General features: G+C 52.8%; 47 protein-coding genes and 3 tRNA genes (1 of these 50 only partly in view). 32 read left to right on the forward strand and 18 right to left on the reverse strand.

The window, feature by feature from the left end; translation table 11 throughout:
- Positions 1 to 677, reverse strand: partial view of a flagellar basal-body MS-ring/collar protein FliF gene (gene fliF / locus FHC52_RS05950; protein WP_021241384.1) — the 5' portion only. 1003 nt of this gene lie to the left of the window's left edge; only the first 677 of its 1680 coding nucleotides appear in the window; its start codon is at positions 675 to 677; its stop codon lies off the left edge, out of view.
- A 228-nt stretch (positions 678 to 905) separates the two neighbouring features.
- Between fliF and fliE the strand changes: the two genes are divergently transcribed.
- Entirely contained in the window at positions 906 to 1220 is a 315-nt protein-coding gene (gene fliE, locus FHC52_RS05955) for a flagellar hook-basal body complex protein FliE (RefSeq protein WP_008500329.1), read from the forward strand.
- A 74-nt stretch (positions 1221 to 1294) separates the two neighbouring features.
- Positions 1295 to 1708, forward strand: coding sequence for a lipoprotein YedD (yedD, locus tag FHC52_RS05960; RefSeq protein WP_023293875.1), 414 nt, complete (start codon positions 1295 to 1297; stop codon positions 1706 to 1708).
- A gap of 93 nt (positions 1709 to 1801) precedes the next feature.
- On the opposite strand, the gene amyA is transcribed toward yedD, so the two are convergent.
- From amyA to fliD, 4 genes are all read right to left on the reverse strand, one after another.
- Complete coding sequence (gene amyA / locus FHC52_RS05965) at positions 1802 to 3289, reverse strand: alpha-amylase (protein WP_220419972.1); 1488 nt, start codon at positions 3287 to 3289, stop codon at positions 1802 to 1804.
- A 63-nt stretch (positions 3290 to 3352) separates the two neighbouring features.
- Positions 3353 to 3715: a flagella biosynthesis regulatory protein FliT gene (gene fliT, locus FHC52_RS05970; protein WP_023325566.1), complete on the reverse strand. Its 363-nt coding sequence runs from the start codon at positions 3713 to 3715 to the stop codon at positions 3353 to 3355.
- Between the two features lie 5 nt (positions 3716 to 3720).
- Positions 3721 to 4125: a flagellar export chaperone FliS gene (gene fliS / locus FHC52_RS05975; RefSeq protein ID WP_126288291.1), complete on the reverse strand. Its 405-nt coding sequence runs from the start codon at positions 4123 to 4125 to the stop codon at positions 3721 to 3723.
- A 13-nt stretch (positions 4126 to 4138) separates the two neighbouring features.
- Complete coding sequence (gene fliD, locus FHC52_RS05980) at positions 4139 to 5557, reverse strand: flagellar filament capping protein FliD (RefSeq protein ID WP_126288293.1); 1419 nt, start codon at positions 5555 to 5557, stop codon at positions 4139 to 4141.
- Between the two features lie 352 nt (positions 5558 to 5909).
- Between fliD and FHC52_RS05985 the strand changes: the two genes are divergently transcribed.
- The 14 genes from FHC52_RS05985 (at position 5910) to sdiA (ending at position 22184) form a co-directional block, all read left to right on the forward strand.
- Positions 5910 to 6746 carry a flagellin gene (locus FHC52_RS05985; RefSeq protein WP_023618406.1) on the forward strand — a complete coding sequence of 279 codons (837 nt, stop codon included), beginning with the start codon at positions 5910 to 5912 and terminating at the stop codon, positions 6744 to 6746.
- 203 nt (positions 6747 to 6949) lie between these two features.
- Entirely contained in the window at positions 6950 to 8344 is a 1395-nt protein-coding gene (locus FHC52_RS05990) for a hypothetical protein (protein ID WP_032652547.1), read from the forward strand.
- A 45-nt stretch (positions 8345 to 8389) separates the two neighbouring features.
- Positions 8390 to 11731, forward strand: a complete 3342-nt coding sequence (locus FHC52_RS05995; protein ID WP_220419973.1) for a bifunctional class I SAM-dependent methyltransferase/glycosyltransferase — start codon at positions 8390 to 8392, stop codon at positions 11729 to 11731.
- Positions 11732 to 11796: 65 nt separating this feature from the next.
- Positions 11797 to 12957, forward strand: coding sequence for a DegT/DnrJ/EryC1/StrS aminotransferase family protein (locus tag FHC52_RS06000; protein WP_032652542.1), 1161 nt, complete (start codon positions 11797 to 11799; stop codon positions 12955 to 12957).
- On the forward strand, positions 12954 to 14120 hold the full coding sequence (locus FHC52_RS06005) for an acetyl-CoA carboxylase biotin carboxylase subunit family protein (protein WP_046092827.1): 1167 nt from the start codon (positions 12954 to 12956) through the stop codon (positions 14118 to 14120). The genes FHC52_RS06000 and FHC52_RS06005 overlap by 4 nt, the downstream gene beginning before the upstream one ends.
- Positions 14121 to 14130: 10 nt before the next feature.
- On the forward strand, positions 14131 to 15246 hold the full coding sequence (locus FHC52_RS06010; protein WP_032652538.1) for a Gfo/Idh/MocA family protein: 1116 nt from the start codon (positions 14131 to 14133) through the stop codon (positions 15244 to 15246).
- Positions 15247 to 15268: 22 nt separating this feature from the next.
- Positions 15269 to 16393: an FkbM family methyltransferase gene (locus FHC52_RS06015; RefSeq protein ID WP_126288297.1), complete on the forward strand. Its 1125-nt coding sequence runs from the start codon at positions 15269 to 15271 to the stop codon at positions 16391 to 16393.
- 101 nt (positions 16394 to 16494) lie between these two features.
- Positions 16495 to 17214: an RNA polymerase sigma factor FliA gene (locus tag FHC52_RS06020; protein ID WP_008500338.1), complete on the forward strand. Its 720-nt coding sequence runs from the start codon at positions 16495 to 16497 to the stop codon at positions 17212 to 17214.
- A gap of 54 nt (positions 17215 to 17268) precedes the next feature.
- Entirely contained in the window at positions 17269 to 17820 is a 552-nt protein-coding gene (gene fliZ / locus FHC52_RS06025) for a flagella biosynthesis regulatory protein FliZ (RefSeq protein WP_008500339.1), read from the forward strand.
- A gap of 87 nt (positions 17821 to 17907) precedes the next feature.
- Positions 17908 to 18708 (forward strand): cystine ABC transporter substrate-binding protein, encoded by an 801-nt coding sequence (gene tcyJ / locus FHC52_RS06030; RefSeq protein ID WP_021240470.1) that lies wholly within the window; start codon positions 17908 to 17910, stop codon positions 18706 to 18708.
- Between the two features lie 106 nt (positions 18709 to 18814).
- On the forward strand, positions 18815 to 19801 hold the full coding sequence (dcyD, locus tag FHC52_RS06035; protein ID WP_220419969.1) for a D-cysteine desulfhydrase: 987 nt from the start codon (positions 18815 to 18817) through the stop codon (positions 19799 to 19801).
- A 21-nt stretch (positions 19802 to 19822) separates the two neighbouring features.
- The gene (gene tcyL, locus FHC52_RS06040) at positions 19823 to 20491 is read left to right on the forward strand and encodes a cystine ABC transporter permease (RefSeq protein ID WP_008500342.1); all 669 of its coding nucleotides are present in this window, start codon (positions 19823 to 19825) and stop codon (positions 20489 to 20491) included.
- A complete protein-coding gene (gene tcyN / locus FHC52_RS06045) occupies positions 20488 to 21240 on the forward strand; it encodes an L-cystine ABC transporter ATP-binding protein TcyN (protein WP_008500343.1) in 753 nt (250 codons plus the stop codon). Before tcyL ends, tcyN begins: the two co-directional genes overlap by 4 nt.
- Before the next feature lie 221 nt (positions 21241 to 21461).
- Positions 21462 to 22184 (forward strand): transcriptional regulator SdiA, encoded by a 723-nt coding sequence (gene sdiA, locus FHC52_RS06050; RefSeq protein WP_008500344.1) that lies wholly within the window; start codon positions 21462 to 21464, stop codon positions 22182 to 22184.
- A 66-nt stretch (positions 22185 to 22250) separates the two neighbouring features.
- On the opposite strand, the gene FHC52_RS06055 is transcribed toward sdiA, so the two are convergent.
- Positions 22251 to 22475: a DUF2594 family protein gene (locus FHC52_RS06055; protein WP_008500345.1), complete on the reverse strand. Its 225-nt coding sequence runs from the start codon at positions 22473 to 22475 to the stop codon at positions 22251 to 22253.
- 465 nt (positions 22476 to 22940) lie between these two features.
- Between FHC52_RS06055 and uvrY the strand changes: the two genes are divergently transcribed.
- The 7 genes from uvrY to FHC52_RS06090 all read left to right on the forward strand — a co-directional run bounded on the left by uvrY (position 22941) and on the right by FHC52_RS06090 (position 27457).
- Positions 22941 to 23597 carry a UvrY/SirA/GacA family response regulator transcription factor gene (gene uvrY / locus FHC52_RS06060; RefSeq protein ID WP_023293888.1) on the forward strand — a complete coding sequence of 219 codons (657 nt, stop codon included), beginning with the start codon at positions 22941 to 22943 and terminating at the stop codon, positions 23595 to 23597.
- A complete protein-coding gene (gene uvrC / locus FHC52_RS06065; protein WP_008500347.1) occupies positions 23594 to 25426 on the forward strand; it encodes an excinuclease ABC subunit UvrC in 1833 nt (610 codons plus the stop codon). Before uvrY ends, uvrC begins: the two co-directional genes overlap by 4 nt.
- A 56-nt stretch (positions 25427 to 25482) precedes the next feature.
- The gene (gene pgsA, locus FHC52_RS06070) at positions 25483 to 26031 is read left to right on the forward strand and encodes a CDP-diacylglycerol--glycerol-3-phosphate 3-phosphatidyltransferase (RefSeq protein WP_008500348.1); all 549 of its coding nucleotides are present in this window, start codon (positions 25483 to 25485) and stop codon (positions 26029 to 26031) included.
- 152 nt (positions 26032 to 26183) lie between these two features.
- Positions 26184 to 26259 (forward strand) — tRNA-Gly (locus FHC52_RS06075).
- A gap of 46 nt (positions 26260 to 26305) precedes the next feature.
- Positions 26306 to 26379: transfer RNA gene (locus tag FHC52_RS06080), tRNA-Cys, on the forward strand.
- An 11-nt stretch (positions 26380 to 26390) separates the two neighbouring features.
- Positions 26391 to 26477: transfer RNA gene (locus tag FHC52_RS06085), tRNA-Leu, on the forward strand.
- Between the two features lie 302 nt (positions 26478 to 26779).
- A complete protein-coding gene (locus tag FHC52_RS06090; protein ID WP_032652529.1) occupies positions 26780 to 27457 on the forward strand; it encodes a DUF2076 domain-containing protein in 678 nt (225 codons plus the stop codon).
- A gap of 119 nt (positions 27458 to 27576) precedes the next feature.
- Here the strand turns inward: FHC52_RS06090 and FHC52_RS06095 are convergent, their stop codons facing one another.
- The 6 genes from FHC52_RS06095 to FHC52_RS06120 form a co-directional block, all read right to left on the reverse strand.
- Positions 27577 to 27735 (reverse strand): hypothetical protein, encoded by a 159-nt coding sequence (locus FHC52_RS06095; RefSeq protein WP_155267965.1) that lies wholly within the window; start codon positions 27733 to 27735, stop codon positions 27577 to 27579.
- A gap of 1 nt (position 27736) precedes the next feature.
- On the reverse strand, positions 27737 to 28453 hold the full coding sequence (locus FHC52_RS06100) for an ABC transporter ATP-binding protein (RefSeq protein ID WP_045410509.1): 717 nt from the start codon (positions 28451 to 28453) through the stop codon (positions 27737 to 27739).
- Positions 28450 to 29325 carry an ATP-binding cassette domain-containing protein gene (locus tag FHC52_RS06105; RefSeq protein ID WP_045410507.1) on the reverse strand — a complete coding sequence of 292 codons (876 nt, stop codon included), beginning with the start codon at positions 29323 to 29325 and terminating at the stop codon, positions 28450 to 28452. Before FHC52_RS06105 ends, FHC52_RS06100 begins: the two co-directional genes overlap by 4 nt.
- Entirely contained in the window at positions 29322 to 30596 is a 1275-nt protein-coding gene (livM, locus tag FHC52_RS06110; protein ID WP_049121416.1) for a high-affinity branched-chain amino acid ABC transporter permease LivM, read from the reverse strand. Before livM ends, FHC52_RS06105 begins: the two co-directional genes overlap by 4 nt.
- A gap of 11 nt (positions 30597 to 30607) precedes the next feature.
- A complete protein-coding gene (locus FHC52_RS06115; RefSeq protein WP_008500397.1) occupies positions 30608 to 31522 on the reverse strand; it encodes an ABC transporter permease subunit in 915 nt (304 codons plus the stop codon).
- 99 nt (positions 31523 to 31621) lie between these two features.
- Positions 31622 to 32743: a branched-chain amino acid ABC transporter substrate-binding protein gene (locus FHC52_RS06120; protein WP_008500398.1), complete on the reverse strand. Its 1122-nt coding sequence runs from the start codon at positions 32741 to 32743 to the stop codon at positions 31622 to 31624.
- 424 nt (positions 32744 to 33167) lie between these two features.
- On the opposite strand from FHC52_RS06120, the gene FHC52_RS06125 reads away from it, so the two are divergent.
- Complete coding sequence (locus FHC52_RS06125; protein ID WP_023293977.1) at positions 33168 to 33836, forward strand: YecA family protein; 669 nt, start codon at positions 33168 to 33170, stop codon at positions 33834 to 33836.
- Between the two features lie 33 nt (positions 33837 to 33869).
- Here the strand turns inward: FHC52_RS06125 and tyrP are convergent, their stop codons facing one another.
- Positions 33870 to 35081, reverse strand: coding sequence for a tyrosine transporter TyrP (tyrP, locus tag FHC52_RS06130; RefSeq protein WP_058653421.1), 1212 nt, complete (start codon positions 35079 to 35081; stop codon positions 33870 to 33872).
- A gap of 229 nt (positions 35082 to 35310) precedes the next feature.
- Between tyrP and FHC52_RS06135 the strand changes: the two genes are divergently transcribed.
- A complete protein-coding gene (locus FHC52_RS06135; protein ID WP_045354288.1) occupies positions 35311 to 35652 on the forward strand; it encodes a hypothetical protein in 342 nt (113 codons plus the stop codon).
- A gap of 36 nt (positions 35653 to 35688) precedes the next feature.
- Here FHC52_RS06135 and ftnA read toward each other — a convergent pair whose 3' ends face one another.
- Together ftnA and yecR are read right to left on the reverse strand one after the other, a co-directional pair.
- Positions 35689 to 36186, reverse strand: a complete 498-nt coding sequence (gene ftnA, locus FHC52_RS06140; protein ID WP_008500403.1) for a non-heme ferritin — start codon at positions 36184 to 36186, stop codon at positions 35689 to 35691.
- 203 nt (positions 36187 to 36389) lie between these two features.
- Positions 36390 to 36728 carry a YecR family lipoprotein gene (yecR, locus tag FHC52_RS06145; protein WP_021240460.1) on the reverse strand — a complete coding sequence of 113 codons (339 nt, stop codon included), beginning with the start codon at positions 36726 to 36728 and terminating at the stop codon, positions 36390 to 36392.
- A 234-nt stretch (positions 36729 to 36962) separates the two neighbouring features.
- On the opposite strand from yecR, the gene azuC reads away from it, so the two are divergent.
- Both azuC and FHC52_RS06155 read left to right on the forward strand, forming a co-directional pair.
- A complete protein-coding gene (gene azuC / locus FHC52_RS06150; protein ID WP_014884364.1) occupies positions 36963 to 37046 on the forward strand; it encodes a stress response protein AzuC in 84 nt (27 codons plus the stop codon).
- A 108-nt stretch (positions 37047 to 37154) separates the two neighbouring features.
- Positions 37155 to 37406: a DUF2766 family protein gene (locus FHC52_RS06155; RefSeq protein ID WP_008500405.1), complete on the forward strand. Its 252-nt coding sequence runs from the start codon at positions 37155 to 37157 to the stop codon at positions 37404 to 37406.
- A 42-nt stretch (positions 37407 to 37448) separates the two neighbouring features.
- Here FHC52_RS06155 and FHC52_RS06160 read toward each other — a convergent pair whose 3' ends face one another.
- Together FHC52_RS06160 and FHC52_RS06165 are read right to left on the reverse strand one after the other, a co-directional pair.
- Complete coding sequence (locus FHC52_RS06160) at positions 37449 to 38792, reverse strand: anaerobic C4-dicarboxylate transporter (protein WP_008500406.1); 1344 nt, start codon at positions 38790 to 38792, stop codon at positions 37449 to 37451.
- 156 nt (positions 38793 to 38948) lie between these two features.
- Positions 38949 to 39452 carry a non-heme ferritin-like protein gene (locus FHC52_RS06165; protein ID WP_220419970.1) on the reverse strand — a complete coding sequence of 168 codons (504 nt, stop codon included), beginning with the start codon at positions 39450 to 39452 and terminating at the stop codon, positions 38949 to 38951.
- Between the two features lie 788 nt (positions 39453 to 40240).
- Here FHC52_RS06165 and araF point away from each other — a divergent pair.
- The 5 genes from araF to otsA all read left to right on the forward strand — a co-directional run bounded on the left by araF (position 40241) and on the right by otsA (position 46196).
- Positions 40241 to 41230: an arabinose ABC transporter substrate-binding protein AraF gene (gene araF / locus FHC52_RS06170; protein ID WP_220419971.1), complete on the forward strand. Its 990-nt coding sequence runs from the start codon at positions 40241 to 40243 to the stop codon at positions 41228 to 41230.
- A 71-nt stretch (positions 41231 to 41301) separates the two neighbouring features.
- Positions 41302 to 42816 carry an L-arabinose ABC transporter ATP-binding protein AraG gene (gene araG, locus FHC52_RS06175; RefSeq protein ID WP_008500410.1) on the forward strand — a complete coding sequence of 505 codons (1515 nt, stop codon included), beginning with the start codon at positions 41302 to 41304 and terminating at the stop codon, positions 42814 to 42816.
- 11 nt (positions 42817 to 42827) lie between these two features.
- A complete protein-coding gene (gene araH, locus FHC52_RS06180) occupies positions 42828 to 43817 on the forward strand; it encodes an L-arabinose ABC transporter permease AraH (protein ID WP_171843394.1) in 990 nt (329 codons plus the stop codon).
- 176 nt (positions 43818 to 43993) lie between these two features.
- Entirely contained in the window at positions 43994 to 44797 is an 804-nt protein-coding gene (gene otsB / locus FHC52_RS06185; protein WP_025912276.1) for a trehalose-phosphatase, read from the forward strand.
- The gene (gene otsA / locus FHC52_RS06190; RefSeq protein WP_021240457.1) at positions 44772 to 46196 is read left to right on the forward strand and encodes an alpha,alpha-trehalose-phosphate synthase; all 1425 of its coding nucleotides are present in this window, start codon (positions 44772 to 44774) and stop codon (positions 46194 to 46196) included. The genes otsB and otsA overlap by 26 nt, the downstream gene beginning before the upstream one ends.
- Before the next feature lie 15 nt (positions 46197 to 46211).
- Here the strand turns inward: otsA and uspC are convergent, their stop codons facing one another.
- Positions 46212 to 46640 carry a universal stress protein UspC gene (gene uspC / locus FHC52_RS06195; RefSeq protein WP_008500414.1) on the reverse strand — a complete coding sequence of 143 codons (429 nt, stop codon included), beginning with the start codon at positions 46638 to 46640 and terminating at the stop codon, positions 46212 to 46214.
- Between the last annotated feature and the right edge of the window lie 783 nt (positions 46641 to 47423).

Consider the following 47423-nt stretch of genomic DNA (forward strand, 5'->3'; position numbering starts at 1 on the left):
GCGGTATTGGATTGCGTCAGCAGGTGACCGCTCTGGTCAACCAGCGTTACGTTACCCGGCGGCAGACCGGCCACGGCGCTGGAGACGAGATGCGTCACCGCGCTGATTTGCCCTTCGTCCAGCGCGCGGCCTGGCTCAAGGTTCACGGTCACGGAAGCCGAAGGTGATTTCTGTTCGCGGACAAATAAGGACGGTTTAGGCATCGCCAGGTGCACGCGGGCGCTCTTCACCGGGCCTAATGTTTCAATGGTGCGGGCCAGCTCACCTTCCAGCGCACGCTGGTAGTTCACCTGCTCGCTGAACTGGCTGATACCGAATTTTTCCTGATCCAGCAGCTCAAAGCCTACCGCGCCGCCCTTCGGCAGCCCCTGCTGGGCCAGACGCAGACGCAGTTCGTGCACCTTATCTGCCGGGACCTCCAGCGCACCGCCATTATCGGCAAAGCGATAAGGGATGTTCATCTGGGTCAGCTGGGTGACGATGGCGCCGCCATCCTGATCGGAAAGGTTACTGTAGAGCGTCCGGTAATCAGGGCTTTTCGCCCACAGGACCATCGCTACAAGGATCGCAATTGCGGCAGCGCCTGCCACGATCAACGGGATTTTAGGATTCGCGCGAAGGCGGTTCATCCACTCGAGTGATTTATTCTGCGGCGCTGTCGATGCTGTTGCACTCATTGCGCACCTCTTAAATCCTGGTGGTTTACGTTATTCGTGTAGAGAAACAAAACTGACTCCCGGGTCGGCAAACACGACAAATGTTCCATATTGATGGCCCTGCCATTATTTGATGATTCGTGATTTTCTATGCGTCAAATAACCTGGTTTTTTCATGCTATTTACCGCCATTATCTTATTGACAAGCTGTTAGTCTTGACCGCGTAAAAAACCATCCAGGGGAGAGTCATGGCTATACAGGGCATTGAAGGGGTAATCAGTCAGCTGCAGGCAACGGCGATGACGGCCCGTAATCAGAATGTGGCAGATCAGCAGCCGAGCATCAGCTTTGCAGGGCAACTGCATGCCGCTCTTGACCGTATCAGTGATACCCAGACCGCAGCGCGCACGCAGGCAGAGAAGTTCACCCTCGGCGAGCCTGGCGTGGCGCTGAATGATGTGATGACCGATTTGCAAAAAGCCTCGGTTTCCCTGCAGATGGGGATCCAGGTGCGTAACAAGCTGGTGTCGGCTTATCAGGAAGTGATGGGGATGCAGGTCTAAGACCTGTCGATCTTCGCTGGCAGCCGCAGCGCTTTAATGCCACAATATTTTTTTCTTCGAATGCAGGAAAGATGATGAAAAAAATAGCAATTGCTGGCGCGCTGCTGGCACTGACCGGGTGCGTTCAAGTCGATAATTATAAAGAGGTGATCAAGCATCCTGTCCCGGCGCATCTGGCGGGATACTGGCAGTCAAAAGGGCCGCAGAGCAAAATGGTCAGCCCTGAAGCGATTGCCACGCTGGTGGTGACGGAAGAGGGCGATACGCTGGACTGCCGTCAGTGGCAGCGGGTGATTGCCGTGCCGGGTAAAATCATGCTGCGTTCAGACAGTTATTACAACGTGACGCGCAAGCTGGATATTTATCCGCTGGAGCGCGATGGCTCGACGCTTGAGTACGACGGGCTGGAGCTGCAGAAGGTCGATCGCCCAACGGTTGAGTGTGCCGATTACCTGAGCAAGCATCCGCTGGAGAGTAAACTACCGTAGCCGTTTGTTGCCGGGTGGCGCTGACGCTTACCTGGCCTACAAAAGTGCCTTCCCGTAGGCCGGGTAAGGCGAAGCCGCCACCCGGCATTGTTTCTACAGCGCATCCTCAATTACCCACACGCTCACGCTTCCGCCTTTGCAGGTAAAAGTCCCTTCGCCATCCGCCGCCGTGGTGACCGTTTCTTCGCGATTGCCGAGAAAATCACGCCACGTTTTGTTGCCGTAGTTTTCCCCAAGGCAAATTACCTTCTCGCCGTCGTCCCCGTTCGACATCACCACCACGCAGCCAGGATCGTCTTCCGTGCCGCTGCGGCTGAAGGCGATGCAGTTAGGATGGTCAAAAAAGAGCGTCTGCACGCCGTGGGCAAAACGCTGGCGCGCGAGGATCAGCTCGTGGAGCTGCTCAATCACAGGCATATCAATATGGTACGTTTCACCGTCTCCACCCGTATCGTCATAGCTGGCGCCAAAGAGGTCCGGATAAAAGACGCTCGGCACGCCATTTTCCCGCAGCAGGATCAGCGCATACGCCAGCGGTTTAAACCAGGCTTCGACCGGGGCTTCCAGCGCCTGCAACGGCTGGGTGTCATGGTTTGCGACGAGGGTGACCGCATGAAACGGATCGGCTTCCACCAGCGTGCCGGTAAAGATTTGGCTCATGTCGTAATCCCGGCCCTGACGTGACGCCTCGTGGAATTTCATCTGCAGGGGGGCATCAAGCAGCATGGTTTTGCCTTCGACCTGGTCGATATAGGCCTGAAGTTTATCCACCTCATGGGACCAGTATTCCGCCACGATAAACAGCGGCTGGTCGGCGACCTCCTGGACGTGCTCAATCCACTCTTTGTAGAACCAGGCGGGAATATGCTTGACGGCGTCCAGGCGAAAGCCGTCGCAACGCGTCTGTTCCATGACCCAGCGGGCCCAGTATTTGATCTCCTCGGTGACGGCGTGATTGCGAAAGTCGATATTTTCGCCCATCAGATAATCGAAGTTACCCATCTCATCATCAACCTGATCGTTCCAGCCTTCGCCGGTGTAGTCGTTGACGATTTTAAAAATGCCGTCTTCATCGGGGTTTTCAATGTGGTCGACGCCGCTGAAGCATTTGTAGTCCCAGATAAACTGGGAATATTGCCCGGCGCGGGCAGGGAAGGTGTAGCGGGTCCAGGCTTCGCACTCGATGACCTCGTCATCGATCTGCGTGCGATCCTGCTCGTTCACGCGCTGAACGCGCACAGGCTCTTTCTCATCTGCCCCCATTTTGTGGTTCACCACCACGTCCAGCAGCACGGCAATGTCGTTGCGCTTGAGGGCGTCGATGGCTTCCAGCAGCTGCGCTTTGTCACCGTATTTCGTGGCGATACTGCCTTTCTGATCAAACTCGCCCAGATCGAACAGGTCATAGGAGTCATAGCCGACAGAATACCCGCCTGACGCGCCTTTATAGGCGGGCGGGAGCCAGATCATGTTAATGCCGATTTCGTTAAGATTGGGGGCTAGCGCCGTGACCTCTCGCCACAATTCACCGCCAGCAGGGTAGTACCAGTGAAAACATTGTAACAGGGTGGGGTTTTTCATCATCCTTGCTCCAGAAGCCATTGGCAGACTTCTGGAGTATGGTTGATGAATCGCTAATGTGTATTATTGATTCATCTCTCCGGGAAATAAAATGTTGCCAGAAAGCCTACCGTAGGTGACGTTTACGTTTTTTTGCTTGTTGGTTTGCGCAATAAGGCCGCTCAGCTCACTCATCCTTTCCTGTAGCAACTCTTTAAGAATGATTTCATTCTGAAGCACCTGATTCAGTATCACCATTGCCTGGTCCTGAACAGACTTACTGTTGGGCGGAAAAGGCGTCGTGCTGATCTCTTCTACCAGCGAAACGTATGCCACCTCCTGGTCAATTAGCTCATCCCATTTCCCGGATTGAGCAAGGCCTAGCATGGTATTGCTAAGCGCATTAAGGGCATGCCACTTTTTTAGGGATAAGCTGAAGTCGTTCATTACAGTTAATCCTGCTTGGGAGAATAACCCGGGCCGATTTGCTTCCAGGCGTCGGAAATATTGAGCAGCAGAGCCTCGACTTCGGTAATGGCCTCGATGTCATTGCGCAGGTTGGCATGTAACAAACGGCGTACCATATAGTCGTAAAGTGCAGAAAGATTGCGGGGGAGTTCTCCTCCCACATCCATATTTAAACCAGTCTTAAGGCCATTTTCGATAATATTAATGGCCTTAGACAGGGCCTCTCCTTTTGCCGGGATGTCCCCTTGCTCAAGGAAAAGGCGCGCCCTAATAAGCGCGCTATGGATACCGTCGAACAACATGACAACCAACTGGTGCGGGCTGGCACTCAAGACAGCAGATTCAAGACCTACCTGCTGATAGGCTTGTACACCAGATTTGCTATACATATCGGTTCCTTTCTTACTTACTGCTGAACTGTTGGGTCAAATAAGTGGCCGTACCATTGAATTTAGTGACCAGCTTATCCAAATCGTTAAATTGCTTTTTATAACGCGCCATCGTGGCTTCAATGGTCAACTCCATCGCGTCGTAACGTTTGCCGATGGATTTGAGCGTGGCGTTAATACCGTCCTTCGCATTCTGAATCACACCTTCTTTACCGATAGAGGTGCTCAGCATATCGGTCAAGGTGTTATTCATCTGTGTGGCGAAACCGGTTTTTTTTCCGTCACCCACAAAATAGGCCTGAACGCCAGCCGGATCGTCGGTGAGAATCTTGGTTAATTTTTTATCATCAATTTTTAGGTTGCCAATCGCGCCGTCTGCGCCTTTGACCGGGTCCTGGGTGATGCCAAGTTGAGCCATAATGGCATAGGAGCCACTCTGTACATTGGTCAATAAAGCACGAAGATCGGATTGTACTCCACGGATAGTACTGTCACCCATTAACACGCCGTTGTTCGAGGACTGGGCGGTTGCACCCACTGCTGGCGGCTCGTATTTGGTCAGCGCAGCAATGGTAGACTGCAGAGAGTTATAGGCATTGACCCATTCCGTAATGGCTTTTTTGTTATCGTCGGTTGAGCGGGCTATCGTCAGCGTTTCATCTGCTGTGCTCGGGGCTTTCAGAGTTAATGTTACGCCAGGCAGCGCGTCAGTGATGGTATTGCTCTGACGAACTAATTGAATACCGTTCACGTTAATGACGGCATTTTGCGACTTAACCTGCACATTTAGCGCGGCGCTTCCGATAACGGCGTTTAGCGTATCGTCTCCCGCCACCGTCACCGTCATATCGGAATCGGTACCCGTGGTTTTTGAGGTCAGCATCAGACGGTAGTCGCCGTTATCGGCTTTCACCACGCTTGCAGATACGTTGCCGTTGGCCGCATTGATAGCTTTAGCAATCCCGTTCAGTGAAGTATCGCCATCGGCGAGCGTTACCGTCAGCGGTTTGCTGTCGGCTCCTGCCTGGGTGATGGTAATGGTTCGGCTATTGGAGCCCGTTGTCCCGCCTAACTGCTTTGTATTGCTGTCAATGGTGCCGGGAGCTGTCGTCAGAACCTGGCCTTTCGCGATCTTACTGACATTAATAGTAACGTCGCCAACGTTAGCGCTGGAGGTACTGATAGCGGAGAATGCTGTGTTGGTGCTTGAAACGGACGTAGAGTTCCAGGTATCCGTCTTTGCCAGTTTTGCTGCTGCGGTTTGCAGGGTAGTCAGGGCGCTTTGTAATTTTCCGTAACCGGTGATTTGCGCGTCGTAAGTGGTCTTTTGTTTGGCAATCGCTGTTAATTTAGTCTCTTCTGCTGCCTGCAGCTTATCGTACAGATCCGACAGGCCGGGCACGCCCACCCCGAGATTACTGATAGTCGCCATGTAATGTTCCTTTTCAATGGATGTTTCAGTCGTTTATCGGCCCATCTTGCAAAAAGTTTACGGCGAGTTTTAAAAAATAATCGCGTAATAAGCGTTCATTTTCTCGCTTTTAACGTCTGACATGACGTTATTGAGGAGGGTAAAAAAGAAGCAATTAGCCTTATAATTTTACAACTCTTGGGTATTCCTTGTGCCATTTCGCTAAATAAATATATATAAAACAAATGGTTAATTTTTTTCTTCGATATTTTCTAAAGTCTGCTGCAAGGGCGTCGATAACCTTGTTGACGGTGAGAGACGCCGTGAGTGTTAGGCACCGACCCTAGAAACCATTTTTGAAGGAATTAAAATTATGGCAGTTATCAATACTAACCTGTTGTCCCTGACCACTCAGAACAACCTGAACAAATCTCAGTCTTCTCTGGGCACCGCTATCGAGCGTCTGTCTTCCGGTCTGCGTATCAACAGCTCTAAAGATGACGCTGCTGGTCAGGCAATTGCAAACCGCATGAACTCTCAGATCAAAGGGATGACTCAGGCTGCACGTAACGCTAACGACGGTATCTCTCTGGTTCAGACCGCTGAAGGTAACCTGAACGAGATCAACTCCAACTTACAGCGTATCCGTGAGCTGGCTGTTCAGGCTGCGAACGACACTAACGGTACTACTGACTACACCTCAATCAGCACTGAAATCACTCAGCGCTTGGGTGAAATCGATCGTATCGCTGGCGCTGCTAACTTCAACGGCAAAAAACTGCTGGACGGTAGCCAGACAGCTTCCCTGAACATCCAGGTTGGCGCAGGTACTGGCGCAACTGATAGCATCGCTATCACCACTGGCGCACTGATCAACGCAAAAGCAACCAGCCTCGACTCTGGACTGACCGGTACTATCACTGATAACAGCACTGCAAAAGCGTTCATCACTGCTGCAGACAACGCTATCTCCAAAATTGATACCGCGCGTTCTAACATGGGTGCGATTCAGAACCGTTTCGAATCTACCATCAACAACCTGAACAACTCTATCACTAACCTGTCTGCTGCTCAGTCCCGTATCCAGGACGCTGACTACGCAACTGAAGTTTCTAACATGTCTCGCGCGCAGATCCTGCAGCAGGCTGGTACTTCTGTGCTGTCTCAGGCAAACCAGGTTCCACAGGCTATGCTGTCCCTGCTGCGTTAATAGACGCCAAATATTTAAAAAAGGTTGCTGGAAACAGCAGCCTTTTTTTTCACTTTTTATCCTGAAATAAACTCACCTTTAATCTTCAAAATAAGGCTGCATTTAGCAGCGTTTTCCTGCCATCACCCGCCGTAACGCAGTGCTATTCTGCCTAAAATGTCCTTTTCCGGTCGTCTGACGACAGTTTATCGATGAGTTATAAGATGAGTGAATTCGCACGTAGCCGGGCCATGCGTCAGTTTTATCGGAATGTCTTTACCCGATTCATTGATCTCCCTGAAGCAGATGTTATGCCCGCTAACATCGTGGCGGAAATCTTCAGCTTTAAGAGCGCCAATATTACCACCCTCGAACCCATGATACGTGCGGCAGAAACGGGGCTGGAGGCGAACAAAGATTCGGCCTTAAAAAACATGTTGTGCGCAATCGTGCTGGCCAACAGTGCGCTTGATGAGTCCCGTACTGGCGATAAACAGATATTATCTTCATCCCAATGTGCGCAGCTGACCGAATATGTTGTCTCGGCATTAAACGCCGACAGTAATATTCATTATCTTGTCGCCGCCATTCAGCTACTGTTTCGCGTAAATGAAATCAGCTCAGCGCTATTCATAATAAACAACAATCTTTCGCAGGTAAGCAGCTCGGCTCCGGTTCTGAAAATTCTGCTGCTGATCTGTTTAATGGAAAACGACTTTAATCAGGCGATGGTCGTGATTCAGGTATTGACCGCCGATGCGTTGCTTATTGGTGAAGATCCTATGGCCCTGCTGATGATTACCTGTGGGATCTACCGGCTTGGAGGCATTCCGGATTCTTACATTGATTTTAGATCGCTTAACGCGAGCGAGTACATCGCGGCGAAGGGTGCCTGGGAAAACTGGATTGTAAAAACCTCAGGTACCAAAACGACGGTGTTGCTAACCTGTACTCGCGAGGAATATTTCGAACACGCTGTACCGACGCTTTACTCCCTCTATGAAACCAATCGCGACGTCCTGGATGTTCACGTTCACGTGTTCAATGGCAGCAATGAGATAAAAGAAAGTCTGCTGGCGCTTCGGGAACAGTTTCCTGAGCTCAATCTCTCTGCCAGCCATGAGACGATCGCCAGCAATACTGACACCGCAGTGATCAGCGCTGCGCGTCGCATTGTTTTCCTGCGCCATGCTCTGAGCACTTTTAATACACCTATTATTGCTATTAATTCAAATGTTCTTGCGCGTAAACCCTGGGCCGAGCCCAACGCGTCGCTGATGTTGTTACAAACCGAAAACTCGCCGTTCTGGGAAGAAGTCTTTGCCGGTTTTATCTACGCCAGGCCTTGCGGCATCGCACAACGCTATCTCGATAGGGTCGCACACTTTATCGACGTTAACCTCACCAGCGGCAACTGTGCGCCGGGCCTTGAACAGGTCGCACTCTTTGCGTGCCTGGATAGCCTTTCGCCACAAGACCAGCATTCGATTACCCGTGCTGAGCGTTCCACAGTAGTGGATAGCCACGCTGCGGATGAGGCGTTTTGCTGGGTAGCAATGAAAGCAGAGGGCCCCTGTCAGGAGTTTAAATCGACGCTTATCGGTAAATACCAACGCTAAACATTTGCCCCGCAATAACGAGAATCTGGAATAAACGTGACGACAATGTATCCCAACCAACGGGTCAGCACTGAGGCCCTTTATGCTGCTGCGGCACTTAATCTCCTGGCCACGCCGGTTCCTGCATTTGCTCGTGTCATGGAGATTGGCTGTGGATCGGCAACGAGCCTCATTATGCACGCCTGGGCTAACCCGGAGAGTATAGCTATTGGTGTGGATATTGATGGACAGGCGATCCTGAAGGGGAAACAGTTGGTTGCAGGGTTGGGATGCCAGAACGTTGAACTGTTTGAGGCAGGGTTAGGGGATTTGCTTGCGGTCGATCCCGGTGAGTTTGATTACATCATTATCCACCAGAGTTTTGCTTTTCTGGGCAAAAGCGAGCGGGAAGCACTCTTGCAGTGGTGTCACGCGCATTTATCCGTCAATGGTGTTATCGCCATAAAATGGTCTGTACTGCCGGGAAGTTCAGCGCGTCTTGCGTTGGGTGAAGCGCTACGCTTTCATCTTGAACGGGCAGAAGCGGGCAGCGATCTGCTGGCTTCTGCCCGTGCCATGTTGAGTTTTATGCTATTAACTCTGGAAGAAGGTGCGCTCAAGAACGAAGTCCTACGTGCAGAAAAAATGGACGACAACACACTGATTCTCGCCTTCTTAACCCCGACTGACGGGGCATGTACTTTGGCTGCCTTCTGTTCACAGGCGGAACAGGTGGGTCTGCAGTATCTGGGTGATATCCTTCCGCAGTCAGAGCTAGGAAGCTATTATAATCCGACAATTGAAGAACTGCTCGAGGCCGTCAGTGCCGGAGCCAGCAGAACAATGGCACAGCAGTATCTTGACTATGCCGTGCAGCGCTCAGAACGCTTTACTTTGCTTTGTCACCTGAACAGTCACCAGCCTCCCAATAAGCCGGATCTTAATCAGCTTAGAAACCTGCACTGGGCCGGAAGCTTTGTGCCGGTCGAAATGGATCCCGCAAAAGCACCGCATGAATTCAGGAACAGCAACGGTCGAATCATTCGCACCGACAATGCCGTCATTATCCGCATCATGGAATTGCTGGGTAATGTCTGGCCGATGTCCTTAAGTTTCGAGCAGCTACTGCTCAACTGTCGCGCCCCTGAAACGCAGGAGGATTATCAGGATACGGTCCTGGATGCCCTCACAACGCTGTTTATGACAGGCGCGGACGGTCTCTTTTGGAGTGCGGCTCCTGGCCCGTATAACGCTGCGCAAAACGATGAGCTGGCACCGGTGGGGGGGCTGCCTTCCGAACGTCCGGTGGATGCCATGCGGGTTATGAATTTGTGGGGAGAGTGGGTTTCCTTAACGCCCGACGAGTGGCGTTATCTTCAGTACGACATGAACAAAGCAGGACAAGCAAACTGGCAACACTACTCGTCGCTGAAAATTAAAGGGTTGCTGACGGGCTCTCCTGAGGCGTGGAAAAAACATCTGCAGTGTTTTCTGCGTGCGGGCATGATCGACGTACTCAAATCGCAGCTTTCGCTGCTGTTATTATTAAGCGTCGACAGGGTACAGGGTGGATTGTTGCTGAAGGGCAACGCCGAATCCGAATTAGCCGATCCTGATGTCGATGCCATTTATGCACGAGCGAACAGTCTCATTCAACAAGGGCGCTCTAAAGAAGCCCGGGAGTACGCCCGCGCATTGATGGAGAAAAAAACCGAAAATATTCATGTGCTTCGCTGCTACTCAAAAACGTGCGTCTTAACCTCTGCCTGGGATGATGCTCTGGCATCGCTTTGCACGTTAATGGGATATTATTTTTCCAGCCTTGATATCTACTATGATCTTGCCACGGTACTTCAGCGCAAGCGTGAGTTTTACGGTTCGCGGCTCATTGTCCGTACTTTATTGCGCCTGAATAAAAAAAATATTGATTACTGGCTCAGTATGGCATCGCTGCACCATGCTTACGGCGATATGTCGTTGGCTGAAAAATGCTGTAGGGAAATTATGCGTTTTCAGCATCCTGGCCCCAGTTCGCTTGGACTCACCGGCATTGTCCTGAGTGACAACCATAAAATGGCAGAAGCACGCTATTTTATGGAAAAAGCTGTTGAGCTCAGTAATTACAATTTTGGTTACTTCAGCAATTTACTTTTCGTGATGAGTCATGACGCTAGCGTGAAGGCTGAAGAGCTGCTGGAAAAGCATATCGAGTTTGGCCGCCGTACGGCATCCTGGGCTGAAGAGAGCGGGGTAACGCTGGCGCTAACTAATTCCCTGGAACCTCAGCGCAAACTTCGGCTCGGTTTTGTTTCCGGAGATTTGCGTAAGCATCCGGTGGCAAATTTCCTGCTGCCATACTGGGACGCCATCAATCGCGAAAAATATGATTTAGTTGCCTATAACACGCTTTTCCTGGAAGAGGATGACGTTTATCGCCACCTGCGTCAGAGCGCTACCCTTTGGCGCCAGGTTGATGCTATCAGCGATATTGAGCTGGCGAAACTGATCGCAGAAGATGGGATTGATATTCTGTTCGATTTATCGGGCCATACCGCTTACAACCGGCTACCGGTCTTCGCTCTGCGCCCGGCACCGATCCAGATCACATGGATAGGCTACCCAGGCACCACCGGGATGAAAGAGATGGATTATATTTTGCTTTCGGCGAGCCTGGCACAGTCTCCGGCCCTTGAAAAACAGCTGGTGGAAAATGCGATGTTCGTGGCGACGCGTAAGAGTTTCGAACCTCACCCGCGAAGCCCGGATATTAACTCCTTACCTGCCCTGCACAATGGCTTTATCACGTTTGGTAGCTTCAACCGGTCAAAAAAAATAAATGACCAGGTTCTGGATACTTGGGCTGCAATTTTGCAGGGCTACCCTGAGAGTCGTCTCTTAATCGGTAATATGACCGATGCTGAAATGATCTCTGCCATGACGAAGCGCTTTAAACAGCGCGGAGTTTCGCAAAACAGATTACTTTTCCGTGGACTGGTTGAACTGGACGAATACCTTGCTCTGCACCATGAAATCGATATTTTACTGGATGCCTTCCCCTACAGCGGTGGAACGACGACGCATCATGGAGCCTGGATGGGCGTTCCGACAATTACCATGAATGGCCCGACCATACCCTGCCAGCAGGGCGTAGATATTATGCGTTCTTACGGGCTGGAACAGTTTATCGCTGATGATGAGGATGATTATATTTATAAGGCAATAGGCTGGCGTCAACATATTCCAGAGTTAGCTGAAATACGTCTGGGGATGCGTGATAGGATCCCGGTTAATCCCTTGCCAGATTTTAATATTGCCGAGAATTTTGAGCGGGCGCTGCGTGAAGCATGGAAAATCTATTGTCGGGGAGAAAAGCCGCGTCCGTTTCTTATTGCCGAGGAGCGTTCGTGAATGGCAATCGATAATCAGTCTGGCAGTTTGGGCAAAATTTAACGGTATCAATACCGAGGTACGCTATGAATGAAATTTACGTAACCAGTCCATTTTTGCCCCCTTTGGAGGAATTTATTCCTTATCTGGAGAAAATCTGGCAAAACAAGACGCTGACAAATGGCGGGCCTTTCCACCAACAGCTGGAAGAGGCTCTGGCGCAATACCTTGGCGTTAAGCACCTGTCTCTATTCGCTAACGGTACGTTGGCGCTGCTGACAGCATTTCAGGCGTTGCGTCTGAGCGGAGAGGTAATCACTACGCCGTATTCCTTTGTGGCGACCTCACACAGTTTGCTGTGGAATGGCTTAACGCCTGTCTTCGCTGATATTGATCCACGAACCTATAATATTAATCCGGATTGCATTGAAGAATTAATTACGCCAAATACTACGGCAATTTTACCTGTCCATTGTTATGGCATCCCTTGCGATATCGACAAAATACAGAAAATTGCTGACGTCTATGGCTTACGGGTAATATATGATGCCGCACATGCGTTTAACGTTCGAAAAAATAATATCAGTATTCTAAATCATGGTGATTTGTCGGTACTCAGCTTCCATGCCACTAAAGTTTTTAATACCTTTGAAGGCGGGGCGATCATTTCCCAGGATCTTAAAACTAAACAGCGCATCGACTATCTCAAGAACTTTGGTTTTGCCGGTGAGACCCGCATCGTGGCACCAGGCATAAACGCCAAAATGAATGAAGTGGAAGCGGCATTTGGTCTTCTGCAACTTAAGCATATTGATAAAGCTCTAGAAGAACGCAAAGCGATTCATCATCGCTATCGCGAGCTGTTAAAAGGGCTTGAAGGATTAACGTTTGTCGACGTGCCAGACGATGTGAGCTGGAACCATGCGTATTTCCCGGTGCTCATTGAACCGAAATTTGGCATGAGTCGCGACGATGTTTATACATTATTTAAAGCTGACGGCATTCTGACTCGCCGCTATTTCTATCCGTTAATCAGTTCTTTTGCGATGTACAGGGGGTTCCCTTCTTCTGCTGAAGAGCATCTGCCTGTTGCCAATGATATCGCCGACAAGGTGCTGTGCCTTCCAATTTATCCCGGATTAACGCCAGAAGATCAAGACCGCGTAGTGAATGCTCTTAGACGCGCATCTCTGTCTGGTGAGGTACCGTCTAACGAGTCGGCAATATACTCGGGGCTCGTAGTATGACCGTGATGCGCACTGCAATGATCCTGGATGCGGGTTTTGCCTCACTGCCGTTACAACAGGCCATAAAAGCGGCGGGTTTTCGTACGCTCGCCTGTAGCGGCAAAGCTCAGGATGCAGGTATGAAATATGCCGACGCGACCTGCGTGCAAAATTATGCCGATAGCAAAGCCGTACTGGCTATTGCCCGTAATGAAAAAATTACTGCGCTATCCCCCGGCGTAACCGATGTGTCCTATCTTTCAGGTTGCCGTGTGGCGGATGAGCTTGGCCTTCCAGGCTTCGACTCACCCGAGGTCAGCGATCTTCTCTTTTTGAAAGATCGCTTCAGAAAATGGGCCAGCGGCCAAGGCTACCCTATACCGCGGGCTGTGAGAAGTCCGCAGGACGCGCACGCGCTAACCTTCCCGCTGCTGGTTAAACCCGTTGATGCTTACAGTGGTATGGGGATTTCACTTATTCATCAGCCGTCAGAGCTGGATGAGGCGGTAAATATCGCCTGCTCTGCATCGCCGGGAGGGCAGTGTGTCATTGAAACATTCTGCCAGGGGGCCCTATATAGCCATTCCGCTTTTATTCGCAATGGGCAAATTGTCTGCGAATTTTTTGTTGATGAGTTTTGCACGGTCTATCCGTGGCAGGTAAATAGCAGTTGCTTGAGCGTCAATCTCAGCGAGCCGATGCGCGACCGCATCAGCGAGTGTATGCAGGCCATTGTCAGCGACTTAGCTCTGGTGGATGGTTTGTTGCACACGCAACTCATCGCTGACGAACAGGATTTTTGGTTGATTGAAGTCACCCGCCGATGCCCTGGCGATCTCTACTCGAAATTAATTGAACTCTCAACGGGCGTAGATTATTGCCGTGAATTTGTGTTGCCCTTTATTGGTGGGGAGAGTGCGTTCCCGAATCGGCGACCGGCGCGCCAGCGATACGTTGCGCGCCATACGGTCTCTTGCGAACGTCAGAGCCGATTTTTTGGCTTCAGCTACGCTCCGCTACCAGCCACGATCATTCAGACTATCCCGCTGAAACAGCCGGGCGATGAACTCGCACCAGCACCTGAAGATCGCGCCGGACTGGTTTTTGCTGAGTTTACCGAACTCAATGCCATGGCACGCCACACGCCGCAGCTAAAAAACTATTTCTCATTTAATTCATTGTAAGGACCGGATTATGCACAGGCCTCTGTCTCTCGGGTTTATCGGCGGTGGGATCAATTCTGCCATCGGTCTTACTCACAACATCGCTAGTCAAATGGACGGGCATTTTCAGCTTACGACGGGCTGCTTTAGCCGCGATACGTCGCTGAACCAGCAGACGGGTCGAGCTTGGGGGGTTAAAGACGAGGCTATTTACTCCAGCGCAGTCACGTTACTTGAAGAACAACATGCGCAGATGGATGCTGTCGTCATACTGACGCCAACACCCTCCCACCGTGAAATTATCCTGGCCTGTCTGGAGTATGGCCTGCCGGTGATCAGTGAAAAAGCGATGGTTGCAAGTGTAGGCGACGCGAGGGATATCGCCCGGCGAGTCTTCGAGATGAAAGGACAACTGTACGTCACCTATAACTACACCGGTTATCCCATGGTTCGCGAATTGCGTAAGCGTCTGCTTAGCGGCGAGTTGGGGAAAATTCAGCATGTTATGGTTGAAATGCCCCAGGAAGGGTTTATTCGCAGCCGCGAGGATGGCAGCGTTCCTCAGCCTCAGGAATGGCGACGAGTTGATGGGGATATTCCTACTGTTTCGCTCGACCTGGGTGTCCATGTGCACCAGTTGGTGGAGTTTCTGACGGATAAGCAAGCCGAAGATGTCTATGCGATCAACAGCACCTTTGCCCGTGTTTCGGACGTTATCGATACGGTTAACCTAATCTCCCGCTATAGCGACGACATGGTCTGTAACTACTGGTACGGCAAGGCGGCGCTCGGTTACCGCAATGGTTTGCGAATCCGTATATATGGGTCAGAAGGCAGCGCAGAGTGGCTGCAAATGGAGCCAGAATATCTCCGACTCGCCGATCGGCATGGCAACGTGCGTCTGCTTGATCGAACGGCAGGAGATAACACTGTGGCTAATCAGCCTCGCTATTGTCGTTTTAAAGCAGGGCATCCTGCCGGATTCATAGAGGCATTCGCTAACTACTATGCCGACATCGCTGCCAGTTTACGCGGTGATGCCACGGGATATAGCTTCAGTTGTGATACGGCCGTTCGCGGTCTCGAGTTTCTCGAAAAAGCGCAGCAGAGCGCCGTGACGTCTGCCAAAGTCGATTTACATCGTTAATAAAGGTTGAGCTGAGGACTACATGACATTACTGGAACAGATACAGGGCTACGATAATCATTTCTTCAAGGGCATCCGCGACATGCATGCCAACGGACTTCCGCTGGTTCTCTATGGAGCCGGTTGCCTTGGGCAGATGACCGCGGAATTTATGTTCCGGGAAAATTTGCCTCTCGATAAGATAGCGTTAAACCGACATTACATCACTGAAGGCATGACCTTCCATGGTCTGCCGGTGGTGTCAATTGAAGACCTTATCGAACAACCCGGTGAATTTAACTGTATCGTTGCGCTGCAATACGTCCATGATGCATTGCAACAGGAATTACGCCGCGGCGGCGCAAACGTGCTGGTTTACGATCCTGCCTTTATCGGAGTCAGCACCACGCTGTGGTATACGCAGTCGTTTTGTGACGAGCATAGCGATACCCTTGAAGCTGTCTATGCCGGCCTCGCGGACGAACGTTCAAGAGAAACGCTGGTCGCGTTCCTTAAACAGCGTCTCAGCGCAACCCGCGGCTACTACCAGGCAGTATACGAGCCAGCCCACTATTTTCCTGCCGATATTCTCCGCCTTCAGAATAACGAAGTGTTTATTGATTGCGGTGCCTACAATGGTGATAGCATCGGCGCGTTTATGCAGGAAGTTGTCAATCAAGGCGTTGAGATGCCGGAGAAAATTGTCGGTTTCGAACCAGATGCCGGTAATTTTTCTCAGCTTTGTGACAATACCCGACAATGGCCATTCTGCCAGCCAGTGCAAAAAGGGGTATGGGAGAATAAAACCGTACTCTCTTTTCAATCTGGGAATGCGCTCTCTTCTCGGCTTGTGGAGCAAAGCAGCGATACGGTTACAATTGAGCTCGATAGCATTGATAATATCTTGCAGGGCGGTAAAGCCACTTTCATAAAAATGGATGTTGAAGGTGCAGAGCTCAAAGCACTCCAGGGCGCCGCTGGCACCATTCGCGCCTGGCATCCACTATTAGCGATTAGTCTTTATCATAAGCCGGAAGATCTTCTGACTATTCCACAATATATTCAATCACTCAGCGCTGATTACCATTTTTATCTTCGTGGCCACCATCCGGAACTGGCTTTTGAGCTCGTTCTATATGCTGTGCCGAAATCGAGGTTATTACAGTAATAGGCAAATAACCGCCCATTTCACCCATTATTCATCCAATTGATTGCCCTCCAGAATCGGATAATCATGCCGATAACTCAACTAACGCAGGGCTGTTTATAGTGAATTCACTCTATACCGCTGAAGGTGTAATGGATAAACACTCGCTGTGGCAGCGTTATGTCCCGCTGGTGCGTCACGAAGCATTGCGCCTCCAGGTGCGCTTGCCGGCGAGCGTGGAACTCGACGATCTGCTACAGGCGGGCGGTATCGGGTTATTGAATGCAGTTGACCGATACGACGCTCTGCAAGGAACGGCATTTACGACTTACGCAGTTCAGCGTATTCGTGGTGCGATGCTGGACGAGCTGCGCAGCCGTGACTGGGTACCGCGCAGTGTTCGCCGCAACGCACGCGAAGTGGCGCATGCGATGGGGCAGCTGGAACAGGAACTGGGACGCAACGCAACGGAAACCGAAGTGGCGGATCGTCTTGGCATTGCTGTTGAAGAGTATCGTCAGATGTTGCTCGATACCAATAATAGCCAACTCTTCTCTTATGACGAGTGGCGAGAAGAGCATGGCGATAGCATCGAGCTGGTGACGGATGAGCACCAGCAAGAAAACCCGTTACACCATTTAATGGAAGGGAATTTACGCCAGCGCGTCATGGAAGCGATTGAAGCTCTGCCTGAACGCGAACAGCTGGTATTGACCCTTTATTACCAGGAAGAGCTTAACCTCAAAGAGATTGGCGCTGTTCTGGAGGTGGGAGAGTCGCGGGTGAGCCAGCTGCACAGCCAGGCCATTAAACGCTTACGAACCAAGCTGGGTAAGTTATAGGTGATTGATTCACCTTAAAAATGCCGCACAACGTATTGACAACCAGGAGTTATCATGACGGTGCAGCAATCTAAAAGACGGCCTTTAAGCCGCTACCTGAAAGACTTTAAACACAGCCAGACGCATTGCGCCCACTGTAACAAATTACTCGATCGTATCACGCTGGTTCGCCGCGGCGAGATCGTGAATAAAATCGCAATCTCTCGCCTCGACACGTTGATGGACGAAGCAGCATGGCTCGAAGAGCAAAAAGAGTGGGTGGCGCTTTGCCGTTTCTGTGGCGATCTCCATTGCAAAGAGCAAAGCGACTTCTTCGACATTATCGGCTTCAAGCAGTTCCTGTTTGAACAAACGGAGATGAGCCACGGCACCGTTCGCGAATACGTGGTTCGCCTGCGCCGCCTCGGGCAACATCTGACCGTGAACAACATTTCCCGCGATCTGCTCAAAACCGGTTATCTCGACGAGAACCTGGAGCCGTGGCTGCCTGCGACCAGCACCAACAACTACCGGATTGCGCTGCGCAAGTACGCACAATATAAGGTACAAATGCCGGGTGCCATAAAGCAGAAAGCCCACGCCGGAACAACTTCTGATATATATTAAAAAAGAATAAGATGTAGCGCAGTCGCCTTTTGACGTTGCAGGCGATTTCTCTACACTACGTAAAAATTCCACTATATCGGGGTATTTATGAAATTTGCACTTCTGGGTCGTCAGGCGCTGATGGGTGTTATGGCCGTTGCGCTGGTTGCGGGCATGAGCGTGAAAACGTTCGCCGCAGAAAACCTGCTGAATAAAGTAAAAGAGCGCGGTACGCTGCTGGTCGGGCTGGAAGGTACCTATCCTCCGTTCAGCTTCCAGGGCGATGACGGCAAGCTGACCGGTTTTGAAGTGGAGTTTGCTGAAGAGCTGGCAAAACACCTCGGCGTGAAAGCGTCCCTGAAACCGACCAAATGGGACGGTATGCTGGCGTCGCTGGATTCGAAACGCATTGACGTGGTCATCAACCAGGTCACCATCTCTGACGAGCGTAAGAAAAAGTATGACTTCTCCACCCCGTATACCGTGTCCGGTATTCAGGCGCTGGTGAAGAAAGGCAACGAAGGCACCATCAAAACGGCTGCGGACCTGAAAGGGAAGAAAGTCGGTGTCGGTCTGGGAACCAACTACGAAGAGTGGCTGCGCCAGAACGTTCAGGGCGTGGATATCCGCACCTATGATGATGACCCGACGAAATACCAGGATCTTCGCGTGGGCCGTACCGACGCCATTCTGGTTGACCGCCTGGCAGCACTGGATCTGGTGAAGAAAACCAACAACACCCTGGCGGTAGCGGGTGATGCGTTCTCTCGTCAGGAATCCGGCGTGGCCGTTCGTAAAGGTAACGAAGACCTGGTGAAAGCGATTGATTCCGCGATTGCTGACATGCAAAAAGACGGTAGCCTGAAGGCGCTTTCCGAGAAGTGGTTCGGGGCAGACGTCACGAAATAAGTTTCTGACGTAAAAAAAGGCGCTTTTAAAAGCGCCTTTTTTATTTCTTACGCGTCTGCGTGCATAATGAAAAATATCACATTTTGTCTGAGTTACCGGAGCATCCATGTCACTACAGAATTTAACGCGCTTTCCCCGCCTGGAGTTCATCGGCGCGCCGACGCCGCTGGAGTATCTCCCGCGATTTTCTGATTATTTAGGGCGCGATATTTTTATTAAGCGTGATGACGTGACGCCCATGGCGATGGGGGGCAACAAGCTGCGCAAGCTGGAGTTTCTGGCGGCGGACGCCCTGCGCGAAGGTGCGGATACGCTCATCACTGCCGGGGCCATCCAGTCCAACCACGTTCGCCAGACGGCGGCCGTGGCGGCGAAGCTTGGGCTCCACTGCGTGGCGTTGCTGGAAAACCCGATTGGCTCGCGGGCTGAAAACTATCTCACCAACGGTAACCGCCTGCTGTTAGACCTGTTTAACGTGCAGGTTGAGATGGTTGACGCGCTGACCGACCCGACCGCCCAGCTCGATGAGCTGGCGACGCGTCTGGAAGCGCAGGGTTTTCGCCCCTACGTTATTCCCGTCGGCGGTTCGAATGCGCTGGGCGCGCTGGGGTACGTGGAAAGTGCGCTGGAAATCGCGCAGCAGTGCGAGGAGGCGGTGAGTCTCTCCTCCGTCGTGGTCGCGTCCGGCAGTGCGGGCACCCATGCCGGGCTGGCGGTGGGGCTGGAGCAACTGCTTCCGGAGGTCGAACTGATTGGCGTGACGGTGTCCCGCAGCGTGGCGGATCAGAAGCCGAAAGTGGTTACGCTACAGCAGGCGGTTGCAGAGCAGCTGGAGCTGAAGGCCAAGGCCGATATTCTGCTCTGGGATGACTATTTTGCGCCGGGTTACGGCACGCCGAACGAAGAGGGAATGGAAGCGGTGAAACTGCTGGCGCGCCTCGAGGGCATACTGCTCGATCCGGTCTATACCGGCAAAGCGATGGCCGGACTGATCGACGGCATTGCGCAAAAACGCTTTAAGGATGAAGGGCCGATTTTATTTGTCCATACCGGCGGAGCGCCTGCGCTGTTTGCCTATCATCCTCATGTCTAAAAATCAGGTCGAAAAATAATAATGCAAGAAAGTATTCAACTGGTTATTGATTCTCTGCCGTACCTGCTGAAAGGTGCGGTATTTACGTTGCAGCTCAGTATCGGCGGGATGTTCTTTGGGCTGGTACTGGGATTTATACTGGCCTTAATGCGCTTGTCGCCTGTCCTGCCGGTGCGCTGGCTGGCGCGCTTTTATATCTCCGTGTTTCGCGGCACGCCGCTTATCGCCCAGCTCTTTATGATCTACTACGGCTTACCGCAGTTCGGAATCGAGCTGGATCCGATCCCAGCGGCGATGATTGGCCTGTCGCTCAATACCGCGGCGTACACCTCCGAAACCCTGCGTGCGGCCATCTCCTCCATTGACAAAGGGCAGTGGGAAGCGGCGGCCAGTATCGGGATGACGCCCTGGCAGACGCTGCGCCGGGCCATCCTGCCGCAGGCGGCACGCGTGGCGCTTCCGCCGCTCAGCAACAGCTTTATCAGCCTGGTGAAAGATACCTCCCTGGCGGCAACGATTCAGGTTCCGGAGCTTTTCCGTCAGGCACAGCTCATTACCTCCCGTACGCTTGAGGTCTTTACCATGTATCTGGCCGCCTCGCTGATTTACTGGGTGATGGCGACGGTGCTGTCTGCTCTGCAAAACTACTTCGAAAACCAGCTTAACCGCCAGGAGCGTGATCCAAAATGAGTGCAATTGACGTCAAAAACCTGGTGAAGAAATTCCACGGTCAAACGGTGCTCCACGGGATCGATCTGGAAGTCGAGCAGGGCGAAGTGGTGGCGATTATTGGACCGAGCGGTTCGGGTAAGACGACGCTGCTGCGCAGCATTAACCTGCTTGAACAGCCGGAAGGCGGTACCATCCGGGTCGGGGAGATCACGATTGATACCGGGAAATCCATCAGCCAACAGAAAGGGTTGATTCGCCGCCTGCGCCAGCATGTCGGCTTTGTTTTCCAGAACTTCAACCTTTTCCCGCATCGTACGGTGCTGGAGAACATCATCGAAGGGCCGGTGATCGTCAAAGGTGAGCCTAAAGAGGAAGCGACCGCGCGGGCTCGCGAACTGCTCGCCAAAGTCGGGCTGGCGGGGAAAGAGACCAGCTATCCGCGTCGCCTGTCGGGCGGGCAGCAGCAGCGCGTGGCGATTGCGCGCGCGCTGGCGATGCGCCCGGACGTGATCCTGTTTGATGAACCGACCTCTGCGCTCGATCCGGAACTGGTGGGCGAGGTGCTGAACACCATTCGCCAGCTGGCACAGGAGAAACGTACGATGGTGATCGTGACCCATGAAATGAGCTTTGCGCGCGATGTCGCTGACAGAGCCATCTTTATGGATCAGGGACGGATTGTGGAGCAGGGGCCAGCGAAAAGCCTGTTCGCTAACCCTCAACAGCCTCGAACCCGTCAATTCCTTGAAAAATTCCTTATGCAGTAGCATTTTTGCACGCATTTGCTCCAGAAATTGACTCTGGAGCAAATTATTCTCCCTCTGCGCGAGGGCTTCTGTTTTTTTATTCCATCCAGATCGGATAAACCTTATCGATAGTAAAGTTAATTGTGCTATTGCCGATATTTTGTGGCTAGAAAAAAGTTTTATGTGTTAGCTTATATTCACCATAATAATGATTATCTGTTCAGAGGCTTCATTTAGTAAGTATGAAGGATTTAGACTTTTTCACCTGGCGACGGGATTGCTCCCTCCGGTTTCAGGAATTGACCTGTGCCGCCGAGGTATATCAGGAGCTGGAGCGACAAACTCAGGCGCTGGAATTCGATTATTACGCGCTCTGCGTGCGCCATCCCGTGCCATTTACCCGCCCTAAGATCTCCCTGCAAACCACTTACCCAAAGTTGTGGATGGCGCAATATCAATCCGCGAACTATTTCGCGATTGATCCGGTTTTAAAACCGGAGAATTTCATTCAGGGCCATCTCCCCTGGACAGATGCATTATTCGCCGAGGCGCAGGAATTATGGCACAGCGCCCAGGATCACGGTTTACGCTCGGGAATAACGCAGTGCCTGATGCTGCCAAATCATGCGCTTGGTTTCCTGTCCGTGTCTCGTACGCGTGTACAGGAAGGGCCATTAGCCCATGAAGAAATAGAGCTGCGGTTGCAAATGCTGGTGCAAATGGCCTTAACCTCGCTGATGCGTTTTGACGATGAGATGGTCATGCCGCCGGAAATGAAATTCAGCAAGCGCGAGCGTGAAATTCTGAAATGGACTGCGGAAGGGAAGACGTCAGCGGAAATAGCGATCATTCTGTCGATCTCAGAGAATACCGTTAACTTCCATCAGAAGAATATGCAGAAGAAATTCAACGCGCCCAACAAGACGCAGATCGCGTGCTATGCGGCGGCAACGGGACTGATTTGACGCAGTAAAACGTTCTGCGTGACAGACGAGCGAACGGCTGAATGCACTGCATCCAGCCGTTTTTTGTTACTGACGGTACGCTTGCTTGATTTGCTTAACGGTGTTAGCAAATACCGCTGATTCAGCCTGGTCTTCCATCTCCGCGATTTGTTTTTCCATTTTAATGATCACACGACCGGCATCAGCCTGGCCCATCGCCTGCAGCATCAGCGTTAGCAGCGCTTTCAGGCAGTTTACTTCCTGTGCCAGTTCCTGGTTATTCTCCGCAGTGGCAAATTCAGGTGTGCTCATTTATTTTCCTCATTATTAAACGGCGCTAAAGCGCGACGACGAAAGTCAAGGCGGCGGAGTATACCACAAGCTGAAGCAAAAAATGCAGCGGTTGTTTTTCGTACTTTTACGCTGATGTTTAATTGCGTAAACAGATCGTACCGGTAAACTCAACCCGCTTAATGATTATTAATTGTTTAGGTCGGGTTCGCTTGCCGTTAATTATTGTTACAAAAAGTTGAACCCTGTTTTTGCGCAGGTTAAGCCAGCCCGTTTTTTGTAACTTTTTGAATACAGATGGTTAAAAAAAGCTGCAAGAGCCCTGAATGCACGGGCTCTCTTTCCACCGCCTGTACAGCCTAATTTCCAAAAACGAGAGCAAAATCGAATAGCCGGTTTTTTAACGTTTTAATCTTGTCAGGAAAACCGTTAATATAAACCAAATTATCACACAGTAGCGTTATCCCTATTCTGGAGACATTTCCTTTGATCAACGTCCTTCTTGTTGATGACCACGAACTGGTGCGCGCAGGGATACGACGCATTCTTGAAGATATTAAAGGTATTAAAGTTGCCGGTGAGGCATGCTGTGGCGAAGATGCGGTAAAATGGTGCCGTACCCACTCCGCCGATGTGGTGCTGATGGATATGAACATGCCCGGTATTGGTGGTCTTGAAGCAACACGCAAAATCGCGCGTACCTTTGTAGACACTAAAGTCATCATGCTGACGGTGCATACCGAAAATCCACTGCCCGCGAAAGTGATGCAGGCGGGCGCGGCGGGTTACCTGAGTAAAGGTGCTGCACCGCAGGAGGTTGTCAATGCTATCCGTTCTGTGTATGCCGGACAGCGTTATATTGCGTCCGACATCGCTCAGCAGATGGCGCTGAGTCAGATCGAGCCCGAGAAAACCGAATCACCCTTTGCCAGTTTGTCCGAGCGTGAATTGCAGATTATGCTGATGATCACCAAAGGTCAGAAGGTGAATGAGATCTCGGAACAGCTGAATCTCAGCCCGAAAACGGTAAACAGCTATCGTTATCGGATGTTCAGTAAACTGAACATTCATGGTGACGTCGAACTGACGCATCTGGCCATCCGACATGGTTTGTGTAATGCGGAGACGTTGTTAAGTCAGTGAGTGATGTGTTCGATTCAAAAGCATTTCTGAAAACCGTAACCAGCCAGCCTGGCGTCTATCGCATGTATGACGCTGGCGGTACGGTTATCTATGTGGGGAAGGCAAAAGATCTTAAAAAACGCCTTTCCAGCTATTTTCGCAGTAACCTGGCCTCCCGTAAGACCGAAGCGCTGGTCTCACTCATCCAGAATATTGATGTTACCGTCACGCACACGGAGACAGAAGCGCTGCTGCTTGAGCACAACTATATTAAGCTCTACCAGCCGCGCTATAACGTCCTGCTGCGTGATGATAAATCCTATCCGTTCATCTTTCTGAGCGGCGACACCCATCCGCGCCTCGCCATGCACCGTGGTGCAAAACATGCGAAGGGTGAATATTTCGGGCCGTTCCCCAACGGCTATGCCGTGCGAGAAACGCTGGCGCTGCTGCAAAAAATCTTCCCGATCCGCCAGTGTGAAAACAGCGTTTACCGTAACCGTTCGCGCCCGTGCCTGCAGTACCAGATTGGCCGCTGCCTGGGGCCATGCGTGGCCGGGCTGGTGAGTGAAGAAGAGTATGCCCAGCAGGTGGAGTATGTGCGCCTGTTCTTAGCCGGCAAGGACGATCAGGTGTTAACGCAGCTGATCGCGCGGATGGAAAAAGCCAGCGCCGCACTCGAGTTCGAAGAGGCCGCGCGTATCCGCGATCAAATCCAGGCGGTGCGCAGAGTCACGGAGAAACAGTTTGTCTCAAATACCGGTGACGATCTCGACGTCATCGGCGTGGCCTTTGACGCCGGAATGGCCTGCGTGCACGTGCTGTTTATTCGCCAGGGCAAAGTGCTCGGCAGCCGCAGCTATTTCCCGAAAGTGCCTGGCGGTACCGAACTGGGCGAAGTGGTGGAAACCTTTGTCGGCCAGTTCTATCTGCAGGGGAGCCAGATGCGCACGCTGCCTTCTGAAATCCTGCTCGATTTTAATCTTGACGATAAAACCCTGCTGGCCGATTCGCTCTCTGAACTGGCGGGGCGCCGGGTCAATGTTCAAACCAAACCGCGCGGCGATCGCGCGCGTTATCTGAAGTTGGCGCGGACCAACGCGGCAACGGCGCTGAGCACGAAGCTGTCGCAGCAGTCGACGGTGCACCAGCGTTTAACGGCCCTGGCGGCGCTGCTGAAGCTGCCGGAAGTGAAACGGATGGAGTGTTTCGACATCAGCCATACGATGGGTGAACAGACGGTCGCGTCCTGCGTGGTGTTTGATGCTAACGGTCCGCTGCGCGCCGAGTATCGCCGCTATAACATCACCGGCATCACGCCGGGCGATGACTATGCAGCGATGAATCAGGTGCTGCGTCGTCGCTATGGTAAAGCCATAGAAGAGAGCAAGATCCCGGATGTGATCCTGATTGACGGCGGGAAAGGGCAGCTCGGCCAGGCGAAAGCGGTATTTGAATCGCTTGATGTCAGCTGGGATAAAAACCATCCGCTGCTGCTGGGCGTCGCAAAAGGGGCCGATCGTAAGGCCGGTCTGGAGACACTGTTCTTCGAGCCGGAAGGTGAGGGCTTCAGCCTGCCGCCGGACTCTCCGGCGCTGCACGTCATTCAGCATATTCGCGATGAATCGCACGATCACGCCATCAGCGGTCACCGCAAAAAACGGGCGAAGGTGAAAAACACCAGCTCACTCGAGACGATCGAAGGCGTGGGGCCAAAACGTCGTCAGATGCTGCTGAAGTATATGGGCGGATTGCAAGGATTACTCAACGCCAGCATGGAGGAAATTGCAAAAGTGCCGGGTATTTCGCAAGGGCTGGCAGAAAAGATCTACTACTCGTTGAAACATTGAGGGCTCTGTAGCAACATAGAGCTAAATTTTACTGACAACAAATAGTTACCGTCACTATGCAATATAACATCCCTACGTTGCTCACTCTTTTTCGTGTCGTACTCATCCCGTTCTTTGTGCTGGCGTTTTACCTGCCGGTTGTCTGGGCACCCTTTGCCTGCGCATTGATCTTCCTTATTGCAGCGGTAACAGACTGGTTTGATGGCTACCTGGCGCGCCGCTGGAATCAAAGCACCCGTTTCGGTGCCTTCCTCGATCCGGTGGCGGATAAAGTGATGGTCGCGATTGCGATGGTGCTGGTGGCTGAGCACTATCATACCTGGTGGGTGACGCTGCCTGCGGCAACCATGATCGGCCGTGAGATTATTATCTCTGCGCTGCGCGAATGGATGGCGGAACTGGGGAAACGCAGCAGCGTGGCGGTTTCCTGGATTGGTAAAGTGAAAACGACGGCGCAGATGGCGGCGCTGGTCTGGATGCTGTGGCGTCCGAACGCCTGGGTTGAGTGGGCGGGGATTGGCCTCCTGTGGGTGGCGGCAGTGCTGACGCTGTGGTCCATGCTGCAATATTTGAACGCTGCGCGCGGGGATTTGCTTGATCAGTGATCGTTTCGACGTAATTTTCAGCAAACGATCCGGGGATGCAAAAAATAACGTTGACTCATAACGTCATATCAGTAGAATGCAACGCATCGAACGGCGGCACAGCAAGCCGGACGATAATGAAATCAAGTGGTTAGACATTTACTTGATGACATGCGGGAATAGCTCAGTTGGTAGAGCACGACCTTGCCAAGGTCGGGGTCGCGAGTTCGAGTCTCGTTTCCCGCTCCAGATTAAAGACATGCGCAACAGCGGGTGTCAGTTTGAAAAGTTTTACGGCGCGTTAGCAAAGCGGTTATGTAGCGGATTGCAAATCCGTCTAGTCCGGTTCGACTCCGGAACGCGCCTCCACTTTCTTCCCTGGCCGGATGGTGGAATCGGTAGACACAAGGGATTTAAAATCCCTCGGCGTTCGCGCTGTGTGGGTTCAAGTCCCACTCCGGCTACCATGGGAAACAAAGAATAATCAAAGCAATAAGCAGTGTCGTGAAACCACCGAAAGGTGGTTTTTTTGTGCCTCTGGCTTAGCGCGAAGTGAGCGCATCTCATCGTCATCACGATCGTGCTGTGCCCGGAAATTTGCTGCCATACCAGAACGTTAAGCCTGACTCTCTAATATCAAGCCCGGAAAGCAGGGCGATTGTCAGCTAACCTGCAACCAATCTTAAACAAACATTTCACTCGCCAGACACAGGTTGCCGCCGCTGATAAACTGGTTGGTATCCACCCTGGAGAGCGGAAGGTTATTGTCATGCAATATGAAGAACAGCAGCTTATCAACGGCCTTTTCGAGCGTCTTAAACAGGCCGGACAACAAAACAGCCAACGGGATGCAGATGCGGAGCGTCAGATCGCTGAATTTGTCAGACAGCAGCCTGCGGCCCCCTACTATATGGCGCAGTCGATTTTGATTCAGGAAGCGGCGCTGAAACGTCTGCAGGCCCGGGTTCAGGAGCTTGAAAGCGAATTAGCCGCGCAAAAAAGCAAACCCTCGACGGGCGGCAGTTTCCTCGGCGGCCTGTTTGGTGGCGGGAAAAGTAACCCGCAGCCAGACAACAGCTGGAATGCCCAGCCGCAACAGCCGCCGGCGCAGGATTACTCTCGGGCGCCAGCGTCAGCTACTCGCGGCGGTGGTTTTATGGCTGGCGCGCTCCAGACAGCGGCTGGCGTGGCCGGTGGCATCGCGCTTGCTGAGATGCTTACCAGCATGTTCCATCAGTCGCGGCCGGAAGAGATCGTGAACATCATCGAAGAGCCGACAATGCCCGTCGGTGGTGAACCGTTTGTCGGTAATCAATACGGCGATGTTAATAACGTCTCTGACACCCGTTTCCTCAACCAGAACGATCCGTTCGGCAGTAATAACGACATCTGGCAGAACGACGTTGTAGATGACGACTACAGCAATGACGACGACAGTTTTATTTAACGACGTTATCGTGAAACTACCGAAATGAAGTGAACCCCGAAAGTTGGGTATCCAACGATTAGGGGTTTTGCGTTTCTGGATCAAAAAAACCTTTGAGGCTAAGCCTGAAGGCTCATAAATCACATTCTTTTTACTATTTTTCTTACTAACAAACCTGTAAGAATTGCCGGAAGCAATCCAAATAATAAGGCGATATCGACTAACGTATCCTCCAGTTCATCTATCCCGTATGTGCCGAAATGATCCATCACGGCATAAGCCCATTCGGCAGGTGTCACATCACACCCCGCCCAAATAAGCCTTCCTCACCTCCTGATTCCCCAGCAATTCCTCACCGCTGCCGCTCAGCCGGATCTGTCCGTTCACCATCACATACCCGCGGTCAGACAGCTTCAACGCATGGTGCGCATTCTGCTCCACCAGAAAAATGGTCATACCGCTGCGGGCCAGCTCGCGCAGCGTCTGGAAGATCTGCTTCACCACAATCGGGGCTAAGCCCAGGCTGGGCTCATCCAGAAGCAGCAGCTTCGGACGGCTCATTAGCGCCCGGGCGATCGCCAGCATCTGCTGTTCTCCGCCGGACATGGTCATCGCGCGCTGTTTACGTCGCTCTTTAAGGCGAGGGAAAAGGTCGAACATGGTTTGCATATCTTCAGCCGCAAACTGATTGCCGATGGGAATGGTCCCCATCAGCAGGTTCTCTTCAACGGTCATATCCGGGAAGATACGTCTGCCTTCCGGTGCCTGCGCAATGCCGCCGGACGCAACGTAGTGGGTGGATTGATGGCTGATGTCTTCACCACAGAACAGGATCTGCCCGCTGCGTATACGGGGCTGGCCGAAGATGGACATCAGCAATGTCGATTTACCCGCACCGTTTGCGCCAATCAGCGCCACGGTTTCCCCCTTATTCACCTCAAGAGAGACCTGCTTCAGCGCCTGAATGACGCCGTAAAACACATCCACATCGCGAAAAGCCAGCAGCGGTTCGCTCATAGGGTGACCTCGCTTTCATCCGTGCCCAGGTAGGCGGCAATGACCTTTTCATCATGCTGGATCTGCTCGGGTTTCCCCCTGGCAATCACATCGCCGTGGTCGAGCACGATAATGTCGTCCGAAATGTCCATCACCATCCCCATATCATGCTCAATTAGCAATACCGTGATGTCGTGATGATCCCGCAGAAAGCGAATAATGCCGCTCAGCTTGTGCGTTTCAACCGGATTAAGCCCGGCGGCGGGTTCATCCAGACAGATCATTTCCGGCCCGGTACACATTGCCCGCGCGATTTCCAGTCGCCGCTGCTGGCCATATGACATCTCTCCCGCCAGGCGATTGGCGCACTCCACCAGATCCACCACTTCCAGCCAGTAAAAGGCTCTGTCCAGGGCGTCGCTTTCCGCCCGCCGGTATGCCGGCGTATTTAAGATCCCGGCGAGCAGATTACGGTTAACGCGCATATGCTGCGCGACCAGCAGGTTTTCCACGACCGACATCTCGCGAAAAAGGCGGATATTTTGAAACGTGCGCGCCAGCCCGGCACGGTTGACCAGGTGGGTTCCGCCGAACATTTTGTAGAAAAGACGCTGCCCGAACTGCGCGGGGTTAATCCAGTCGCCGGGCTGGAATTTTTGCCCGAGGACCTGAATCACGTTGGTCGTTTTATGGCGGGTATTAAACAAAATGTTGCCGCCGGAGGCTCTGTAGAACCCCGTCAGGCAGTTAAACACGGTTGTTTTGCCCGCCCCGTTGGGGCCAATCAGGGCGGTAATGGAGCCGCGCTGCACGTCCAGGTTGACGTCGTTTAGCGCCTTAATCCCGCCAAAATGCATCATCAGATGCTCAACGCGTAATATCGTTTCGTTCATGGTGCGACGCCCTTACGCACGGCAAACCCGCTGCGGTTAATGCGGATCAAACCGCGTGGACGCCAGATCATCATCACCACCATGAGCATGCCAAACAGCAGGACGCGGTACTCGGCAAAACTGCGCAGCAGCTCCGGCGTTACCGTGAGCACAAAGGCGGCCAGCACCACGCCCAGCGTCGAGCCCATCCCGCCCAGCACCACAATGGCGAGGATCAATGCCGATTCAAAGAAGGTAAAGGAGGTCGGATTCACGAACCCCTGATAGGTGGCGAAGAACACCCCGGCAATGCCTGCGGTGGACGCGCCCAGCGTAAAGGCGGAAAGCTTAACCAGAACATGATTTAACCCCATTGAGCGGCAGGCAATTTCGTCTTCGCGCAGGGCTTCCCACGCCCGACCAATCGGCATGCGCGTCAGGCGGTGCTTGATGTAAAGCACCAGCATCACCACCAGAAACAGCACCGCGTAGATAAAGATAAACTTCATGTTCGGGTTGTAGGTCAGGTGGAAAAACTCGTGGAAGGGCACGCCGCCTTCTTTTGCGCGTCGCCCAAACTCAAGACCGAAAAAGGTGGGGGGAGGGGCAGACACGCCGTTGGGGCCGCCGGTGAAGGTCAGCCAGTTGTTCAGTATCAGGCGAATGATCTCCCCGAAGCCGAGGGTGACGATGGCCAGATAGTCACCGTGCATGCGCAGTACCGGGAAGCCGAGCAGGGCACCTGCGGCAGCGGCCATGATTGCCGCGAGCGGCAGCATGCTCCAGAAGCCCAGGCCGAGATACTGGTATCCCAGCGCCAGGCCGTACGCACCAATCGCATAGAACGCAACATACCCCAGATCCAGCAGACCGGCCAGGCCCACGACGATGTTCAGCCCCAGACCGAGAAGCACGTAGATCAGCCCCAGAATGGCGACGGTCAGCACATATTTAGTGGCGACAAACGGAAAGCAAATCGCAAGGGTAATCACCAGGGGAATAATCCAGCGCATGCGGCTTTTGTATTCCGGGGGGCGGACATATACGCCCGCGCTATCGGCCTCGAAGCGCGCCTGGAAACGAGCACCGGCAGCGGTACCTAAAAAAGCGCTCAGCAGAAAACGCCCCGCCATGACAATGCCCACCATCCAGGCCAGGCGCTGCCCGGCGAAGGTAAAGCTGTACCCGTCCAGCACCACGCCTGCAATGGGGCCGAAGATAATCAGCGCAATCAGCCCGGAAAAAATTGAATCCAGAATGCAGCGTTTAAGTGAAAAACCGTGTGATGTCATCATTATCTCCCTCACACTTTGGCCACAATCGGGCGCCCGAGCAGCCCCTGAGGGCGGAAAATCAGGATCATCACCAGCAGGCCAAACGAGAAGACATCTTTATAGTCCGAGTTCACCATGCCCGAGAACTGCGCTTCCGCCACGCCCAGGATAAGGCCACCGAGCATGGCGCCGGGGAGGGAACCGATGCCGCCCAGTACCGCCGCCGTGAAAGCTTTAATGCCGATCACGAACCCGACGTAGAAATCAAAGGTGCCGTAATTCATGGTGATCAGCACCCCCGCCAGGCCCGCCATCGCCGCGCCGATGACGAAGACCAGCGAAATAATCCGGTCGGTGTTAATCCCCAGAATGGAGGCCATTTTGCGATCCTGCTGCACCGCACGGCACATCCGCCCCAGCCGGGTACGGTTGATTATCCAGGTGAGCACCAGCATGCCGGCAAACGAGGCCACCAGGATAAACACTTTGGTGTAGGTTATCTGCACGAACCCTTCGCCCAGATGCAGGCGAATCACGCCGTCCAGCATGGTTGGCACCCCTTGCTGGCGCGGGCCCTGGCTCAGCTGCGCGTAGTTTTGCAGAATAAGCGATATCCCGATGGCGGAGATCAGCGGTGCCAGGCGCGTGGAGTTGCGCAGCGGCTTATAGGCGATACGCTCGATGGTCCAGCCGTACACCCCGGTGACCACAATGGTGAACACCAGCGTGCCGAGGATCAGCAGCGGGAAGGACTGCAGGCCGAAGAACGAGAGCAGCGCCAGGCCAATGGCGCAGAGATAGGCGGAAATCATATACACTTCGCCGTGGGCGAAATTAATCATGCCGATAATGCCGTACACCATGGTGTAGCCGATGGCGATCAGGCCGTAGACGGAACCCAGCGTTAAGCCATTGATTAACTGTTGCAGGAAGAATGTACTCATTTTAGCGCGCTCGTTTTATAGGCTGCGCGAGCCGCGCAGCCTGATGTTTATTACGCGCCGACGGGCGAGCCCATCGACGTTGAGCGTGACTCCGTCCCGTTACTCCACTTCCTTATATTTTCCTTTGTCGTCCCACTGGTAAACCACGTAGTCAGAGACTTTCAGATCGCCTTTGCTGTCCCAGGCTTTTTTGCCCATCACCGTGTCGACGGAATTGGCCTTCAGCCACTCGCTGGCTTTGGCAGAGTCCTTGCCGCCGGTGGCCTTGAAGGCCGCGGCAATCGCCTGTACCGAGGCGTAGGAGTAGAGGGTGTAACCTTCCGGCTCGAATTTACCGGCGCGGAATTTCTCGATTACCGCTTTGCCGTCCGGGATCAGGCGCGGATCTTTACCGAAGGTCATGTAAATGCCATTGGTATATTGCGGGCCGCCCGCCGCGGTCACCATCTCTTCGTTGACGATACAGTCCCCGGAGAAGAATTTCGCCTGCACGCCCTGCTCACGCATCTGGCGAACCAGCGGGCCGGCTTCCGGATGACAGCCCCCGAAGAACACGACGTCCGGTTTTTGCGCGCCGATCTTAGTGACCAGCGCGTTAAAGTCTTTTTCACCGCGGGATAACCCCTCGTACATCACATCCTGAACCCCGCGTTTCGCCAGCGCCGCTTTGGTGGCGTCAGCCAGGCCCTGACCATAGGTGTCTTTATCGTGAATAATCACCACCCGTTTGGCTTTCAGCTTGTCGATGATGAAGTCGCTGGCCACCTGGCCCTGCTGGTCATCGCGGCCGCACATGCGGAACATGTCGCTCATGCCGCGTTCGGTAATCAGCGGGTTGGTTGAACCGGGGGTAATAGCGATGATCCCCGCATCGCTGTAAACCTCGGAGGCGGGCATGGTGGAAGAGGAGCAGAAATGACCGACCACGGCGTTGACTTTATCCTGGTCGACTAAGCGGTTGGCCACCGCCACCGCCTGCTTAGGCTCGCAGGCGTCATCCCCCTGAACCAGTTTGATCTTCTCGCCGTTAATGCCGCCGGCGGCGTTAATGTCTTCAGCGGCCTGCGTTGCGCCGTGCCAGTACTGATCGCCATAGGTGGCATTAGGACCCGTGAACGGCCCGGCCACGCCAATCACGATATCTGCCCTGGCGGAAAACGCCGTCACCAGGCAACCGGCCAACACGAGAGAAAGCGGAGTTCTGATAAATTTCAGCGACATTATTATGTTCCTTAGCAAAGAGGTTTTTGCACCACGGCGTAAACCCGAACGCCCGGCGGCGCAGCCAATCCGAAACACGAGCAAGAACAAAATGCACTAAACGAACAAGATACAGACGGCATCCTGCATATACGGCGAGGTTTCCCTGCGCAGCGTCGCGCGAAGAACATTAAGCAAAAACGTTGCCAGAATGGTTAACCCATTGACGGACCTGTGACATGTTTGAGTATAGAGCGCCGCGTTATGCCGCCTTGCGGGAGGAGAAGAAATTACAGCGGAGATCACATATCGTTAACAATAAAGCCCATAAGTTGTGCAAAGGTCACGATTTGCACGTTTTTGCAGCAATAAAGACCTAAACTTCAGCCCGGAGAGGCGTGAGATATGTGTTAGGATCGTTTCCTTTTTATCAGGAGTGTCAGCGATGACTGAAGGCCCATTAAATGAAAGCGAAATGGCGTGGCTTGAAGAGACGTTAATGTCTTACGGTCATGACGATGCGTCCGTGCTTGACGTGTCTGAACTGGACGGCATGTTTACCGCAGTGCTTTCCGGTCCTGTTGTCGTTGAGCCAGATACCTGGCTGGTGGCGGTGTGGGGTGGCGAGAAATACATTCCGCGCTGGAAAAACGATCGCGAGATGAACCGTTTTATCGATCTTTGCTTTAAGCATATGAACGATATTGCCGAGCGCCTGAGCGAATATCCGGACCAGTTTGAACCGATGTTTGGCTATAACGACATTGACGGTGAGAGCTATACCGTGGTGGAAGAGTGGTGCTACGGCTACATGCGCGGCGTGGCGCTGACGGACTGGTCAGCCTTGCCGGACGAGCTGAAGGCCGATCTGGATGTGATTGCGCTGCACGGTAGCGAAGAGATCGGCGACCAGCTGGATGAATTGACCGAAGAAGAATATACCGCCAGCATTGAACGTATTCAGCCTGCGGCGCTGCGCTTGTATAACTACTGGGTGAACAATCCGCAGCAGCCGGAGGTGAAGAAGCCGATGGTGAACGGCACGAAGGTTGGGCGTAACGATCCGTGTCCTTGCGGCAGCGGGAAGAAGTTCAAGAGCTGCTGTTTGCACTGATAAAAAAGGGGCTGATGACAGCCCCTTTTTTCATTAACCCACTTCCGGCAGCATTCCCGCCGCAATCAGTACCTGCACCAGAATAATCACCACCCCACAGCCAAACACAATGCACAGCAGCGGTTTTCCTCCCGCCACGCGGTAACCCTGCTGCGGATGCTGCTGGCGGCTCTTCCACGCCAGCAGGGAAGGGAGGAGCAGGGCAAGGACCGAGAGCGCCACCCCCGCATACCCCAGCGCCATCACAAACCCGCGTGGATAAAACAGCGCAAAGGCCAGCGGCGGCAGGAAGGTGATGGCCCCGGTCTGTAATCGTCCTGCGGCGGTATTGCGGCGCTGGAACAGGTCAGCCAGATAGTCAAACAGGCCAAGCGCCACGCCCAGAAACGAGGTTGCCAGCGCCAGGTCGGCAAAGAGGTGTACCGCCAGCTCCACGTGCGGGGAGGTGACGACCTCGCGCAGCGCCAGTAGAAAACCGTTCAGGCCTGCGTGCTGTGCCATCAGGCCAATAAAGGTTGAAGAGTCGATGCTGCCCAGGGTCACCAGCTGCCAGAAAATGTAGGCAATCAGCGGGATCGCGCTGCCGATAACAAAGACGCGGCGCAGCTTGCGAATATCGCCGTTCATATAGCTGACGATGCTCGGCACGCTGCCGTGGAAGCCAAACGAGGTGAAAATGACCGGGATAGCGGAAAGCGCCAGCCCTTTTTCCAGCGGCAGCGTCAGCAGGTTGACCTTGTGCACGTGCGGTGCCAACAGGACCAGCATGACAATCAGGAACAGAATTTTGGCGCTGAACAGGAAACGGTTAAACAGATCGACCAGCGACGTTCCCACGCAGACCACGCCGCCGCCGATGAGCGCAAAGAAGATGGCGCCCGTCGCCGGGGTAATGTCAGAGCCAAACCAGTCGTTAACGCTGGAGGCGATCAGCTCCCCGGCCCCGCTGATGTAGGCGGCGGTCAGGGCGTACATCAGGAACATCATGCTGAAGCCGGTTATCCACTGGCCGTAGCGTCCCAGGTAGCGCGCCGCGAGGGAACCCAGACCGGTATCGGCGGGTACATGCTGGTAAACCTCAAGCAACAGCAGGGCGGTGTAGCACATCAGCGCCCAGAGCGTCCCCAGCAGCAGCAGGGTCATGCCAAATCCCACGCCCGCGGCTGCCAGAGGCATTGCCAGCATTCCTGCGCCAATCGTCGTTCCGGCGACGATAAAAATACTTCCCAGAGTTCTGTTTTTCACGCTTTCCTCTACAACGCTTCTTAACCGCGACAAAATCTGCGGCGCAGAGTAAGGGAAAAGCCGTAACTCGTCAAATCACCGTTACAAGTGGTGTAATGAATGTTTTACACATTAATGTTCCTCTGACCCTTTATAGGCGTCCGCCTACTACATGAGGGCAATGTTGCTGAGCAACATTTCGGCGTAACGTAAACAATAAATATAAATTATCAAATAAAGTGAGGGTTTTATGGCGGAGGAGAATCCTTTTACCGCGGCATGGAGCCGTGGAGGCAACCTGTTGTGCCATGGCCACTGGATAATCCACTGGCAGAACCAGCCCCTGATACTTCCGGAGTCCCGCCGCGAAAAAGATATGGGCACTTGGGGAATCTATTCGGTTATTGATCCTGAGGATGAGACCTTTGCACAAGGCTTACAGGAAGATGAGTGGATCATAGCTAATGTCGACTGGTTGACGGATATGTTTTTCGAGATGGGTATTGCGCTGGAGACGGCCAGCTACCGCTATTTTTACCAGGCCGTGAATCCCCACGACTGGCGCTGTACCAGCTGCGCTGGGTGTATGTAAATTAACGCGGTGCAGGGAACCCGCACCGCGCTGAAATTAATTCTGCGTATCCAGCGTGGAAAGTTCTTTATCAATAAAGTAAAGACCTTCGCCTGATTTCCCCACCAGAGATAATTTATCCAGCACGGATTTAAAGAGCTTCTCTTCTTCATGCTGTTCGGCGACATACCACTGCAGGAAATTGAAGGTTGGATAATCCTGGCTGGTCATCGCGGCATGAACCAGTTCGTTAATTTTCTGGGTGATCAACTGCTCGTGCTCGTAGGTGGCGCGGAACAGTTCATCGAGAGAATTATATTCAGCAAATGGGGATGCCACGGTTTCAATGCGCGGCAGGCTGCCGGTATCCGTCAGATAATCAAACAGACGCTGCATGTGCGTCATCTCTTCCTGCGCGTGACGACGCAGAAACGCGGCAGCGCCTTCGAAGCTGTGATAGCTGCACCAGGCGCTCATCTGCTGGTAGAGAAGGGATGAATACAGCTCAAGATTCATTTGTGCGTTGAGCTTGTCGATCATTTCAGTTTTCAGCATGGTGGCGCTCCGGGTTATTATTTCTGGTTCACAATGAGCGACACTATAATTTGTTATTTAATTATTTGCAAAACGTAAAATATTTATTTTATTTATTTAAAATACGAATGGGAATAAAACGCATTGGCGATTTTATCATTTATTAATGAGAATTGTTTTTGTTCGTAATGAAATAAACTGCCAGCCTGCGCTGGCAGTCTGGATTAATACCACGGATTGTTTGACTTAGGGTTCACGGCATAACCCATACATTTATACTGGATAGTCACGCTCTCGTTCAGACACAACGAGCCGCTAATGAGGGTGCAGGTTTTAATGGGCTGACCATAGGCTGAGGCCGTGGCGTACCCCATGCTCTGACACGCTTTTGCCGCCGTACCGTTATTCACATACTCATCGGAATACGCATTTTGCAGCGCTGCCTGACCGTAGTTAAGGCGGACGATGCCGTTCGGCGCATCGAGGCTGCTGACTTCAGCCTGGCGGTTAATGCTGCACCCCGCGAGCAGGAGGAGTGTGCCGGCTACAATGACTCTTTTCATGGTTCGCTCTGAGTGGATGGAAATACGTTATCGTACCCGCAGATGCCCGCCGCAATGGCTGGAATAGCCGGACAATCTGCCCTCACTCTTCGCAACGGGTTGATGGTGAACGCGATCAGACCCCATTCTGATTAAATTGTGATTTCTATCACAAAAGCATTGATTTTTGTGATGGTGGTCATATTATAGGCGCATTGACGATAAAGTTGTATAACAAGTTGATGGAGCATCACTGTGAAACTGCGCAAAATCCTGAAAAGTATGTGGGCCAATTACTGCCGCACGTTCAAAGACGTGCCGCCGGGCGCCATGTTCTGATAAAAAAAACCTGCTTCGGCAGGTTTTTTTATACCTGCAGACGTTGAAGGGAAGATGTCAGGGGGCGTGTTTTGATACTATGGCGGCCTTTAAATAAGGAGAAACCCCATGTCACAAAACCTGAGCGCCGATCAGGAACTGGTCTCTGACGTTGTCGCCTGCCAGCTGGTTATCAAACAAATCCTGGATGTTCTGGACGTGATTGCGCCGGTTGAAGTGCGCGAGAAGATGTCTACCCAGCTGAAAAACATCGATTTTGCCAGCCATCCTGCTGCCGCTGACCCGGTAACGCTTCGTGCGATCCAGAAGGCCATCGCGCTGATCGAGCTGCGATTCACGCCGCAGGGTGAGTCCCACTGACGCAGGGAAATGGGCGACGGCATGCGTCGCCCTTTGATGTTATCAGAAGAACGTCTGGACCAGCAGGTAGCTCGCGGCACACGCGCAGCTTACCCCAATAAGCCCTGGCAAAATAAAGCTGTGGTTGATGATAAATTTACCGATGCGGGTCGTGCCTGACCGGTCAAAGCCGATGCAGGCCAAATCGCTGGGATAGGTCGGCAGGACAAAATAGCCGTAAGACGCCGGGAAAAAGGCGATCAGCATTTTCGGGTCGATGCCCAACATCAACCCCATCGGCGCAACCGCCGTCAGCGCCGCCGCCTGGCTGTTCACCAGTTTTGACACCAGAAACAGCACAATCGCATATGTCCACGGGTGGCTTTTCACCACGCCTTCCAGGGCCAGCTTTAACTCGTCGAGATGTGCCTGGAAAAAGGTATCGCTCATCCACGCCACGCCGAATACCGAGAAGATCGCAACCATACCGGCCTTGAACACCGCGCCGTTGGAAATCGCGGAGGCATTGACCTTACAGGCCATCAGCATCACGGCACCCGCAATTAGCATCATCATCTGGATGACAAGGTTCATCGACAGCGCCGTCATTTTGCCTTTCAGTTCAAAGGCGGGGCGCAGCTCAGGGAAGGCCCCCAGCAGAACGACCACGGCAATGCCGGCAAAGAAAATCCACGTGGACCAGTAGGCCTGTTTTGGGAAACGCTGATTCATTAACGTCTCTGTTCCGCCATAGATAAACTCGCGCTGCTTAGGATCTTTTAGCTTTTCCTGAAACTCCATGTCGTCCGCCAAATCTTTCCCGCGGCGTAAACTCCACAGTGCAGCAATAGCCACGCCGAAAAGTGAAGCAGGAACCGACACGGCGAGAATTTCCAGAATTCCCCACGCGTGGCCGATCCCATGCTGGGCTGCCAGGATGGACACCAGCGACACGACGGCAACGGAAACGGGGGAGGCCGTGATCGCCATCTGCGACGCGACCGACGCCACGGCCATAGGGCGCTCCGGGCGGATCCCTTTTTTCAGGGCGATATCCGCAATAATCGGGAACATGGTGTAGACCACATGGCCGGTGCCGCACAGAAAGGTCAGCATCCAGGTGGTAAACGGGGCGAGCAGGGTGATGTGCTGCGGGTGTTTGCGCAGCAGACGTTCCGCAAACTGCATCATCACGTTGAGACCGCCCGCCGTTTGCAGGGTAGCGGCACAGCCAATCACCGCGAGGATGGTCAGCATGACGTCAACCGGCGGTTTACCCGGCTGCAGACCAAAGACGAAACATAAAATAAAAAGACCAATACCGCTGATTAACCCAAGCCCCATACCGCCGAAACGCGTACCCGTCAGCAGGCAGAGGAGAATGACAACAAACTCAATGGTGATCATGATGCTCCCTCGTCAATGATTATGTAATTAAATAAATCATCACACGTTGTGTGGTTAATCATTGGGAGCCAGATCTGATTTGTTAAATTTCAGCAAAAGCAGAAGGTTGGAGAGGGGAAGGGGACCTGCTCCCCGGGACGGAAGCAGGCCAAAAACTCAGTGGTGCTGCACCGCCACAATGTCGAGCAGGTGACGGTCGGTTTGCTCAGGACATAAGCCTGCCTGCTGCGCGTTATGCAGCTCATCCGCCAGCGTCTTCAGCAGCAGGCCATCCTGCTGCTGCTCTTTATCCATATCGCGTAAGAATCTGAGCGTCGTAATGTCCTGCTGCGCTTTGGCTTCATCGGCCAGTTTGTTGAGGGTGCTGCAGCGTTGTTCATAATCTTCAAGCGTTTTCTGAAACAGTTCTTCCAGACAAGAGTAGCTCTCGTTTATCCCATCAAGGGCTTTAACGACAGGGTTTGCCCCTGCAGCTTTCAGGAAGTTAAAAACGCGCATCATATGGGTGACGTTACTTTGTGCCTGAGAGCGAAAGAAGGTGGCAGAGCCCGTGAGGCTATTCTCAGCGCACCAGGCACTTAAGTGAAGGTGCAGGTTGGAGGCGTAGAACTCAAGGTTCATCTGCGCGTTAAGTTTTTGCATCATCGTTTGGGTAGCCATACTCATATCCTTATTGACGGTGGGACGTGATGTCCGTTGCTTAACCTGAGCACCAGGCAAGTACGAAGAAAAAGAGCAGAAATACGCTTTCTGCAGTAAACGAAGTCGACCGAAATTCACTTCCTGTGTTCGATATAAATAAGCATACCCTTGTCTTTGGTCTAAGAAAACTCTTAAATTGGCTGTGTTTACCATACATTACAAACTTTAATATAGTACAGAAATACAATTAGCTCGCCATAGATCAGTATTTAGATAATCCTCTGATAATCAACATTTTTTATCGAAGAGATATGCTGTTACTCTTTCGCGAATATTAAACCGGAATAATGCTCTGTAAAAAAATGAATCACGGATTAATTATTCCGTATATCAGGTGCATTAATAAAATTGCGCTAAATCAAATTCTGTGGAGTAAATAATTTTCAGTGCGTGTGGCATTTTTGATGAAAAACATACTGCACTTTTCTGACGTCCGGCGTTCTCGTGCCCGATCCGGGGCATCAGGGATATCTTAGCTAATCTTATGGATAATCCTGCTTACCCTCATTTCATTTGTCTGACAAATACTGCCTTTTTTATGTCATTTTTCGCTGAATTTATGTACGCAATTACTGTAATTCTGCGGTGTGATGGGGCTCTCTTATGGATGATTAATTTCCCGCTAAAACTATCACCAGCAATAACGCTTATAACGAGGTAAGCGCTAATGCCTTGTTTTAAGTCCGATTAAATAAGAAGCACGCACATATTCCCTACAGAAAAGAAAGCTAAAGCTGGAGTTTACCATGCACAAATTTACTAAAGCGCTGGCGGCCATCGGTCTGGCTGCCGTTATGTCACAATCCGCTATTGCTGAGAATTTAAAGCTCGGTTTTTTGGTAAAACAGCCCGAAGAGCCCTGGTTCCAGACGGAGTGGAAATTCGCCGATAAGGCCGGGAAAGATTTAGGTTTTGAAGTGATTAAAATCGCCGTGCCTGACGGTGAGAAAACCCTGAACGCCATCGACAGCCTGGCGGCCAGCGGTGCGAAAGGTTTCGTTATCTGTACGCCGGATCCAAAGCTGGGCTCGGCCATCGCGGCAAAAGCCCGCGGTTACGACATGAAGGTCATTGCCGTTGACGATCAGTTCGTGAACGCCAAAGGCAAGCCGATGGACAGCGTCCCGCTGGTCATGATGGCCGCGACAAAAATCGGCGAACTTCAGGGCCAGGAACTCTATAAAGAGATGCAAAAACGCGGCTGGGACGTCAAAGAGACCGCAGTGATGGCTATTACAGCGGATGAGCTGGACACGGCGCGTCGTCGTACAACCGGGTCAATGGACGCGCTGAAGGCGGCCGGCTTCCCGGAAAAACAGATCTACAAAGTCCCCACCAAATCTAACGATATCCCGGGCGCTTTCGACGCCGCCAACTCCATGCTGGTTCAGCATCCGGAGGTCAAACACTGGCTGGTGGTCGGCATGAACGACAACACCGTGCTGGGCGGCGTGCGCGCGACGGAAGGTCAGGGCTTCAAGGCACCTGACGTGATCGGGATTGGTATCAACGGCGTTGACGCCGTCAGCGAGCTGTCCAAAGCGCAGGCCACCGGCTTCTACGGCTCACTGCTGCCAAGCCCGGACGTTCACGGCTATAAATCCAGCGAGATGCTCTACAACTGGGTCACCAAAGGAGCTGAACCGCCGAAATTTACCGAAGTGACCGACGTGGTGCTCATTACCCGCGACAACTTCAAAGAGGAGCTGGCGAAAAAAGGACTGGGCGGGAAGTAATACGCGGTGATTGTGCCCCTCATCCTGCATGAGGGGCCTGACGTACACACTACAGGAATCACGGAGACGTTATGCGACAGTCTGATCCGTATCTCTCTTTTCGCGGCATCGGGAAAACCTTCCCCGGTGTGAACGCGCTGACCGATATCAGCTTCGACTGCTATGCCGGCCAGGTTCACGCCCTGATGGGGGAAAACGGTGCGGGAAAATCCACGCTGTTGAAAATCCTCAGCGGCAACTACTCGCCAACAACCGGCACGCTGGCGATCCGCGGCGAAGAGGTCTCTTTTGCCGATACCACGGCGGCGCTCAATGCCGGGGTGGCCATTATCTATCAGGAGCTGCACCTCATCCCTGAGATGACCGTGGCGGAAAACATCTATTTAGGACAGCTCCCGCACAAAGGCGGCGTGGTGAATCGTTCGCTACTTAATTATGAAGCGGGGCTGCAGCTAAAACACCTGGGGCTGGACGTCGATCCCCAGACGCCGCTGAAATATCTCTCCATCGGCCAGTGGCAGATGGTTGAAATTGCCAAGGCGCTGGCGCGTAACGCCAGAATAATTGCCTTCGATGAACCCACCAGTTCGCTCTCTAAGCGTGAAATCGAAAATCTGTTCCGCGTGATCCGCGAATTGCGTCAGGAAGGCCGGACGATTTTGTACGTTTCGCACCGCATGGAAGAGATATTTGCTCTCAGCGATGCCATCACCGTGTTTAAAGATGGACGCTATGTGCGCACCTTTACCGACATGGCGCAGGTGAACCATGACCAGCTTGTTCAGGCGATGGTCGGACGCGATCTGGGTGATATCTATCACTGGCAGCCTCGCCAGTACGGCCCTGAGCGTCTGCGCCTCGATAGCGTAAAAGCGCCGGGCGTCAGAACGCCGATTTCGTTATCCGTACGCAGCGGTGAAATCGTCGGCCTGTTTGGTCTGGTAGGCGCGGGGCGTAGCGAATTGATGAAAGGGCTGTTCGGCGGTACCCGTATTACCGATGGGCAGGTCTCCATTGACGGCGAGCGGGTAGACATTCAGAAACCGGCTCACGCGATCGGGGCGGGAATGATGCTCTGTCCGGAAGACCGGAAAGCAGAGGGCATTATTCCGGTGCACTCGGTACGCGACAACATCAATATTTCCGCCCGCCGTAAGTTTATTCGCGCAGGTTGCCTGATAAACGATAGCTGGGAGTCGAGCAATGCCGACCACCATATTCGTTCACTGAATATCAAAACGCCGGGTCCGGAACAGCTGATCATGAATCTGTCAGGCGGAAACCAGCAGAAGGCCATTCTGGGCCGCTGGCTGTCGGAGGACATGAAGGTCATCTTACTGGATGAGCCGACGCGCGGTATCGACGTGGGGGCAAAACACGAGATTTATAACGTGATCTATGAGCTGGCAAAACGCGGCGTGGCGGTGCTTTTCGCCTCCAGCGATCTGCCGGAGGTGCTGGGCGTGGCCGACCGCATTGTGGTGATGCGTGAAGGCGAAATTGCCGGCGAATTACTTCATGAACAGGCGAATGAACAACAGGCGTTGAACCTCGCCATGCCTAAAGTTAGCCAGGCCGTCGCCTGAGTAAGGAGTTAATGATGTCCTCTGTTACTACATCCGGAGTGCCGAAGTCGAAGTCGGCGTTGAGCGTTGGGCGTATCTGGGATCAGTACGGCATGCTGGTGGTGTTTGCCGCACTGTTCGTCGCCTGCGCGATCTTTGTCCCCAACTTTGCCACCTTCATTAATATGAAGGGGCTGGGTCTCGCCATCTCCATGTCCGGGATGGTGGCCTGCGGGATGCTGTTCTGTCTGGCCTCCGGCGATTTTGACCTGTCGGTGGCGTCGGTGATTGCCTGTGCAGGCGTTACGACGGCCGTGGTGATCAACATGACGGAGAGCCTGTGGATTGGCGTTTTTGCCGGTCTGTTACTCGGCGTCATCAGCGGCCTGGTGAACGGTTTTGTTATCGCGCGCCTGAAGATTAACGCCCTGATCACGACGCTTGCGACAATGCAAATTGTCCGCGGGCTGGCCTATATCATCTCCGACGGTAAAGCGGTGGGGATTGAAGACGAGCGCTTCTTTACGCTGGGTTACGCCAACTGGCTGGGTCTGCCTGCGCCTATCTGGCTGACCGTGGCCTGCCTGATCCTGTTCGGCTTCCTGCTTAACCGGACCACCTTTGGCCGTAATACGCTGGCGATTGGCGGTAACGAAGAAGCCGCCCGTCTGGCCGGGGTGCCGGTGGTGCGCACCAAGATTATTATCTTTGTGCTCTCGGGGCTCGTTTCTGCCGCGGCGGGGATTATTCTGGCGTCGCGTATGACCAGCGGCCAGCCAATGACCTCTATTGGTTATGAGCTGATCGTTATTTCGGCCTGCGTGTTAGGGGGCGTTTCCCTCAAGGGAGGCATCGGAAAAATCTCATATGTGGTGGCCGGTATACTGATTTTGGGCACGGTAGAGAACGCCATGAACCTGCTGAATATTTCGCCGTTCTCGCAGTACGTGGTGCGTGGTCTGATCCTGCTGGCAGCGGTGATTTTCGACCGTTACAAGCAAAAAGCGAAGCGTACCGTGTAACCGTTTTGCACCTCTTTTATTGCTCAACTTATAACCATAGTTGACCCCTTCACCGCCCCGCCAGTAAAACTGGCGGGGCGGTTGTCAAATGGCGAGCGACGTCACACTGTCTATACTTACATGGCTATGAAAGAGGTAAAGGCGTTTACCTCTCGTCAACCGTAAGGAGGAAAAGGGTGGCTGACTTGTTAACCGCACCGCCTGTACTGCCCGGACATTATGCTTTCTTTTTTGATCTCGACGGCACGCTCGCCGGGATAAAACCGCACCCCGATCAGGTGTCTATTCCGGAGGCGGTGTTGCAGGATTTGCATCAGCTCTCGCTCATGAATGAGGGAGCACTGGCATTGATATCAGGGCGCTCAATGGCCGAGCTGGATCTGCTCGCCAGTCCATACCACTTTCCGCTGGCCGGTGTACACGGAGCGGAGCGCCGCGACATCCATGATCAAACGCATATCGTTTCACTCCCCGACGCACTTACGCAAACGCTCCAGAAGCGGCTCTCTGCTGCGCTGGCCGACCTGCCTGGCACCGAGCTGGAAGCCAAAGGCATGGCCTTTGCCCTGCATTATCGCCAGGCACCGCAGCACGGAGATGCCGTGCTCGCGCTTGCTCAGACGGTTGCGGATGCGCATCCACAGCTGGCGCTGCAGCCGGGCAAATGCGTGGTGGAGTTAAAGCCGAAGGGGATTAATAAAGGCGCAGCCATCACCGCATTTATGGCGGAGGCACCTTTTAAGGGCCGGACGCCTGTTTTCTTTGGGGATGACCTGACCGACGAGGCCGGGTTCCGTGTGGTTAATCAGGCCGGAGGGATCGCCGTTAAGGTAGGGCCTGGTGACACTGTCGCCGAATGGCGGCTGGCGGATGTCGCCAGCGTCTGGCAGTGGGTATCTGATATCGCTAACCAGCAACAACAACAAATAGCGCAAAACAAAGGGGGAAACCATTATGGGTCGCTTAGTCGTCGTCTCTAACCGAATCGCACCGCCTGATGATAAAAAAGCCAGTGCGGGTGGCCTGGCGGTAGGGGTGTTAGGTGCCTTGAAAGCCGCTGGTGGGCTGTGGTTTGGCTGGAGCGGAGAAATCAGTGAAGAAGAGAAACCGCTCAAAAAAGTGACGCGCGGGAACATCACGTGGGCGTCGTTTGCACTGAAAGAGAAAGACTACGACGAGTATTACTCGCAGTTCTCGAATGCCGTCCTGTGGCCGGCGTTTCACTATCGTCTTGACCTGGTCAAATTCCAGCGTGAATCCTTCGAAGGCTACGCGCGCGTGAATGCGCTGCTGGCGGATAAACTGCTGCCATTGATAGAGGAAGACGATATTTTATGGATCCACGATTATCACCTGCTGCCGTTCGCCAGAGAGCTGCGAAAGAGGGGAGTGAATAACCGGATTGGCTTCTTCCTGCACATCCCGTTCCCGACGCCGGAAATTTTTACCGCGCTGCCGCCGCATGAAGAGCTGCTGGAGGCGCTGTGTGACTACGATTTGCTGGGCTTCCAGACGGAAAATGACCGCCTGGCATTCCTGGACTCCGTGTCAGGGAAAGCGCGTCTGGTGACCAAAGGCGGGAAAACCCATACGGCGTGGGGAAAAACGTTCCACACCGAAGTGTATCCAATAGGGATTGAACCTGACGAAATCGCGGAGCAGGCCTCCGGCCCGCTGCCGCCGAAGCTGGCGCAGCTTAAGAATGAACTCAAGCACGTGAAAAATATCTTCTCGGTCGAGCGTCTTGATTATTCTAAAGGGCTGCCGGAACGCTTCCTGGCGTATGAAACGCTGCTGGATAAATATCCGGAGCATCACGGTAAAATCCGTTATACCCAGATTGCGCCGACGTCGCGCGGTGAGGTTCAGGCCTATCAGGACATTCGCCATCAGCTGGAGACAGAAGCCGGGCGCATTAATGGCCGTTACGGTCAACTGGGCTGGACGCCGCTGTTTTATCTGAATCAGCACTTCGACCGCAAGATCCTGATGAAAGTCTTCCGCTACGCGGACGTCGGCCTGGTGACGCCGCTGCGCGACGGGATGAACCTGGTCGCGAAAGAGTATGTGGCAGCGCAGGACCCCGCCGATCCGGGTGTCCTGGTGCTTTCCCAGTTTGCCGGGGCCGCGAATGAGCTCACGTCGGCGCTTATCGTTAACCCTTACGATCGCGATGACGTGGCGAATGCCCTGAACCGCGCGCTGACCATGCCGCTCACGGAACGTATTTCCCGCCATGCTGAAATGATGGAGACGATCCGGAAGAACGATATTAACCACTGGCAGGCGCGTTTTATTCAGGATCTCCGCGATATCGCCCCACAAAGCCATGAAGGCGATTTACAAAAAAAGATCGCAACTTTCCCTAAACTTGCCTGATATTTCCCTGGGGGGTTAACGCCCCCCAAGCGGCACTAATAACACGTCAACCTGACTTGATGCGACAATGGATTTCGCCGCGCAGGCCGCGCGCGATAAAAAGCTGTGGTTATGATTCCCGCATATCACTAAATCAATATTCTGTTTACGACACATGTCGAGAATATGGGCATTAAGTTCTCCTGTCGCAATTACGGTTTCATAGACAGGATAGTGTGCCTTTTCGACCAGCTCGCGCAGAAATTGCTGCGTTTCCTCCTGAAGTACCTCACGAATATCCTCCAGCATGGGGGCAGCCAGCTGATTATACATCTCGGGTTCGGCCGCAAGCGTGATGAGGCTGATGCGGGCATTGTGAGGTCTGGCAATGGAAACTGCCCGGGCGACGAGTTGATGGCTTTCTGGGGAAACGGCAACAGAAACAAGTAGATGGGAGTAACTCATGGCGCACTCCTTGGGTGTCTGACTGACAGCGTTTGATCACCTTTACCGCGATTTTCCGGGTTCTGCAAGGGCTGATTACGACATTAGTGTGAAGCTTATCATAATTATTCATTAATTATTCTTATAAGAAGAATAACTGAAAAATGCGCCTAAATGAAAAAAATTAACAACTTAACGTAAATCACACAATTTTATGCCTTGACTGTTGAATCGTTTTGATGCGTTACAAAATCATTTCGAATGATCACGCTCTGAAACATCTTTTTTGGGCTGCCTGCATAACTCTATGTTTTTTCACAGTAAGAAAAATGTTTCCCGGAGGGGTGAATGATGTAAATGTTTCCGCGCGACGTCCACCCGAGGAAAAGCACGTTGCATGCCAGTTCTGATCCCCCTTCTGCATGAGTATTCGTCAATTAAGAATACAAAACAGTGTCGATTGGTTAATAATTGAACAAATTACAAGTCATACTGATGGATTTATGGGTCATATTCACTTAAATTGTGTGACGTAGATCACATTTTTTTTAAATTTGAGGATGGCTGGATTGTATGTGTCAAAACTGACGAGTAGAGTTTGCGTCGAATTAGGAAAAATCTTAGTTATTTGTAAGAAATGATAAAACATGTAAAAGACGCATTCGCGTTTCCTCTCTTACGCGTTTCGATGATGTAGCCCCCTGAAACACCAGACAGTAGCTGTATCTCCAGATAAGAGATAGGCTTGAATATATGTCTAACACTAACACCAATTTTGAGATGACCGGGATCCTGTTAGGGCAA

Source organism: Enterobacter sp. EC_64 (genome assembly GCF_019584165.1).
GTDB classification, from domain to species: Bacteria; Pseudomonadota; Gammaproteobacteria; order Enterobacterales; family Enterobacteriaceae; genus Enterobacter; species Enterobacter roggenkampii.

Bases quoted from the DNA above. Each gene is read 5' to 3' on its own strand.
- fliE (WP_008500329.1), top strand. From the start codon at position 906: ATGGCTATACAGGGCATTGAAGGGGTAATCAGTCAGCTGCAGGCAACG.
- yedD (WP_023293875.1), top strand. From the start codon at position 1,295: ATGAAAAAAATAGCAATTGCTGGCGCGCTGCTGGCACTGACCGGGTGC.
- amyA (WP_220419972.1), bottom strand. From the start codon at position 3,289: ATGAAAAACCCCACCCTGTTACAATGTTTTCACTGGTACTACCCTGCT.
- fliT (WP_023325566.1), bottom strand. From the start codon at position 3,715: ATGAACGACTTCAGCTTATCCCTAAAAAAGTGGCATGCCCTTAATGCG.
- fliS (WP_126288291.1), bottom strand. From the start codon at position 4,125: ATGTATAGCAAATCTGGTGTACAAGCCTATCAGCAGGTAGGTCTTGAA.
- fliD (WP_126288293.1), bottom strand. From the start codon at position 5,557: ATGGCGACTATCAGTAATCTCGGGGTGGGCGTGCCCGGCCTGTCGGAT.
- FHC52_RS05985 (WP_023618406.1), top strand. From the start codon at position 5,910: ATGGCAGTTATCAATACTAACCTGTTGTCCCTGACCACTCAGAACAAC.
- FHC52_RS05990 (WP_032652547.1), top strand. From the start codon at position 6,950: ATGAGTGAATTCGCACGTAGCCGGGCCATGCGTCAGTTTTATCGGAAT.
- FHC52_RS05995 (WP_220419973.1), top strand. From the start codon at position 8,390: ATGTATCCCAACCAACGGGTCAGCACTGAGGCCCTTTATGCTGCTGCG.
- FHC52_RS06000 (WP_032652542.1), top strand. From the start codon at position 11,797: ATGAATGAAATTTACGTAACCAGTCCATTTTTGCCCCCTTTGGAGGAA.
- FHC52_RS06005 (WP_046092827.1), top strand. From the start codon at position 12,954: ATGACCGTGATGCGCACTGCAATGATCCTGGATGCGGGTTTTGCCTCA.
- FHC52_RS06010 (WP_032652538.1), top strand. From the start codon at position 14,131: ATGCACAGGCCTCTGTCTCTCGGGTTTATCGGCGGTGGGATCAATTCT.
- FHC52_RS06015 (WP_126288297.1), top strand. From the start codon at position 15,269: ATGACATTACTGGAACAGATACAGGGCTACGATAATCATTTCTTCAAG.
- fliZ (WP_008500339.1), top strand. From the start codon at position 17,269: ATGACGGTGCAGCAATCTAAAAGACGGCCTTTAAGCCGCTACCTGAAA.
- tcyJ (WP_021240470.1), top strand. From the start codon at position 17,908: ATGAAATTTGCACTTCTGGGTCGTCAGGCGCTGATGGGTGTTATGGCC.
- dcyD (WP_220419969.1), top strand. From the start codon at position 18,815: ATGTCACTACAGAATTTAACGCGCTTTCCCCGCCTGGAGTTCATCGGC.
- tcyL (WP_008500342.1), top strand. From the start codon at position 19,823: ATGCAAGAAAGTATTCAACTGGTTATTGATTCTCTGCCGTACCTGCTG.
- tcyN (WP_008500343.1), top strand. From the start codon at position 20,488: ATGAGTGCAATTGACGTCAAAAACCTGGTGAAGAAATTCCACGGTCAA.
- sdiA (WP_008500344.1), top strand. From the start codon at position 21,462: ATGAAGGATTTAGACTTTTTCACCTGGCGACGGGATTGCTCCCTCCGG.
- FHC52_RS06055 (WP_008500345.1), bottom strand. From the start codon at position 22,475: ATGAGCACACCTGAATTTGCCACTGCGGAGAATAACCAGGAACTGGCA.
- pgsA (WP_008500348.1), top strand. From the start codon at position 25,483: ATGCAATATAACATCCCTACGTTGCTCACTCTTTTTCGTGTCGTACTC.
- FHC52_RS06090 (WP_032652529.1), top strand. From the start codon at position 26,780: ATGCAATATGAAGAACAGCAGCTTATCAACGGCCTTTTCGAGCGTCTT.
- FHC52_RS06100 (WP_045410509.1), bottom strand. From the start codon at position 28,453: ATGAGCGAACCGCTGCTGGCTTTTCGCGATGTGGATGTGTTTTACGGC.
- FHC52_RS06105 (WP_045410507.1), bottom strand. From the start codon at position 29,325: ATGAACGAAACGATATTACGCGTTGAGCATCTGATGATGCATTTTGGC.
- livM (WP_049121416.1), bottom strand. From the start codon at position 30,596: ATGACATCACACGGTTTTTCACTTAAACGCTGCATTCTGGATTCAATT.
- FHC52_RS06115 (WP_008500397.1), bottom strand. From the start codon at position 31,522: ATGAGTACATTCTTCCTGCAACAGTTAATCAATGGCTTAACGCTGGGT.
- FHC52_RS06120 (WP_008500398.1), bottom strand. From the start codon at position 32,743: ATGTCGCTGAAATTTATCAGAACTCCGCTTTCTCTCGTGTTGGCCGGT.
- FHC52_RS06125 (WP_023293977.1), top strand. From the start codon at position 33,168: ATGACTGAAGGCCCATTAAATGAAAGCGAAATGGCGTGGCTTGAAGAG.
- FHC52_RS06135 (WP_045354288.1), top strand. From the start codon at position 35,311: ATGGCGGAGGAGAATCCTTTTACCGCGGCATGGAGCCGTGGAGGCAAC.
- ftnA (WP_008500403.1), bottom strand. From the start codon at position 36,186: ATGCTGAAAACTGAAATGATCGACAAGCTCAACGCACAAATGAATCTT.
- yecR (WP_021240460.1), bottom strand. From the start codon at position 36,728: ATGAAAAGAGTCATTGTAGCCGGCACACTCCTCCTGCTCGCGGGGTGC.
- FHC52_RS06155 (WP_008500405.1), top strand. From the start codon at position 37,155: ATGTCACAAAACCTGAGCGCCGATCAGGAACTGGTCTCTGACGTTGTC.
- FHC52_RS06160 (WP_008500406.1), bottom strand. From the start codon at position 38,792: ATGATCACCATTGAGTTTGTTGTCATTCTCCTCTGCCTGCTGACGGGT.
- FHC52_RS06165 (WP_220419970.1), bottom strand. From the start codon at position 39,452: ATGGCTACCCAAACGATGATGCAAAAACTTAACGCGCAGATGAACCTT.
- araF (WP_220419971.1), top strand. From the start codon at position 40,241: ATGCACAAATTTACTAAAGCGCTGGCGGCCATCGGTCTGGCTGCCGTT.
- araG (WP_008500410.1), top strand. From the start codon at position 41,302: ATGCGACAGTCTGATCCGTATCTCTCTTTTCGCGGCATCGGGAAAACC.
- araH (WP_171843394.1), top strand. From the start codon at position 42,828: ATGATGTCCTCTGTTACTACATCCGGAGTGCCGAAGTCGAAGTCGGCG.
- otsA (WP_021240457.1), top strand. From the start codon at position 44,772: ATGGGTCGCTTAGTCGTCGTCTCTAACCGAATCGCACCGCCTGATGAT.
- uspC (WP_008500414.1), bottom strand. From the start codon at position 46,640: ATGAGTTACTCCCATCTACTTGTTTCTGTTGCCGTTTCCCCAGAAAGC.